Genomic DNA, 55,112 nt, shown 5'->3' with positions numbered 1-55,112 from the left:
GCCGGGATCCCACGCGCTCCTCGGCGCGCACCACCCGGATCCCGATGGCGGCCATGCGCCCCCGCACGCCCCGTCGCGCGTAGGGGCCGCACTCCGGGAAGATCACGTCGGTGCCTTCGGTGATGGCGAGTGGTTCCCAGCTCGTGGCGAGCTGTACGGGCTGCCGGTTGGCCAGGTACTCGTACACCGACCGCACGACGCCGGTGCCCGGCACGATGCACAGCCGCCGTGCCACCCGGTCGGACGCCGCGTCCGTCGACGAGGACACCTCCCAGGTCAACGGCGTGTGCTCGGGTGACCCCTCCAGGGCGATACGGGCGGCGAACGGGGAGTCCACGGCGCCGGTGGAGCGCAGCAGGGTGCCGATCGGCGCCCGGTCGGCGACGAACACGCCCCGCCCGAACTGGCCTTCCGCGTAGCCGGCGGCTTTGAGGACGCGGACCGCGCGGTCCACCGTCTGGTCGCTGGCCTCGTAGGCCCGCTTCAGCTCGGACCGGGACGGGATCCGCGCGCCGACGGGCAGTACCCCGTCGTCGATCTGACGGCGCAGATCGTCGGCGATGCGCTGGAAGACGGGCCGGTTGTCACGCATGCCCCACAGGCTAGGTACGCAGGCAGGCTCTGTGTACCTAGGGGAGTGGCGCCGGGCAGGGGTCCGGGCCGGAGGCCGGGGCCGGGCGGGCGTGGGTACTTTGCCGGGTAATCGGGGATTATCGGGGCATTCATGCGTGTCAGGGGAAAAGTGCTGCTTTCGGGCGGGTAGTTTGCGGGGTCCTGCGGTGTCCTGGCGGTACGGATGAGAGTGAGCGGGCTGCACATGGCCGGTGATGCGCTGATCGAGCTGCGCGGGGTCAACAAGTACTACGGGAAACTCCATGTCCTCCAGGACATCGACCTCACCGTCGGCCGCGGTGAGGTGGTCGTCGTCATCGGGCCCTCCGGGTCCGGCAAGTCGACCCTGTGCCGCACCGTCAACCGCCTGGAACCCATCGAGTCCGGCACCATCACCCTGGACGGCCACCCGCTTCCCGAGGAGGGGCGGGAGCTGGCCAGACTCCGTGCCGAAGTGGGCATGGTCTTCCAGTCCTTCAATCTCTTCGCCCACAAGAGTGTGCTGGCCAATGTGATGCTCGCGCCGGTCAAGGTCCGTAAGTGCAAGAAGGAGGAGGCCGAGCAGCGGGCGCGCCGGCTCCTGGAGCGGGTGGGCCTGGCCGCGCACGCCGAGAAGTACCCGGCGCAGCTCTCCGGCGGGCAGCAGCAGCGGGTGGCCATCGCCCGCGCGCTGGCCATGGAGCCGCAGGCCCTGCTGTTCGACGAGCCGACCTCCGCCCTCGACCCGGAGATGATCAACGAGGTGCTGGAGGTCATGCAGCAGCTCGCTCAGGAGGGCATGACGATGGTCGTCGTCACCCACGAGATGGGTTTCGCGCGCTCCGCGGCCAACCGTGTCGTCTTCATGGCCGACGGCCGGATCGTCGAGGACCGTACGCCGGAGGACTTCTTCACCGCGCCCGAGAGCGACCGCGCCAAGGACTTCCTCTCCAAGATCCTCAAGCACTGACCGGGGGCGCCGCCATGCACCAGACCCGAACCGCCCTCGTGGCGCTCGCGCTGACCGCCGCCCTGCTGGCTGCCGGCTGCGGCAAGCCCGGCAGCCCGCCGGTCAAGGGCCCCAAGGGCAGCGAACTGCCGCGCTACGCGATCGCCGAGGGGTTCCAGCTGCCCGCCTCCGCCACCTGGCGCAAGGCCAGGAGCCGCGGCCGGCTGGTCGTCGGCGCCAAGGAGGACCAGCCGTACATGGGCGAGCGTGACCCGGCCTCCGGCACGTACACCGGCTTCGACGTCGAGATCGCCAAGATGCTGTCGGCCTCTCTCGGGTTCGACCCGAAGAGCATCCAGTTCAAGACCATCTCCTCCGCCAACCGTGAGACGGCCCTGCAGAACGGCCAGATCGATTACTACGTCGGCACCTACACCATCAACGCCAAGCGCAAGCAGCAGGTGGGCTTCGCGGGGCCGTACTACATGGCGGGGCAGGGCCTGCTGGTGCGCAAGGATCAGAAGGGCATCGACGGGCCGGGGGACCTGGCGGGCCGCAAGGTCTGCTCGGCGGCCGGTTCCACGCCGTACCAGCGCATCAAGGCCGATTACCCGAAGGCCGACCTGGTCGCGTACGACACGTACTCGGTGTGTGTGGACAACCTGCTCACCTATCAGGTGGACGCCGTCACGACCGACGACGCGATCCTCATGGGCTACGCGGCCAAGGTGCCCGACGAGCTGAAGCTGGCCGGCCGGCCGTTCTCCGAGGAGCCGTACGGCATCGGTGTGCCGCGCGGCGACACCGCGCTGCGCCTCGCGCTGGACGACGCGCTCGCCGCCCACGAGAAGAACGGCGACTGGAAGAAGGCGTACGACGCGACGCTGGGCCTGTCCGGCGTCCGCGCTCCGCGGCCACCCGCGATCGACCGCTACCCGGCGAGCTGAGGACGAGGACCGACCGGATGAACGTACTGGTGGACAACTTCTCGCTCTACGGGGAGGGCCTGCTCGGCACCGTCGAACTGACCGTCCTCGCCTCGCTGCTCGCGCTCGTCGTCGGGGTGCTGATGGCGGCCTTCCGGGTGGCGCCGGTCGGCTCGCTGCGGGTGTTCGGCACCGTGTGGGTGACGGTGCTGCGCAACACGCCGCTGACGCTGCTGTTCTTCGCGGTGCTGCTGGGCCTGCCGCGCTTCGGCGTGGTCCTGCCCTTCAAGGTCTTCGCCGTCCTCGCGCTGGGCTGCTACACCTCCGCCTTCATCTGCGAGGCGGTGCGCTCCGGCATCAACACCGTCCCGGTGGGCCAGGGCGAGGCGGCCCGCAGCCTCGGTATGACCTTCTCGCAGACGCTGGGCGACGTGGTGCTGCCGCAGGCGTTCCGTACGGTCATCCCGCCCGTCGGCTCCACGCTCATCGCGCTCGCCAAGAACTCCGCGATCGCCGGCTCCTTCAGCGTCGTCGAACTCCTCGGCACCTACAAGACGCTCAACGAGCTGGGTTACAGCATCATCTGGACCTTCGTCTGGATCGCCGTCGGCTATCTGATCGTGACCCTGACCATCAGCGCGCTGTTCAACGTGCTGGAAAAGCGCTGGGGGATTCCCCGATGACCGCCACCACCGCCCTCTACGACGTCCCCGGACCGCGCACCAGGCGCCGGCACCGGCTCTACGGGATCGCGGCGACCGTGGTGATCCTCGCCGTTCTGGCCTGGGTCGGGTACCTGCTGGTCGACACCGGCCAGTTCAGTGCGCGCAAGTGGTCCCCGTTCGCCTACCAAGGCATTCAGGAGCTGCTGCTCGAAGGGCTGGGCAACACGCTCAAGGCGTTCGCGATCGCCGCCGCGCTCTCGCTCGTGCTGGGCGCGGTGCTGGCCGCCGGGCGGCTCTCGGACCATGCGCCGGTCCGCTGGGTGAGCACGCTGCTGGTGGAGTTCTTCCGGGCGATGCCCGTACTGGTCATGATCTTCTTCGTGTACGTGGCGCTGCAGGCGGAGCCGCTGTACGCGCTGGTCGCGGGGCTGACGCTGTACAACGGCTCGGTGCTGGCCGAGGTGTTCCGGGCCGGCGTGCACTCCGTCGACCGGGGACAGCGGGAGGCCGCGTACGCGCTGGGGATGCGCAAGACGCAGGTCATGACGCATGTCCTGGTGCCGCAGGCGGTCCGCGCCATGCTGCCCACGATCATCAGCCAGCTGGTCGTCGCGCTGAAGGACACCTCGCTCGGCTTCCTGATCACCTACGAGGAGTTCCTGCACGCCGGCAAGCTGATCGCCTCCAACCTCGATTACGACCTGCCGTTCATCCCGGTCGTCATGATCGTCTCGCCGATCTACATCGGCCTGTGCATGCTGCTGTCGTGGTGTGCCCACCGGGTCGCCAAGCGGCAGCGCAGGAGTCCGAAGACGGACGCGGTGGACGTGAACGCGCCCGAGCCGGGGACGCTGCTGCCCGGCGCGCAGCAGCAGCACTGATCCCCGGCCCGGTGCACGGGCTCTCAGTCGCGTACCGGCACCGACACCCACGACGGGTCGTCCGCGGGGGAGGAGAAGGTCAGCTGGGCGCCGGACGGGTTGTGCTCGATGTAGAGCGGGTCCACGGAGTCCACGACCACCGCCAGCCGGTGGCCCGCCGGGACGTCGTACGCCGTCGAGAACAGCTCCAGGTCCACGCCGAACGGCGTGCCCGGCGCCTTGCCGTGGAAGGTGAACGGCGCGTGCGAGACCAGCTTGCCGAGGCCGAGCGGCCCCACGTCGTACAGGTAGGCGATGCCGGTGCCGCTCTCCGCGGTGCTGGTGACGGTGGTGTGCAGCTTCGCCGTACCGCGTACGTGCTGCGCGGAGGTGTACCGCTCGGACTGCCACACGGCGGCGGCCGAGCGGGGCAGCAGCGGGATCGAGGCCATCGGTGGCAGCCGGAAGAACTGGTCCAGCAGGCTGGAGAGGAAGACCGTGCCGCCGTTGGCGCCGGAGTCCCGGTTCGTACGGATGCGCTGGGTGCCGTTCAGCTCGATGCGGCGGCTGCCGGAGGGGACGTCCTGCCAGCTCTGATAGCCCTCGTAGGCCCCGGTGGAGCGGGACTTCAGCTGTACGGGCGCCTCACGGTCGACGCCGTTGTCGGCGCCTTTGAGGTAATGGTCGAACCAGCGTCTGGTGTGGTCCCAGGTGTCGTTCGGCAGACCGAGCAGGCCCAGGCCCTCGGCGGTGGCGTGGTCGCCGGGCCGGAACTCCAGCCGTTTGGGGCCCTTGAGCTTCTCGTAGAAGTCGGCGTACTGGTTGGGCGGGAAGAGCGAGTCGCCCCAGGCGTTGCCCAGCATGATCGCCGCGCCATTGGCGTTGATCTTGTCGAGGTAGGTGACCGGGGACCGCTTGGCGCCCCACTTGAGCATGTCGCCTTCCTTGGCCAGGTTGGAGGCGAGGAAGTCCTTGAGGATGGTCTTCAGCTCCGGGCTGGGGCGCCCGGTGAGGGCGCCGGCGCCGCCCAGCAGCGCGGCCGCCTGCTGATGCTGGGTGCGGCCGCTGTAGATCGAGTCGATCAGGTCGGCCCAGCCGCTGAGCGCCGCGACCGCCTTGATCCGCTTGTCGAAGGCCGAGGTCAGCAGGCTGATGCCGGCGCCGTACGAGACGCCGGCCATGCCCACCTTCGCGGGGTCGGCCGGGGTGTGGGCCAGTGCCCAGTCGATGACCTTGGAGGCGTCGGCGATGTCCGGGGGACCGGCCGTCTCGATCTGCCCGCCGGACTGCCAGAAGCCGCGGGAGTTGTAGCCCACCACCACGTACCCGGCGTCGGCGAGCTTCTTGGCCTGTACGACGTACTCGATCTGCGGCACGGCCCAGCTGGTGGGGAGCACCACCAGCGGGTAGCGGCGGCCGGGTACGGCGTCGCCCGGGGTGAAGACGTTGGCCTTCAGGGTGATGCCGCCGTCGCCCTCGATGTCCACGAACTTCACGTCCGGGAACTTCGCCGCGAGCTCCTGCTGCGTGCCGGCACCGGCCGTGGGCGCGCTCGTGGCGGGGGCGTGCGGTGCGGCGGTGGCGGAGTGCGCCAGGGGGGCGCCCGCGAGGGTGGTGGTGGCGAGCACGGCGGCGGAGACGGTGCCGATGGTGGTGCGCAGCATGGTGCGGGAGGGCGACATCTACTGCTCCTAGTGCTTCAAGGCTGAAGTACTGGAGAGTAAGGTGCGCTTCTTACCGCTGGTAACCCGTCGGTAGGTCACGGATGGGTAACGCCGGGGCGGGCGGTGCGCCCGGCCGGTGGGCCGGGCGCACGTCCAGGTCAGAGACCCAGGTCGGGGCCGAACACCTCGTAGTGGATGTCCGCAGCGGCCACACCCGCCGTCAGCAGCTGGTCGCGGGCGGCCTTCATGAAGGGCACCGGGCCGCAGAGGTAGGCGACGGTGCCTTCCGGGATGTCGATCCGGCTCAGGTCGATCCGGCCCTCGTGGCGGGTGACGGCGGGCTCGTCGCCCTCCGCGGCGTCCGGCTGCTCGTACCAGACGTCGGCCGTGGCGCTGCCCAGCTTCTCGGTCAGCTGCCGCAGTTCGGCACGGAAGGCGTGGGTGGCGGGGGAGCGGTCGGCGTGCACGGACAGCACGCGGCGGGCGGAGCCGTCGGCGGCGAGCCGGGACAGGATGCCGATCATGGGCGTGCAGCCGATGCCGGCCGAGGCCAGCAGCAGCGGGCGGTCGCTCTCCTCCGGCACCACGTCGCCGAACGGGGCGCTGACGCGGAGGACTTCGCCGTCGCGCACGTGGGCGTGCAGGTGGTGGGAGACCTCGCCCGCCGGCGAGCCGGCCGCGTCGCCGGCCACCCGCTTCACGGAGAACTGCAGAGCGCCGTCCGGCTGCCCCGACAGGCTGTACTGGCGGATCTGCCGGGCGCCGTCGGCGAGCCGCACCTGTACGGAGACGTACTGGCCGGGCCGGGAAGCGGGGACCGGGGCGCCGTCCACCGGCCGCACGACGAAGGTCACCACGTCCTCGGTCTCCTGGAGGCGGCTGACGACGCGGTACTCCCGCCAGACGTCCCCGTCGGGCGCGCCCGCGGCCTCGTACAGGCGCTTCTCGACGGCGATCAGGGCGTTCGCCATCAGCCAGTACACCTCGTCCCAGGCCGCCGCGACCTCTTCGGTGACCGCGTCGCCCAGGACCTCGACGATGGCCTCGAACAGGTGCTTGTGCACGATCGGGTACTGGTCGGCGCGGACGCCGAGCGAGGCGTGCTTGTGCGCGATGCGCTCCAGCATCGTGTCCGGACGCTCGTCCGGGTGCTCCACCAGGTACGTCGCGAAGGTGGCGATGGAGCCGGCGAGTGCCTGGCGCTGGCTGCCGTTGGCCTGGTTGCCGCGGTTGAACAGGTCGCGGAGCAGCTCGGGGTGGGCGGCGAAGAGCTTGTCGTAGAAGAGCGGGGTGATCTCACCGATGGCTGCTCCGACCGCGGGCAGGGTGGCACGGACGGTCTCGGCGGACTGGGACGACAACATCGGATGCTCCGGTTCTTGTTTCTTGGGATGTGCTGACGGCTCGGCTGCTGGGGAGGGCGCTGCGACGTGCTGTGACGCCAATAACTTGCATCTCAGATTCGCATTTCTCCGCAAGCGTACGAGCCGGGACAGGGGGGTGCGGTAGGGCCGTTCAGCCCTCCGGCCGGGGCGTCAGGCTGAGCAGCAGAGGGCCGGTCGGGGTGCCCACCAGGTCCTCGATGGACAGCTGGTCGAGCGAGGCGAAGAACGCTTCCTGCGCGGCGCGCAGGGCGCCCCGCAGACGGCAGGCCCCGCGCAGCGGGCAGGGCGGATCGTCCTCGCACCCCACCACGTCGCCGACGCCCTCCAGTTCGCGCACCAGGCGCCCCAGGGAGCCGGTGCGGCCCTCCGGGGTCAGGGACAGGCCCCCGTTGCGTCCGCGCCGTGCCTCCACGACGCCCAGGTGCTGGAGTCTGCTCACCACCTTGGCGGCGTGCGTGTACGGGACCTGGACGGCGCCGGCCACCTCGCGGGTGGTCGGCGCGTCGCCCCGGCCTTCGAGGACCGCCAGCCGCATGGCGATGCGGAGCGCGATGTCGGTGCTCTTCGTCAGTCGCACGAGCACACCGTACTGAATTGGATTTTCCGATGCCAATTTGGGGTGCGGCGGACGGAACGGACGGCCGCGCGCCTGTTCCGCCGCGCCGGGCAGCGGTACGGTCGGGCCGAAGGGCATCCACGGGCCACCCTCCGGCCGCCGGGATGCGGTGCCGGAACCGGCCCGGATCCATCACGCCTGGAGGCCGCCATGCTCCCGACCCGCACCCTTCTCGACAGCATCACCACCAAGGCCCGGCTCGGCACCGACGTGCTGGCCCCGGCCACCGACGCCCTCGCCGAGTGCGAGAAGGCCGTCCTCGTCTGCGCCACGGGCATGTCGGCGTCCGACGAGGCGGACCGGATGCGCGAAGCGGTCCGCGCCGACCTGGACTGCCACGACGTCGTGGGGACGACCCTGCGGCTGCTGCTGCGGGAGGGCGGCGCGGAGACCCGGCTGCTGGCCGCGCAGCTCGACGCCTGCGCCGTCGCCTGCGAACGCAGCAACGAACTGTGCCGCGCACACGCCGGCAGCCACGAACACTGCCGCCTGTGCACCCAGGCCACGACCCGCGCACTCGACGCCTGCCGCGGGGTGCGGGAGGCGTTGCGTCCGTAAGAACTGTCCCCGGCCGGCCCGCGGACCGGAAGTGGCACGGGGCGGACCGGCCGTACGGCACCGGTGAGGCGCCACACGTTCGCGGTGTGGCGCCTCACCGCTGCCGTACGGCGCGGGCGCCGGGCTACTTCCCGTGCCGTGCGCGCCAGTCGGCGACGACGCTCTCCACGTCGTACGGCTCCAGGCCGAGCGGCGGGCCGGGCGGCGGCTGCCGGACCGCCTCCTGGATCTTCGTGTTGATCTCGCCGACGACGCGCCGCACCGCCCGCTCCGAAGGGGCCCGCAGCGCGGCCTCCAGCGCGTCCTCGGCCTCCTTGCGCAGCGCGAGCGTCGGCGGCAGGAAGGAGAGGTTCTCCCGGCTCATCTTCTCCTTGACCCACCACATGGCGTCGTACGGCTTGTCGAGACCGGTCAGCGGCTTGCCGAAGCCGGGCAGGCCGGCGAAGTCACCGCGCTCCGTGGCCTCGCGGATCTGCCGGTCGGTCCAGGTCTCGAAGCTGACGCCGGGGGGCTTGCGCTCGGTCATCACGGACTCCCTCGGGTGGGGATGCAGCCGGTCACCCACGGCCCTCGCGCGGCGGAGCCGTCGCTACAGGATTACCACACCGGGATGTCCCGGGCGCGGCCGGAGACGGGAGGCCGCGGCGCGGGACGGTGACGACGCGTACGCGGGCGGCTGCCGGTCGCGTAGAACAGAAACTGCGCGGGGGCCGAACCGGAGGAAAGGCGGAGCCGATGGCCGCAGTTGGCGAGTGGTGGCGGAGCGTGCGGACGGAGCGGGGCCGGGTGCGCGGCGCGCCGGCCCCGGTGGCGGACGACGAGGCGGACGCGGTGCGGCGGCCGGCGGGCGCCGGAGCGGCGAGCCCCGCGGACGCCCCGGCGGTGGCCGCCTTCCGCGGCATCCCGTACGCGGCCTCGCCGGCCGGCGCGCTGCGCTTCTCGCCGCCGCGCCCGCACGAGGGCTGGACCGGCGTACGGGACGCGGCGCGTCCCGGACCCGCCGTGCCGCAGGGCCCGTCACGCCTGGAGCGCGTGATGGGGGCGCGGACGCCCGACTGGGACGAGGACGGCTGCCTGACCCTGAACGTCTGGAGCCCGGCCGACGCGCCGGACGCGGGCCGGCCCGTGCTGGTGTGGTTCCACGGCGGCGGTTTCACCAGCGGCTGCGGCGGCTGGGACTGGTACGACGGCGCCCGGCTCGCCGCGCTCGGCGACCTCGTCGTGGTCACCGCCAATTACCGTGTCGGCCCGCTCGGCTGGCTCTTCCTGCCCGAGGCCGGAGTGGCCAACCTCGGCCTCCAGGACCAGGCCGCTGCGCTGCGCTGGGTGCACGAGAACATCGCGGCCTTCGGCGGCGACCCCGGCCGCATCACCGTCGGCGGCCAGTCGGCGGGCGCGTACGCGGCCCTGTCCCTCGCGGTCGCCGAGCCCACCCGCGGCCTGGTGCGCCGGGTCGTCGCACAGAGCGGGCCGTGGGGAATGCCGCCCCAGGACCCGGCCGCGGCCGCCGAGACCACGGCGGACTTCCTGCGCCTGCTGGACGTGCCCGACAAGGCGGCCGTGCCCGGCAACGAGGCGGCCGCACTGCGGGAGTTGCGTGCCCTGCCGGTGGAGCGGCTGCTCGCCGCGTACGCCCGGCTGGCGGCGGACCGCGCCCGCCCGGGCCGCCTCGCGCCGCCCATGTACCCGGTGCTCGGCGGCACCGGCCTGCCGGTGGCGCTCCGGCAGGCCGTGGCGGACGGCGCCCTGGGCGGCACCGAGCTGCTGATCGGCACGGTACGGGACGAGATGACCGCGTTCCTGGCGTTCGACGCGGCGGCCCGGGCCTGCACCCGGGACGACGTCCTGCGGATCATGTGCGAGGACGCCCGCGGCGACTTCCGCGACGGCGGCCGTGCCGAGGCGGCCGTCGCGTACGACGACTTGGCGCGGCTGCGGCCGGACGCGTCACCGGCGGACCTGCTGACCGAGGCGGCCACCGGCTGGATGTTCCGGGACGGCGCCACCCGCATCGCGGAGCAGCGCGCCGCGCAGGGCACACCCGCGTACGTCTACCGCTTCGACCGGGCCCCGGACGGCGACGACGGCACGCTGGGCGCCACCCACTGCGCGGAACTGCCGTTCCTGTTCGGTACCTTCGACGCCTACCCGCGGAGCCCGATGCTGGGACGCACCGGCCCGGAGGACCGCCGGCTGGCGCGCGCGTTCGGCGGCGCGCTGGCCGCCTTCGCGGCCACCGGCACGCCCAACGGGCCGGGGCTCGCGGACTGGCGGCCGTACCTCGGCGGGCCGGCGCCCGAGGTGATGTACTTCGGGTGAGCGCGGGGCCGGGGCCCCGGCCGCCGTCCCCCCGCGCGTCTTCCGGCGCGCCCGGTTCCGTACGGCCTCGTGGGGGCCGGTGAGGAAACGGAGCGGGACAAGCGCCGAGCGGGGGAGACCGCGATGCACGGAACGTTCACCGAGGCGTACGAGGAAGCGCTCGCCACCTGGGGCGGGGACGTCGAACGCCTCGACATCCGTACGCCGTTCGGCGTCACCCGCGTCAACCGCGCCGGACCGGAAGGGGCCCCGCCGCTGCTCCTGCTGCCCGGCGGCGGGGACTCGTCCGCCGCCTGGTCCGCCAACATCCCCGCATGGTCCCGCACCCACCGGGTGCTGGCCGTCGACCTGATCGGCGACGTGGGCCTCAGCCGCCCGGCCGGGGGACGGCGGATCAGCAGCGTCGCCGACCTCGTCCGGTGGCTCGACGCGCTGCTGGACGGCCTGGGCGTCGGACGGGCCGCCCTCGCCGGGCACTCCTACGGCGCCTGGATCGCCCTCCACCACGCCCTGGCCTCGTCCCGGGTCAGCCGCCTCGTCCTGCTCGACCCGACCGGCTGCTTCGCCGGGTACCGGCCCGGGTACCTGCTGCGGGCGCTGCCGACGCTGCTCGCGCCGAGCCCCGCGCGCGTCCGCTCGTTCCTGCGCTGGGAGAGCGGCGGCGCGCCGCTGGACCCCGCCTGGCTGCGGTTGCAGGAGGCGGCGGCCGGTTTCGACAAGGCCCGGCCCGTCGCGGGGCCGCGGCCGGCGGCGGAGGCTCTGCGCGCGCTGCGGACACCGGTGCTGGTCGTGCTGGCCGGCCGCGGCCGCCCCCACGATGCCGGGCGGGTGGCGAAGGCCGCCGCGGCGCTGCTTCCCGATGCGGGGATCACGGTCCTGCCCGGCAGCAGCCACCACGGGATGCAGCATCAGGCGGCGGGTGAGATCAACGCGAGGGTGGGGGCGTTCCTCGGGCAGGGAACCCTGGCGCCCGGCTGAGACGGGGGCGGAACCGGGCCGTGATCGCGCCCGGCGGGGCGGGCCTTCGCGGCGGGGTGGGCCTTCGCCCTACACGCCGGCCCGGTGGCCCTTCGGCTCGGCCGGCGCCAGCGCCGCCTTCGTCACGTCGGCGACGAGTTCCACCACGTCGGGCCCGTACGCCTGCGAGTTGACGACCTTCAGCAGCAGGCAGAACTGCCCGTCGGTGCCGTACTTGCGGGCCAGCCGCGCCCGGTTGCGCACCAGGTGGCGGACGGCGGCGCGGTGGGTGACCGGGCGCTGCCCGGCCGCGAGGAAGACCGGCCGGCCGCTCGCGACGGCGGTGAGCCGGGCCAGCAGCACGTACTCCACCGCGCCGGGCTCCATCCGGTACGTCGAGCCGCCGACGGCGAACGTCCCGCGCCCGATGCCGTGTTCGTCACCGGGGTGGACGGCGACGCCCGGCAGCAGGTTCGCCAGGTGAGCCGCGAGGCGCCGGTGCGCGGTCGGGTCACCGACACAGAACTCGGTGCGGGCGCCGAAACCCTGGAGTCCGGTGTCGTGCGGCGCGACCTCCGCGTGCGCCCCGCACGTCTCCACCACCGAGGCCAGGCCGAGCAGGGCGAGCGCGTCGTGCCGCGGGATGCTCCAGTGGGCCGACGTGCTGTCCCGGTGGGTGACCAGCACGCACTCCGACCCGTCGGGCAGCCCGAAGAAGCTCTGCTCGCGGCTCAGCTTGCGGCGCGCCACGGCGGTGTGCGCGGCCCAGCCGGCCGCGGCGCCCGCGGCGAGGGCGGCCGCCGCCACGATCACGAGGAGCAGGGTGTGGTCCATGGCGGGGGAGCGTAGCGGCTGTCCGGGAGTGTGTTCGAACGCGGGGCGGGCGGCTGGGCTGCCTTGCCCGGTTCCGTACGGACATGGGCGCACCGCCCGCTGTGCGGCGGCCCGTACGGACATGGGAGCGCCGTCCGCTGTGCGGCGGCCCGTACCGTTGCGCACCGGCGGCCGTTCCGCCGTTCGCGCCCCTTTCGCGCCCTGCCCTCGCGCCCCCTGTCGCCCCCGTGATCACGCAGGTAGGCTCCGGCCCCTGCCGCCCGAACAGGCCAGGAGGGAACGCCGTATGACACCTGCCCGACGCCTTTCCGTACTGGGGGTGGTCGCCGCGCTCGCCGGTTCGCTGACCGCCGTCCCGGCCGCGGCCCAGTCACCGGCCGCCGCCCCGCCGTCCGCTCCGGCCGGGCTGTCCGCGAAGACCCCGAAGACCCCGCCGAAGGTGCCGGTCGCGACCGGTTACGGCGGCGCGGTCTCCAGCGTGGACGCCGACGCCTCGGCCGCCGGCATCGAGGTGCTGCGCAAGGGCGGCAACGCGGTGGACGCCGCGGTCGCCACCGCGGCGGCCCTCGGCGTCACCGAGCCGTACTCCGCCGGTGTCGGAGGCGGCGGCTACTTCGTCTCGTACGACGCCAAGTCCCGCACCATACGCACCCTCGACGGCCGCGAGACCGCGCCGCTCAGCGCGGACAGCGGCCTCTTCCTGGAGAACGGCAAGCCGGTCCCGTTCGCCGAGGCGGTCACCAGCGGCCTGTCCGTCGGCACCCCCGGCACGCCCGCGACCTGGGACACCGCGCTGGACCGGTGGGGCACCCGCCCGCTGCGCGAACTCCTGAAGCCCGCGGAGAGACTGGCCCGCGACGGCTTCACGGTCGACGAGACGTTCCGTGCGCAGACCGCCGCCAACGAGGAGCGCTTCCGCGACTTCCCGGCCACCGCCCGCCTCTTCCTTCCCGGCGGCAAGCTGCCGGTGGTCGGCTCCACCCTCAAGAACCCGGACCTGGCCCGTACGTACAAGGAGCTGGGGGACAAGGGCGTCGACGCGCTGTACCACGGGCGGCTCGGCAGGGACGTCGTACGGACCGTCCAGCAGCCGCCGGTGCGGCCCGGCGCCGGCCGCAAGGTACGGCCCGGCGACCTGACGGCGAAGGACCTGCGGGAGTACGAGGTGCGCCGCCAGGCGCCGACCAGGGCCCGCTACCGGGGCCTGGACGTGTACGGCATGGCGCCCGGCTCCTCCGGCGGCACCACGATCGCCGAGGCGCTCAACATCCTGGAGCGCAGCGACCTGTCGAAGCTGAGCGAGAAGGACTACCTGCACCGCTACATCGAGGCGAGCCGCATCGCCTTCGCCGACCGTGGACGCTGGGTCGGCGACCCGGAGTTCGAGGACGTGCCGACGCGCGGCCTGACCTCGCAGCGTTTCGCCGACTCCCGGGCCTGCCTGATCAAGGACGACGCGGTGCTCACCAGCCCGGTGGCGCCCGGTGACCCGCGCCACCCGCAGCCCTGCGGGACCGGTGGCCGGGCCGCCCCGACGACGTACGAGGGCGAGAACACCACCCACCTGACCGTCGCCGACAAGTGGGGCAACGTCGTCGCCTACACCCTCACCATCGAGCAGACCGGCGGCAGCGGCATCGTCGTACCGGGCCGCGGCTTCCTGCTCAACAACGAGCTGACGGACTTCTCCTTCGCCCCGGCGAACCCGGCCGTGCACGACCCGAACCTGCCGGGTCCGGGCAAGCGCCCGCGGTCCTCGATGTCCCCGACGATCGTGCTGCGGGACGGCCGCCCGGTCGTGGCGCTGGGCTCGCCCGGCGGCGCGACCATCATCACCACCGTCCTGCAGAGCCTGCTGAACCACCTGGACCGCGGGATGCCGCTGGTCGACGCCATCGCCGCGCCCCGCGCCAGCCAGCGCAACGCGGCCGCCACCGAGCTGGAACCCGGCCTGTGGAACAGCCCGGTCCGCGCCCAGTTGGAGGCCATCGGCCATACGTTCACCCGCAACCCGGAGATCGGTGCCGCGACCGGCGTACAGCGCCTGCCGGACGGACGCTGGCTGGCGGCGGCGGAGAAGCAGCGGCGCGGGGGCGGATCGGCGATGGTGGTACGGCCCAAGGGGTGAGCGGTCGGGGCGTACCAAGGGGGGCGGGCCGAGGGAAGCGGGTAAAGGCTCAGGGCGGAGCTCTGCGTACCACCCCAATCGGTACACAACGGGAGTATACGTACGTTAATTGACCGTACGATAAGTTTCCCGATGTGAACGACGACCCGAACGACCACCCGCCCCCCTCCCCGGACGGCGACCTGGACGTGGACGCCTTCGCCACCGCGGTCGAGCACGTCAACCGCTTCTACGCCCGGCTCCCCACACCGGCGAAACTCTCCCTCACCACCCTGTCGGTGCTGGACACCCTCGCGTACGCCGACGGGCCGCTGCGGCTGACCGACCTGACCAGGACCGAGCAGGTCAGCCAGCCCGGCATCACCCAGCTCGTCACCCGCCTGGAACGCGACGGACTCGTGGAGCGCCGCCCCGACCCCAGCGACGGACGCGCCGTCCTCGTCCGCATCACCGAGGCGGGCCGGCGGATCGGCCGCTCCCGCCACACGGACCGCACCCGCCACCTGGAACCGCTGGTGGCCCAGCTGACCTCCGGGCAACGGCAGGCGCTCGCCGACGCGCTGCCGGCCCTGACCCGCCTCGCGGAACTGGGCCGGCACCGGCCGTGACGCCCCGGACGCGCCGTTGAAGCGGGCGCCGCCCCCGGTTACCGTCGAAGTTGTTCGTTCGAACGAACATGTGCCGGTGAGGGGGAGCCATGGGCCTACGGGACAACGGCACCAGGGAGTACGAAGGGCTGGCCGAGCAGGCCGCGGCGCTGGCGGCGGGACAGGTGTCCTCGGCCGAGCTGGTACGGCGGTCGCTGGAGCGCATCGACGCCACCCAGGACACGGTCAACGCCTTCCGGCGGGTCCGCGCCGAGGCCGCGCTCACCGAGGCCGCCGCGGCCGACCGGCGCCTGGCCGCGGGTGAGCGGCTGCCGCTGCTCGGCGTGCCGGTCGCCGTCAAGGACGACACCGATGTGGCGGGCGAGCCCACCGCGTTCGGGTGCGCCGGGGAGTTCCCGCCCAAGTCCGCCGACGCCGAGGCCGTACGGCGGCTGCGCGCGGCCGGCGCGGTCGTCGTCGGCAAGACCAACTCCTGCGAGCTGGGACAGTGGCCGTTCACCGAGGGGCCCGCCTTCGGCGACACCCGCAACCCCTGGAACCCCGGCCACACGCCCGGCGGTTCGTCGGGCGGCTCGGCCGCCGCGGTCGCCGACGGGCTGGTGCCGGCCGCCCTCGGTACGGACGGCGCCGGCTCGGTCCGCATCCCCGCCGCCTGGACCCACCTCGTCGGCATCAAGCCCCAGCGCGGCCGGATCTCCACCTGGCCCGAAGCGGAGGCGTTCCAAGGCATCACGGTGCTGGGCCCGTTGGCCCGTACGGTCCGTGACGCGGCGCTGCTGCTCGACGCCGCCGCCGGCAACCACGACGGCGACCCGCACCGGCCCCGCCCGGTCGCGGCACGCGCCGCGGCCGACCGCGACCCGGGACGGCTGCGGATCGCCCTGTCCTGGAAACCGGCCTTCACCGGTACGCCCAAACCGCTCCACCCCGAGGTGCGCACGGCCGTCACCGCCCTCGCCCGCGCCCTCGCCGGCCTCGGCCACCACGTCGAGGAGGCCGAACCGGACTACGGGCTCATCGGCCTCGCGTTCGTGCCCCGGGCCACGGCCGGCGTACGGGAGTGGGCGCTGCGGGTGCCCGACCGCGCGCTCCTGGACCGCCGTACGCGCGCGGCGGCCCGGCTGGGGCGGCTGCTCGGCGGCCCCGTGCTGCGCCGGGCGCGGGTGGCGGAGCGGCGGCAGCACGCGCGGGTGGGCGCGCTGTTCGGCCCGTACGACCTCGTCCTGACACCGACCACGGCCGCGCCGCCGCCGCGCATCGGCACGCTCGCGCGGATGAACGGCTGGCAGACGGACCGGGCCATGATCGCCGCGTGTCCGTACGCCTGGCCGTGGAACGTCCTCGGGTGGCCGGGCATCAGCGTACCGGCCGGCTTCACCGCGGGCGGGCTCCCCCTGGGCGCCCAACTCCTCGGCCCCGCCCACTCGGAACCGCTGCTGATCTCGCTGGCGGCCCAGCTGGAGGCGGAGTTGCGGTGGTACGAGCGGTGGCCCGAGGTGGGGGCGGGGAGCGTGGGGGAGGGGGCGGTGGTGGCCATGGAAGGCAGGGGGGAGCGGTGTTCGACGCGGGGGCGGGCGCGGGTGCGGGGCCTGAAGGCGGCGGCCGGCCGGCTCCGGACGGCGGGCGGTTCCGGTCCGGCGGACGCGGTGGACCGGTGACGGCGCGCGGCGCGGGGCGGAGAGGCACGGGAGCCGGACAGGCGGGGAGGACGGACCCGGACTCCGGCTCCCTGGCGGGCCCGGACCACGGATCCGGTACGGGCCGGGAGCGCGGCCCCCGGCCCGTACCGGGCCAGGCGGGCGGCGACACCCGGCGCTGCATCATCGGTGCCGTGCTGCGCATCATCGGGCAGGACGGCATCGCCGCCGTCACCAACCGGCGCATCGCCAAGGAGGCCGGCGTCTCGCTGGGGTCGGTGACGTACCACTTCGCGACCCAGCACGACCTGCTGCGGGAGAGCCTGCTGCGGTTCGTCGCCGAGGAGACCCGGCGGTTCACCGAACTGGCCGAGGACAGCTGCCTCGACCGGATCGGGCTGCCCGAGGCCGCCGCGCTGGTCGGCCAGGTGGCGGGCGGCACGGAGTTCGACAGCGAGCACATCGCGCCGTTCGAGCTGTATGTGCAGGCGGGCCGCGACGAGCGGCTGCGGACGGCCGCGGCCGAGTGCTTCGCCGCGTACGACCGGCTCGCCGCCCGCATCCTGACGGCGCTCGGCGTCGCCGACGCGGAGCGGCTGGCGGGCACCGTGGTCGCCCTGGTCATGGGCCGGCAACTGCGGCGTCTGGCCACCGGCTCGACCGCCGAGGACCTGGTCGACTCGCTGCTGCTCCTGGCCGGACGGCAGGCGCTGCCGCGCGGCTGACGCCGGCCGGTCACCGGCCGCCGGGGCCGGTGTCCCGCGCACCGCGCCTGCGCCTCGCGCGCTGTGCCTGTGAGACGCCGGCGACCGGCGTCTCACAGGCTCCCCTCCTCCCCCCGGTGCGTGAGTGCCTGACCCCCGTCCAAGCACTCACGGCACCGCCCCTCGTGGGGGTAGGTCTGTCGGCCCGCGCCGGGGAGGGCGCGGGTGATGTGGTCGACAGCGGGCGGCTGCCGCGGGGCTCAGTGCCCCATGCCGGCGCCGCCGTCCACCGGGACGACGGCCCCGGTGACGTACGAGGCCCCGTCGCCGGCCAGCCAGCGCACCGCCGCGGCGATGTCCTCGGGGCGGGCCATCCTGCCGAGGGGGATCTGCTCGACCATGGCGTCCAGGCGGTCCTGGGGGAGCGCCGTGGCCATGTCGGTCCGGGTGAGGCCCGGAGCGACCACGTTGGCGGTGATGTTGCGCGAGCCCAGTTCGCGGGCGAGGGAGCGGGCCAGGCCGACGAGTCCGGCCTTGGCCGCCGCGTAGTTCGCCTGGCCGGCCTCGCCGCGCAGGCCGACGGTCGAGCCGACGAAGATCATGCGGCCCTTGCGGGCGCGCAGCATGCCGCGGGTGGCGCGCTTGGCCAGCCGGTACGCGGCCGTCAGGTTGGTCGCCACGACGTCCGTGAAGTCGTCCTCGGACATCCGCATCAGCAGGGCGTCGCGGGTGATGCCGGCGTTGGCCACCAGCACCTCGACCGGGCCGTGCGCCGCCTCGATCTGCCGGAACGCCGCCTCGACCTGCTCCGGGTCGGTGATGTCGCACCGGACGCCCAGGACACCGGCGGGCGGCTCGCCCGAGCGGTACGTGACGGCGACCTTGTCCCCGTCGGCGGCCATGGCTTCCGCGATCGCCCGGCCGATACCCCGGTTGCCACCGGTGATGAAGACGCTGCGGCTCATGGGGCCCTCTCGGTTGCTGCTGGTGTCGCCCGGCTCCCGCCGGTGGGCGGTCGCGGTGCGTCCGCGGGGCGGTGCGGTGCGGCTGCCCTCGCGCGGTCAGTCACTCTGGCACAAACCGACTGACCGTTCTCCTCCGCTGCCGGTCACATGGGGTGACCGGCACCGGGAGTTCCGGTAGGCGGCGTGCCGCTCCAGTGGAAGAAATGAGGAAAGTGGCAGGTTTTGGGGTGATTCGCGAGACGGACAGTGCGGGGAGGGGTGGGTCCGGTGCGTAGCGACAACGGGTTAAAGTCGGCCGTAACTTTTCGATCCTTTTACCGAATCGCTGGGAGTTTGGCGAAGGATGTCCAGTAAGCACCGGCTCGGTGACTTCCTGCGCGACTGGCGCGGCCGCCGGGACGCCCATCAGGTGCCCGGTTTCACCGCCAGATTCGGCCACCGGGACCGCCGCGGCATCACCCAGGCCGAGATGGCGGCGCTCACCGGCGTCACCGAAGGCTGGTACCGCAGGCTGGAGTCCGGCCGGATCGAGCGGCCGAAGACCGAGTGGCTGGAGCGCATCGTGCGCATCCTCGACCTCGACGAGGCCCAGCGGCACACCCTCTTCGTCTACGCGCGGGGCCAGGTGCCGCCGCCGCTGTACCGCCCGGCCGGCTCCGTGGACCCGTCCACGTCCGCGCTCATCCAGGTGCAGCCCTGGCCGGCGTACCTGTCCGACGCGGCGTGGGACGTGCTCCTGTACAACGCGGCCTGCGAGCAGGACTGGCCGTGGATGAAGCACGGCGTCAACGTCATGATCTGGGCGCTGACCTACCCCGAGGCCCGCCTCCAGCTGATCGACTGGGAGGAGTCCTGGGCCAAGCCGATGGCGTCCCAGCTCCGGCTGGCCGCCGCCGAGCAGCCGGAGAACCGCCGGCTGGCGGAGGTCGTCGAGGAGATCAAGGAGCGCGACCGGGTCGCGGCCCGGCTGCTCACCGACGACCTCACCACCGTCACCCACCCGGACGGTGACCGGCGCTGGCTGTACCTGCCCGGCCACGGGGACGAGGAGTTCGAGGTCACCTTCCGCTGCTTCGCGCCGCTCAGCGACCGTACGCAGCGGTTCATGCTCGTCGTGCCGTGCGACTACGCGCCGGCGAGCTGAGCCATGCCCTCGACCAGCTCGAACGTGGTGGACGGCACGCCCGCCACGCCCGCCTCCTGGTAAGCGGCCGCGACCGCGGTGAACAGCCGCTCGGGGTGCGCCTTGCCGCCCGCGTACTCCTTCTTGACCAGGCGGGCCGCCTCGGCCAGCTCCGTACCCGCGCGGGCGTGGGCGGTGGCCGTGTCGAGGATCCGGGCCAGCTCGTCGCGGAAGGCCGTCAGGTGGGCCCGGTCGGCGAGCGGGCCGTGGCCGGGCACGAAGGTCGTGGCGCCGGTGGCCAGGAGGGTGTCGCAGGCGGTGACGCAGGACGAGAGCGAGCCCGACCAGACGATCATGTGCCCGCCGTGGAACAGGGCGTCTCCGGTGAACACCACCCCGTCCTCGGGCACGTGCAGCGCGACGTCGCCCGCGCTGTGCCCGGCGCCCAGGTCGAGCAGCCGTACCGCCGTACGGCCGACGGTGAGGTCCAGGCTGCCGGTGAAGGTCCGGGTGGGCGGGGTGACGGTGATGCCGCCGAAGTCGAAGGCGCCGAAGTGCTCGACGGCGTAGGCGGTGACCGCGGTGGACGGCTCGCCGCTGCTCAGGGCCGACAGCACGGCCGGGGACATCTCCTGGCACAGGTGCGCGGCCGACGCCTCGGACGTGATGACCTGCGCGCCCGGCACCAGTTCGTTGCCCCAGGTGTGGTCGCCGTTCTGGTGGCTGTTGACCACGGTGGTCACCGTCGCGTCCGGTACGGCGCCGGCGACCGCGGCCAGCAGCTCCCGGGTGAGCCCCAGCGTGAACTGAGTGTCCATCAGGAGCGCTTCGCCGTCGGACGCCACGAGCCCGCAGTTGCTGTATCCCCAGGCGGTGCTGTCGTGCGTCCACGCCCAGGTGGTCGGGGACAGCGGGACGAGGCGGGGCGTGCTCAAGGGAGGTCCATTCTCTCGCGGGGGGTCGCTGCCGCGGCGGCGCGGCGTACGGAGGTGCGGCGCACCCCGACGGAAGAGGATGCCCCGGCTCCGCAAGGGGCCAATGTACTCACCACCTGTCGGGAACACCCACTCAAGATGGCTGATTGCTCGCGTTCCGGCCGAAGCGCCGCCCCACGGCGGGCCCGGCCCGGCCGCACGGTGACCAGTCTCACCCCGGTCAGATCACGCGGAAGAGGTCGGCGGCGGCGTGCACGTCGGTGAGGTCCTCGATGGAGCGCAGGTTGTCGCACAGGGCCTCCAGGACCGAGCCGCTCCCGGCGGCGTCCGGGGCGCCGATGGCCACGCCGAAGACGCGGAAGCCCAGCAGGCGCTTGGCCTCGTTCCAGGTGCGCGTCCACTCCTCGGAGACCTCGCATTCGTCGTCGGTGAGCAGGACGATGTCGCCGCGCCCGCGGGCGGCGTCGTCGAACTCCTCCGCCAGCAGTTCACGCGCCGCAGACAGGGGCGTCTGATAACTGGTGCCGCCGCCGAGGAACGTCTCCGCGAACTCGACCACCCGGGCGATGCCGACGGGCTCACCGGCCGGGAAACGGAACACCTTGAACTGCCCGGCGGCGGAGAACAGGATGCCGGCGAAGTCGCGCCCGGCGTGACGCGCCTGGTCCAGCAGGGCCAGGGCACACGCCTTGGCCCACGCCTCCCGGGTGCCGCCGCTGGGCCCCTCCGCGTACATGGAGTGCGAGGTGTCGATGCACGCGATGATCGCGCCCTGGCCGGTGATCTGCTCCCCCTGGCTGTCGTAGAGCATCAGCTCCCCGGCGGCATAGCGCGCGGCGAACACCGCCCGCAACTCGGGCAGCCCGAGATTGGCCAGTTCAGAGGGGATGACACGGGAGAGATCGTCGCCGAGCGTGACGCCCACCAGCTCCCCGGCGGTGTTCTCGACCTTGCGGGCGCGCTCACCGCTCGCCATCTGCCGGAAGCGGCCGATCAGGTCGGCCCACCGGGCGAGCCGGCTGGTGCGCAGCCGCTCCGCGAGCCGCGCCCGCTGGTCGAACGCCAGCCGCTCCAGCTCGCCGGGGCCGACGCCCCACGCCCGCATCAGCGCGGCCTCCTCCCGCACGGTGCCGGCGGCCTGCGCCACCCCCTGCCGCGCGGCGGCCCGGACGGCGGGGGCCGCCGCCGCGAGCGCCTGCCTGGCGTCCCGGACAGCCCGCTGACCAGCGGCCTGCGCCGCTTCGGCAGCCTGCACCGCCTGCTGTACGGCGTCGGCGGCCGGGTCCGGAACGGTGCCGTCCTCGCCGGCCTCTTCAGCGGCGTGCCGGAGCGCCTCGCCCACCGCGGCCGCCGCGCCGTCGGCGTCCTGCCGGGCCTGCGTCGCCCGGTCGGCCTGGTCCTGGGCGGCCCGGGAGCGCGCCAGCATCCGGCGCACGGCCGCGGCCTGGGCGAGTACGGCCATGGCGGCGGCGTACGGGTCACCGGCCGTCTCCCGGTGCAGCTCGGCGAACTCCGGTGACTCCACCAGCGAGACGATGACCTGATGGTTGACCAGCCGGGAGGGAGCCATCGCCGCGGCCGCACGCAGGCGCGGGCCCGCCTTGTAGGCAGCCAGGAACACATCGGCCAGCAGGTCGGCGGCGCCCTCGTGATGCTCGCTCAGCTCCGCCGCCAGCTCGCGCAGCCCGGCCGACTGCGTGGCGGTGTCGCGCCACGTGAACCGGTCGAACCGGTCCGCCACCACGGCCCCGACGTGCTCCTCCCCGGTCGCGGCGGACCGCCCCAGCCACACCCCGGCCGAGCCCGCCAGGTCGTCCAGCCTGCTCATCGTCCCGCCCCCGCTCAGAGCTGGGCCTGCACCATGCTCGCGTCCACGCCCAGGGCCTCGGTGAGGACCCGGGCGCGGACGGCGCGCCGGCGGCCGGCGACCCGGTCGATGGCGGCGGTGGAGCGGCCGGCGCCCACCGCCTCCGCGCGCAGCTTCTCCAGCCGCTGCCCCGCTCGGGCGAGCTTGTGGTGGGCGTTCTTGATGACCCACTCGCTCAGCGCCTCGCGGGACTGCCCGGCCATCGCGTCGAGCTGGGCCTCCAGCTCCGCGAGGGCGTCGGCCAGGTCGAGCGCTTCCTTGGCGTCCGGGTTGACCAGCTGCAGCACCTCACGCTCGACGGCCGGGCGCTCGGCGGGGGAGTCCCACAGCACATGGGTCAGCACCGACAGGTCGGTCTCGGCGACCGCCGGGCGGCCGTCCAGGTACGCGGACGCCTGGAGCAGCCGCACCGCCTGCCGCCAGCGGCGGTCGGAGGCGATCAGCTCCCTGCGGCGCAACGCGGCCCGCAGCGTGCACACCGCGTCCACGATCCCGTCCGGGACCGCCACGTCCGGCACGGACTCGGCCACGGCGTGCTGCAGCGCGGCCAGTTCGACGGTGGTGCGGACCGGCGCCGCCGGGCGGCTGACGGCGGAGCGGACCAGCGCGGCGAAGTTCGACGGGTCTTCCAGGTACCCGACCTCGATCCGCACCAGCAGCCGGTCGTAGACCGCCGCCGCGTCCTCCCCGCCGGGCAGCTCGTTGCTCGCCGTGATGGCACCGATCAGCGGGCAGCGGATCGGCGCGCCGCCGCTCTCCGGGTGGTAGATCCGCTCGTTGAGATAGCCCAGCGTCTCGTTGAGGGCCGCCGTGGAGCACTTGAAGATCTCGTCGATGAACGCGACGTGCGCGGTCGTGGCGCGGCCGTCGTAGACCTGGCGGTACTCGCCGCGCGCCAGCGCGGCCACGTCGACGGGACCGAACATCTTCGTCGGCGCGGTGAACTTGGACAGCAGGATCTCCCAGTAGGCCGCCCCCTCGATCCGGCCCGTCAGTTCCCGCGCCAGCTCGGACTTGGCCGTCCCGGGCGGCCCCAGCACCAGCGAGTGCTGCCCGGCGAGCAGCGTCACCACCAGCGTCCGCACCACGTCGGCCCGCTCGTAGAAGCGGTCCGACAGCTCCTCGCCGATCGCCCGGAGTCTTCCCGCCGTGTCCAGCACGTCCCCTGCCCCCACCCTCAACTCCCTGCCCGCGACAGCCCGAACCGGATCTCTGCCCGAGCAAGATAACTCGGCGCCGAGGCAGCAGTGCCGGCCCGCCCTGCCCGGGCTACTCCGCGTCCCGCGGTTCCAGCGCCTCGGTGGCCGGGCCTTGCAGGACCGAGCCGTCCGGCGCGAAGCGGGAGCCGTGGCAGGGGCACTCCCACGCCTTCTCCGTCGCGTTGAAGGCGACCAGGCAGCCCAGGTGGGTGCAGCGCGCCGACACGGCGCGGGTGGTCCCGTCCTCGTCGCGGTAGACCGCGCAGCGGCGGCCCCGCACCCGTACGACCGCGCCGTCACCGGGGGCGATGTCCGCCACCGAGTCGGCGTAGGAGGTGCGCAGCCGGTCGCCGACGAAGTGCCGGCCGACCTCGGCCTGGTGCTTGAGGAAGGCGGGGGCCTCCCGGACGGTGCTCCACAGCCGGCGCGGGTCGTAGAGCCCGGCCCACGGCGGCGGATCCCCGGCGATCAGGCCGGTCAGCAGGCGTCCGGCGACCACACCGCCGCTCAGGCCCCAGCCGCCGAACCCGGTGGCGACATAGGTGTGCCGCGCGCCCGGGTGGAAGGGGCCGATCAGCGGAACGGTGTCGGTGGCGTCGTTGTCCTGGGTCGCCCACCGGTACGCCACCTCCGTACCGGGGAAGTGCCGGTGCGTCCAGGCGGTCAGCGTCGCGAACTTCTCGCCGGCGTCGGCCGTGCCCGGCTTGAACGTCTCGCCCGTGACGATGAGCAGCCGCCGCCCGTCACCGTACGGCGCGGTGCGCACGGACCGCTTGCCCTCCTCCTGGGTGATGAACATGCCGCCCGGATCCCGGCCGGCGTCGATCGGGGCCGCCACCACCACCTCCCGCCGCGGCGACAGCCGGGTGAACAGCAGGGCCCGGTCGAAGACCGGATAGTGGGTGGCGACCACGACATCGTGCGAGGTGACGGTGGTGCCCGTCTCCGTCGTCACCCGGCAGGGGGAACCTTCGTGCAGGCCGGTGGCCCGGGTGCGCTCGTGGATGACGCCGCCACGGGCACGGAAGTCCTCCGCCAGCGCGAGCAGGTACTTGCGCGGATGGAACTGGGCCTGGTCCTCGACCCGCACCGCGCCCGCCACCGGGAACGGCAGCCCGGTCTCGGTGACGAAGGAGGCCGTCAGCCCGGCCTCCCGGGCGGCCTCCGCCTCCGCCCGCAGCTGCCCGGCGCTCCGCGGGTCGCGTACGTACGTGAACGCGGGGCCGCGCTCCAGGTCGCAGTCGACGCCGAGCTCCCCGGCGGTCCGGACAACGTGCTCGACGGCCCCCTGCTGGGACCGGGCGTAGTCGCGGGCGCCCTCGGGGCCGCGGGTGCGGCGCAGCCGGTCGTAGACCAGGGTGTGGAGCGCGGAGAGCTTGGCGGTCGTGTAGCCCGTGACCCCGGCCGCGATCCGGTCCGCCTCCAGCAGCACGACCCGCCGGCCGGCCTTGGCCAGCTCCCAGGCCGTACTCAGCCCGGCGACCCCGCCGCCGATCACCGTCACGTCGGTTTCGGTGTCCTCGGTGAGCGGCGGGTAGGACGTGCTGCTCGTGGTGGCGATCCAGTACGACTCGTCCCGGCCGGACAGTCCCTCGTTGTCGGTCATGCGACACGGGTGCCCCGCCGGGCCCGCCCGAAGCACGGCCGCGCCCCGGCTCCCCCGGACGGGCCTGCGGAAAGCCGGTGAGCAGCGGGGCCGCGCCCCGCGCGGGCACCCGCTCCGGGCCCGCCGGGCCGCAACGGGGCGCTGTGTCCCGGCCACGTCCGCGGACCGGGCCCCACCACCGGCGACGGCGGGCGGCCGCACCGTCCCGGGCGGGGGCCCGTGGGATCCGCCCGTGGCGCGGCCGCAATCCAGGCCGAAACCCGGCTGGTGCCGGATGCGGGCCGGGCGTGAGGTGGGACGGGCGGACGTACGGGGGCCGGGGGAGGGGAGAGAGGAACGTGACAGGGGAACAACCGGGCACGCCGGTGGAGGAGTTCGCGCGCTTCCTGCGCGGGCTGACCCAGCTGCTCGACCGGACGGCCGGATGGTACGGGATCTTCACCCTCCGCGACCCCGAAGGGCTGCGGGCCTGCCTGGACGGGCGGGACGTACCGCCCTGGGACGTGGTGGAGTCGCTGCTCCACGACCTCGCCGAACAGCGCGGCGCACACACCGTACGCACCGCCGGGCCACGGGCGCGCCGGCTCCACCAGGCGGCGGTCGCGGCGTACGACGCCCGGCCGGGCGCCCCCGCCCGCCTGGCGGACCGGCTCGACGTGATGCTGCGCGAACGGCAGTACGCGGCGCTGCGCGGCAGGGAACTGCTCGCCGCGCTGCGAACGGCGGACGGCGGCCCCGAGACGGAGCGGCTGACCGGCGAACTGGCCTGGGCCCGCGACGACCACGCACGGACCGGCGCCCGGGTGCGCGAACTCCAGGCCCGTGTCGACGCGTCGGCCGAGCGGGCGGCGGTCCGCCGGCTCCCGGGCGACGCCGCCGGTCCTGCCGCCCCGCGCGCCCCCGCCGGCGCCGCCCGGCTCGCCCGGTTGCGGGCGGCCGGGCGCGGTGGCGAGGCGCACGCCCTGCTGTGCGCCGCCGCGCACGCCCACCCCGCCGAGCTGCCCGTCCTCATCGGGGAGTTGGAGAGCGCCGGCCTGGCGGCGGAAGTACCGACGCTGCTCTGGGAGGCCGCGTGCCTGCCGCCCGCCCGCCTCGCCGCTGCCGCCGACGCGCTCGCCGCCGCCGGGCGTACGTCCGAGAGCGCGCGCCTGCTGCGCCAGGGCGTCACCCGCCCCGTGGCGGAAGTGGCGCACACGGCGCTGGCCCTGCTCGGAGCGGGCCGCCCGGCCCAGGCCCGGGAACTGTTCGCGGCGCTGGTCCGGGCCCGTACGCCCGAGGAAGCGGTGGAGGCCGCCGCGAGCGCGCCGGCCGAGCTGACCCCGCTGCTCCTGGACGCGGCCGCCGGCGTCTCACCGCACCGCCACCGCGCCATCACGCACGCCCTGCGGGCCGGCGGCGCGGGCGGCTGACCCGGCCCGGTCCGTCCCGTCCGACGGCCCGGCGGGACGGCGCCTCCCCCGGGGGGGGGGACGGTCTTGCCTCGCCGCTGCACGAGGCCTACGGTCGCCTCCACACGCGTAGATCCGCATGGCCCGTGGCCGACGGCTCGACGAAGGAGCAGCTCATGGCCGATGTTGTCCGTAACGTCGTACGCGCCGCACTGGTTCAGGCGTCCTGGACCGGCGACACCGAATCGATGATCGCGAAGCACGAGGAGCACGCCAGGGCGGCGGCCGCGCAGGGCGCGCAGGTGATCGGCTTCCAAGAGGTCTTCAACGCCCCGTACTTCTGCCAGGTCCAGGAGCCGGAGCACTACCGCTGGGCCGAGCCGGTGCCGGACGGGCCCACCACCCGCCGGATGCAGGCGCTGGCCCGCGAGACCGGCATGGTGATCGTGGTGCCGGTCTTCGAGGTCGAGCAGTCCGGCTTCTACTACAACACCGCGGCCGTCATCGACGCCGACGGCACCGTGCTCGGTACCTACCGCAAGCACCACATTCCGCAGGTCAAGGGCTTCTGGGAGAAGTACTACTTCAAGCCGGGCAACCTCGGCTGGCCGGTCTTCGACACCGCCGTGGGCCGGATCGGCGTCTACATCTGTTACGACCGGCACTTCCCCGAGGGGTGGCGCCAGCTGGGCCTGAACGGCGCCCAGCTCGTCTACAACCCCTCCGCCACCTCCCGTGGCCTGTCCGCCTACCTGTGGCAGCTGGAGCAGCCCGCCGCCGCGGTGGCGAACGAGTACTTCGTCGCGGCGATCAACCGGGTCGGCGTCGAGGAGTACGGCGACAACGACTTCTACGGGACGAGCTACTTCGTGGACCCCCGGGGTCAGTTCGTCGGCGACGTCGCCAGCGACACCAAGGAGGAGCTGGTCGTCCGCGACCTGGACTTCGGCCTGATCGACGAGGTGCGGCAGCAGTGGGCCTTCTACCGGGACCGCCGCCCCGACGCGTACGAGGGCCTGGTCCGGCCGTGACGGCCCCGCACCCGCCCCGGGGCGGCTCCGCGACCCCGCCGGCTGCGGACCTGCATGCCCGGCACCGCGCCGTACTGCCCGACTGGCTCACCCTGCTGTACGAGCGGCCCGTCGAGCTGACGCACGGCGAGGGCCGCCACGTCTGGGACGCGGAGGGCAACCGCTACCTGGACTTCTTCGGCGGCATCCTCACCACCATGACCGCCCACGCGCTGCCGGAGGTGACCAAGGCGGTCGCCGAGCAGGCCGGCCGCATTCTGCACACCTCGACGCTCTACCTGTCCCGCCCCATGGTGGAGCTGGCGGAACGGATCGCCGGACTCTCCGGCATCCCCGACGCCCGGGTCTTCTTCACCACCTCCGGGACGGAGGCCAACGACACCGCGCTGCTGCTGGCGACCGCGTACCGGCGCTCGAACCAGGTCCTGGCCATGCGCAACAGCTACCACGGCCGGTCCTTCTCGGCCGTCGGCATCACGGGCAACGCAGGCTGGTCGCCGACCGGCCTCTCGCCGCTCCAGACGTTGTACGTGCACGGGGGCGTGCGCAGCCACGGCCCGTTCGCCGGGCTGTCCGACACCGCGTACATCGACGCCTGCGTCGCCGACCTGGAGGACCTGCTCGGCCAGACGGCGGGCGTCGCCGCGCTGATCGCCGAGCCGGTGCAGGGCGTCGGCGGCTTCACCTCGCCGCCCGACGGGCTCTACGCGGCCTTCCGCGAGGTGCTGGACCGGCACGGCATCCTGTGGATCTCCGACGAGGTGCAGACCGGCTGGGGCCGGACCGGCGACCACTTCTGGGGCTGGCAGGCGCACGCCGGCAACGGCCCGCCGGACCTGCTCACCTTCGCCAAGGGGATCGGCAACGGCATGTCCGTCGGCGGCGTCGTCGCCCGCGCCGAGGTGATGAACTGCCTCGGCGCGAACTCCATCTCCACCTTCGGCGGCAGCCCGGTCACCATGGCGGCGGCCCTGGCCAACCTCGGCCACCTCCTCGAACACGACCTCCAGGGCAACGCCCGGCGCGTCGGCGGCCGGCTCATCGAGCGGCTGCGGACGGCCGGCGCGGAACTGGGGACCGTACGGGAGGTGCGCGGGCGCGGCCTGATGATCGGCGTCGAACTGGCCGACCCGGCCACCGGCGCACCGTCGCCGCGGGCGGCGAACCTGGTCGTGGAGGCCGCGCGCGAGCGCGGCCTGCTCATCGGCAAGGGCGGTCCGACGGGTGCCGTCCTGCGGATCGCGCCCCCGCTGTCCCTGACCGCGGAGGAGGCCGAGGAAGGCGCCGGGATCCTCACGGAGGCCCTGCGGGAGGCCGAGCGCGGGCTGTCGTCCGGCTGAGGCGCCGGCCGGAGCGGTTCCCGGTCCGTGATCTTCCGCGGGCGCCGCGGCGGCGGACGGAAAGGCCGGGAACGTGTTCGGAAAGCGTCGGGAAAGAGGGACGCGAAACCTCGGGAGAGGGGCGCCGGCCTCGAAAGAAGGGCCCGGCCCCGGAGCAGAAAGACGCGAGCCGGAAAATTACCCGTTCGGGTGATCTTCCGGCTCGCGGCTCACGCGGTCCTGTCGTCGCGGCCGGTGGTCACATGGACGCTGCGGCCGCGTGCGACAGTGTCGCGTCGGTGTCGGCGTCAGGCGAGAACGATGTTCTCCGCCTGCGGGCCCTTCTGGCCCTGGGTCACGTCGAAGCTGACCTTCTGGCCCTCGACGAGCTCACGGAAGCCCTGGGCCTGGATGTTCGAGTAGTGGGCGAAAACGTCGGCGCCGCCGCCGTCCTGCTCGATGAAGCCGAAGCCCTTTTCGGAGTTGAACCACTTCACGGTGCCGGTTGCCATGTCTGTATCCTTCGATCGAGGCAGTTGAGGAAATCCGCACTGTGCGGTTTCCAGGGTCGCCGCAATTGAGCCCATCCGGATGTGACCGGCAGAAACAAAATGCGCCCGACGGTCACATACCGTCAGGCGCACATAACGTTTATGGGTACCAAAACTGCAACTGATTCGACGGTAGCACGGAACCTGTCGCCGGAACAGTACCGACGGTGATCCCCGGGTGTCGCCCACGCGACGGCACCCGGGGGACAGCGGAATCCGGCCATGCGGCCGCGGCCGTCAGATCGTCGCGGTGTCGATCACGAAGCGGTAGCGGACGTCGCTGGCGAGCACCCGCTCGTACGCCTCGTTGATCCGGTCGGCGTCGATCACCTCGATCTCCGAGGTGATGCCGTGCTCACCGCAGAAGTCCAGCATCTCCTGGGTCTCCTGGAGGCCGCCGATCAGCGAGCCGGCGAACGAACGGCGGTTGCCGATCAGGGCGAACGGCGCGATGGGCAGCGGGTGCTCCGGCGCGCCGAGCTGGACCAGGGTGCCGTCCGTGCGCAGCAGGCCCAGGTAGGCGTTGAGGTCGAGCTGGGCGGAGACCGTGTTGACGATCAGGTCGAAGCTGTTCGCCAGCTTCTCGAAGGTCGCCGGGTCGGACGTGGCGTAGTAATGGTCCGCGCCGAGCCGCAGGCCGTCCTCCTGCTTGCGCAGCGACTGGCTCAGCACGGTGACCTCGGCGCCCATGGCGTGGGCGATCTTGACGCCCATGTGGCCGAGGCCGCCCAGGCCCACGACGGCGACCTTCTTGCCGGGGCCGGCCTTCCAGTGCGCCAGCGGCGAGTAGAGGGTGATGCCGGCGCACAGCAGCGGCGCGGCGGCGTCCAGCGGCAGGTTGTCGGGGATGCTCAGCGCGTAGTTCTCGTCGATGACGAGGTGGGTGGAGTAGCCGCCCTGGGTGGCCACGCCGTCCCGGCCCACGGCGTTGTACGTGCCGACCTGGCCCAGCTCGCCGGTGCAGTACTGCTGGAGGCCGGCCAGGCAGTTCTCGCACTCGCGGCAGGAGTCGACGAAGCAGCCGACGCCGACCCGGTCGCCGACCGCGTACCGGGTCACCTCGGGGCCGACCTCGCTGACCACGCCCGCGATCTCGTGGCCGGGGACGATGGGGAAGTGGCCGCCGTCGCCCCACTCCGCCCGCACGGTGTGGATGTCGGAGTGGCAGATGCCCGCGAACTTGATGTCGATGAGGATGTCGTGCGCGCCCAGCGCCCGGCGCTCGATGGTGGTGCGCTCCAGCGGAGCCTTCGGGGCGGGTGCTGCGTATGCGGGTACAGAGGTGCGGTTCATGCCCTCAAGCCTGCACTCGTATGCCTGAGGCAACCAGTGCCCTGTCCAGCCTACGCTCGGCGTTCCTACCACTGGCAGGACCACCCTGACCGTGCGACGCCGAGCGTTCCGGCCGTACGGCCGCGGGCGCTCCGGACCGTACGGCTGCGGCGTCCGGCCGCCCTAGGCGCCGCCCCCCGTCCGGCGCCCGCCATAATTCAGGGATGGACCAGCGCACCGAACTGAGCGAATTCCTCCGCTCCCGCCGCGCCAGGCTCCAGCCCGAGGACGTCGGCCTGGCCCCCCACGGCGGGCGGCGCAGGGTACCCGGCCTGCGGCGGGAGGAACTGGCGCAGCTGGCGGGGGTCAGCGTGGCGTACTACATACGGCTCGAACAAGGGCGGGGGCAGAACGTCTCCGCGGCGGTGCTGGACTCGATCTCGGACGTGCTGCGGCTGACCCGGGCCGAGCGTTCCCACCTGTCCCACCTGGTCAGGCCGGTCTCCCGGCACCAGCGCCCGGCCCCCAGGCCGCAGCGGATCCGGCCCGCGGTCCAGGACCTGATCGACGCGATGGACGGCGTCCCCGCGTACGTGGTCGGCCGGCGGCTGGACATCCTCGGCTGGAACCGGCTCGCCCGCGCGCTCCTCGGTGACTTCGCCGCGATGCGCCCCGAAGAGCGCAACATGGGCTGGCAGCTCTTCCGCGCCCCGGCGGCGCGGGAGCTGTACGCCGACTGGGAGGAGAAGGCGTCGCACGTCGTCGCCCAGCTGCGGCGGGACGTCGGCCGGTTCCCCGGCGACCCGGGGCTGCGCGCGCTGATCGACGGGCTGTCCGCGGAGAGCGCCGATTTCCGGCGGATCTGGGCGGCCCACGACGTCCAGGACAAGGGCTACGGCAGGAAGCGGCTGACGCACCCGGTGGTGGGGCCGCTGTCGCTGGCGTACGAGACGCTCGCCCTGCCCGCCGACCCGGACCAGCAGCTGGTCACGTACCACGCCGAGCCCGGCTCGGCCTCGGCGCGGGCGCTGCGCCGGCTGGCGGAACGGGCGGCGGAGCAGCCGGCCGGCCGCCCCGCGGAGCAGCCGGCGGCGCGGGCCTCCTCGATGCCCTGAAAGGGCGACGCGGTCTGTTGTCCGGGCGCCCGGCTGGGTACCGTACGACTGGGCCCCGCTGTGAGCATTCCAGCGGGGCCCGCCAAGTGCCGGACGCCCGCTGTCCGCCGTCCGTGACGTGCGACGGGTGTCCGCGTTCCACCCGCCCCACGTCGCGTCTTTACTTCTCCATTACCTCTACAGTGCTGTAGATTTACGGTTCCCGGCCGGTGGCGGCGGCCGCCGCCCTGCCCAAGGCACGCCATCCCGACGCAGGAGTGACAGCACATGACCGTGAACCTGGACAAGGGTCAGAAGATCAGTCTGAGCAAGTCCGGCGGGGGCGAGCTCAGCGTCGTACGGATGGGGCTCGGCTGGCAGGCCGCCGCCCGCAAGGGCTTCCTCGCCAAGCTGATGGCCCGCGAGATCGACCTGGACGCCTCGGCCGTGCTCTTCGCCGGCCAGGAGCCCGTCGACGTCGTCTTCTTCCAGCACCTGATCAGCGACGACGGCTCCGTACGGCACACCGGCGACAACCTGGTGGGCGGCGCGGGGCAGGGCGGCGACGACGAGGCGATCCTCGTGGACCTCCAGCGGGTGCCCGCCCGCGTCGACCAGATCGTCTTCACGGTGAACTCCTTCACCGGCCAGACCTTCGCCGAGGTGCAGAACGCGTTCTGCCGCCTGGTCGACGAGACCAACGGCCAGGAGCTGGCCCGCTACACCCTGACCGGCGGCGGCCCGTACACCGCGCAGATCATGGCCAAGGTCCGCCGCTCCGGCGGCGGCTGGGAGATGGCCGCCATCGGCGAGCCCGCGAACGGCCGCACCTTCCAGGACCTGATGCCGGCCATCGCCTCGCACCTGTAAGCACGGCTGACGGGCGCGCCCTCCGCGGGCGCGCCCTTTCGCGTACCGGGTCAGCCGACGTCGACGCCGTAATCGGCGGCGATGCCGGCCAGCCCGGACGCGTAGCCCTGGCCGATGGCGCGGAACTTCCACTCGCCGCCGCGCCGGTAGAGCGCGCCGAAGACCATCGCCGTCTCGCCGGCGGCGTCGTACGACAGCTCGTAGCGGCACATCTCACGGCCCGTCAGGTTGTCCACGACGCGGATGTACGCGTCCTCGACCTGGCCGAAATTCTGCCCGCGCGTCCCGGCGTCGTGGATGGAGACGGTGAAGACGACCTGGCCGGTCCGCTCGCCGAGGCGGTCGAGGTCGACCAGGATCTGCTCGTCGTCGCCGTCGCCCTCGCCGGTGAGGTTGTCGCCGGTGTGCCGGACCGCGCCGTCCGGGCTGGCCAGGTTGTTGTAGAAGACGAAGTGCGCGTCCGACAGGACGCGCTGGTCGGGGCCGCAGACGATCGCCGAGGCGTCCAGGTCGAAGTCCGCGCCGCCGGTGGGCCGGGCGTCCCAGCCCAGGCCGACGGTGACGTCCGCGAGGGGAGTGCCGTCCTGGTTGAGGACGACGTTCTGGCCCTTGCTGAGGCTGACGCCCATGGTGCTGTGTCTCCTGTTGCGTGTGCGGTGCGGTCCGGTGTGCCGGGTTCTTCCCACCGGGGAACGCGGCGCCCCGCGCCAAGGTTCCCGGATTGCGCAAGCGATGAAGTTTTACGGGTGGCAGCCGGACACGCCCCGCCGGTTCCCGCGCAACTGCGGTCATGGTGTTGCCACGGTGGGTGACATGCTTCTACGGTCAGCTGCACGGCCGCGCTCTACGGGTGTAGACCGGCCGTGACGCGGCGTCACCCGGGACGCGCCGCCCGGCCGGCCGACCACGCCGGGCCGTGTCCCTCCGGCGCCGCCGAGCACCTGTGCTGTGTGTGGAAGGGAGAACCGGAAGCATGAGCCGAACAGTCGTCCGCGGCGGTCTGGTCGTCACCGCCGCCGATGAGATCCATGCCGATGTCCTGGTCGAGGACGGCAGGATCGCCGCCCTCGCCGCGCACGGCACGACCACCGCCGAGAGCTGGACCGAGGGCGCCGACCGCGTCCTCGACGCCACCGGCAAGTACGTCATCCCGGGCGGCGTGGACGCCCACACCCACCTGGACTTCCCGTTCGGCGGGACGTTCTCCTCCGACACCTTCGAGACCGGCACCCGGGCCGCCGCCTGGGGCGGCACCACCACGATCGTGGACTTCGCCGTCCAGACCCGCGGCCAGGCACTGCGCGAGGGCCTGGACACCTGGCACGCCAAGGCCGACGCCCAGTGCGCCGTCGACTACGCCTTCCACATGATCCTCTCCGACGTGAACGAGCACTCGCTCAAGGAGCTGGACCTGCTGGTCGAGGAAGGCGTCACCTCCTTCAAACTGTTCACCGCCTACCCCGGCGTCTTCTACAGCGACGACGGCCAGATCCTGCGCGCCATGCAGCGCTCGGCGGCCAACGGCGGACTCGTCATGATGCACGCCGAGAACGGCATCGCCATCGACGTCCTGGTCGAACAGGCCCTCGCCGAGGGCCGCACCGACCCCCGCTACCACGGAGAGGTCCGCCGCGAACTCCTGGAGGCCGAGGCCACCCACCGTACGATCCAGCTCGCCCGGGTCGCCGGCGCGCCGCTGTACGTCGTGCACGTCTCGGCCGAGCAGGCCGTCGCCGAGCTGGCGCAGGCCCGCGACAAGGGCCTGAACGTCTTCGGCGAGACCTGTCCGCAGTACCTCTTCCTGTCCACCGACAACCTGGCCGAGCCGGACTTCGAAGGCGCGAAGTACGTGTGCAGCACGCCGCTGCGCCCCAAGGAGCACCAGGCGGCGCTCTGGCGCGGACTGCGCACCAACGACCTCCAGGTGGTCTCCACCGACCACTGCCCGTTCTGCTTCAAGGGCCAGAAGGAGCTCGGCCGCGGCGACTTCTCCAAGATCCCCAACGGGATGCCGGGCGTCGAACACCGCATGGACCTGCTCCACCAAGGTGTCGTGGACGGGCACATCAGCCGCCGCCGCTGGATCGAGATCGCCTGCGCCACCCCGGCCCGGATGTTCGGCCTCTACCCCAAGAAGGGCACCATTGCGCCCGGTTCGGACGCCGACCTCGTCCTCTACGACCCGGCCGCCGAGCAGGTCATCTCGGCCGCCACCCACCACATGAACGTCGATTACTCGGCGTACGAGGGACGCACCGTCACCGGCCGCGTGGAGACCGTCCTCTCGCGCGGCGAGACCGTCATCGACCAGCGGCGCTACACCGGGCGCGCGGGACACGGCCAGTACACCCCGCGCGGCACCTGCCAGTACCTGAACTGAGGAGGCCGAGATGGACTTCGGAGTCGTCCTGCAGACCGACCCGCCCGCGTCCGACGTCGTCACCACCATGCGCCGCGCCGAGCGGCAGGGCTTCCGCTACGGCTGGACCTTCGACTCCTCCGTGCTGTGGCAGGAGCCGTTCGTCATCTACAGCCGCGTCCTCGAACACACCGAACGCCTGATCGTCGGCCCGATGGTCACCAACCCCTCCACCCGCACCCCGGAGGTCACCGCCTCCACCTTCGCCACCCTCAACGACATGTACGGCAACCGCACCGTCTGCGGCATCGGACGCGGCGACTCGGCCATGCGGGTGGCCGGCCGGCCGCCCAACACCCTCGCCCGCCTCGGCGAGTCGATCCGGATCATCCGCGACCTCGCGGAAGGCCGGGAGACCGACGTGGGCGGCCACCCGCTGCGCATCCCGTGGGTACGCGACGGACGGCTGCCGGTCTGGATGGCCGCGTACGGGCCCAAGGCCCTGAAGATGACCGGGGAACTGGCCGACGGCTTCATCCTCCAGCTCGCCGACCCGTTCCTGACCGAATGGATGGTCAAGGCGGTCCGCGATGCCGCGACGGCGGCCGGCCGCGATCCGTCCGACGTGAGGATCTGCGTGGCGGCACCCGCCTACGTCGGCGACGACCTCGCCCACGCCCGCGAGCAGTGCCGCTGGTTCGGCGGCATGGTCGGCAACCATGTCGCGGACCTGGTCAAGCGGTACGGCGAGCACTCCGGCATGGTGCCCGAGGCGCTCACCGCGTACATCAAGGAGCGGGAGGGCTACGACTACGCCCACCACGGCCGCTCCGGCAATCCCGACACCGCGTTCGTGCCGGACGAGATCGTGGACCGCTTCTGCCTGCTCGGGCCGCCCGAGGCGCAGGTGGAGAAGCTGCACCGGCTGCGGGAGCTGGGCGTCGACCAGTTCGCGCTGTACGCGATGCACGACGCGAAGGACGCCACCATCGACGCGTACGGCGAACGGATCATTCCGGAGTTCGCGGGCTGAGAGCCCGCCGGGGGAGGGGAGACGGGCATGCGCGTCGCCGTGATCGGTTCGGGCATCGTGGGCGCGAGCACCGCCTGGCACGCGGCCGGGCTCGGCGCGGACGTGGTGCTGGCCGGGCGCGCCCAGCCGGGCGAGGCGACCGCGGCCGGCGCGGGCATCATCTGCCCCTGGGCCTCCGCACACGGCGACGCGGACTGGTTCCGCGCCGTCGCGGAGGGCGCCCGGTACTACCCCGGGCTGGTCGCCGAACTCGCCGAGGCGGGGGAGCGCGGCGTCGGGTACCGGGCCGTCGGCGCGCTCGCCCTGGCCGCCGACGACGCGGAACTGGACCGCATCCGCCGACGGGTGGTCGAACGGCGGCGCGACGCCGCGGACACCGGCGAGGTGGACCTGCTCGGCGAGTCCGAGGCGCGGGCACTGTTCCCGCCGCTCGGCCCCGGCCGGCGGGCCGTACGCATCGCCGCCGGCGCACGCGTCGACGGCGGCCGGCTGCGCGACGCGCTGCTGCGCCAGGCGCGGCTGCGGGGCGTCGTACTGCGCCCCGGACGCGCGGCGCTGCTGCGTACGGGGGACCGCGTCACCGGCATCGAGGTGGACGGCGAACACATCGCGGCGGACGCGGTCGTCGTCGCGGCCGGGGCCTGGGCGCCGGAGCTGCTGGCGCCGGCCGGCGTCACCGTACGGGTCGCACCGGAGCGCGGCCAGATCGTCCACCTCTCGCTGCCCGGCGCGGACACCGGGCACTGGCCCGTCGTCGTGCCCGGAGCCGGCCGGCACTACCTCGTCCCCTTCGACGGCTCCCGGATCGCGGCGGGCGCGACCCGGGAGCCCGGCACCGGATTCGACCACCGGGTGACGGCCGCGGGCCTGGCCGAGCTGCTGACCGAGGCACTGGCCGTCGCCCCCGGACTGGCGGACGCCACCCACCTGGAGACGCGCGTGGGCTTCCGGCCCGTCGGCCCGGACAGCCGGCCACTGCTGGGCCGTGTCCCGGGGGCGCCCGGCCTGATCGTCGCCGACGGCCTGGGCCCGAACGGCCTGACCGCAGGCCCGTGGGCCGGCCGGATCGCCGCACTGCTCGCGACGGGCGGCGACCCGGGGCTGGACCTGACGGCGTACGATCCGGTGCGCTGAACAGGGGGCCGGGCCTGGCACCGTACGGCCCGTTCGCTGAACCGGGGCCGGGCCCGACGCCGTACGCCGCCCCCGTGCCCTGCGCCGCAACCGGGGCCTCGAACCCTGCGGTCCGGTGCGCCGGCCCGGCGCACGGTCCCGGAGGGGGCGCACAGAACGCGCGGAGGCGCGCGGGGGCGCGCACCGACTCATCCGTCCCGGCCAACTCTTTGCCCACTCCTGATGCTCCCCATACGGGGCGGCCTTGGAGAGGCAGGGCCGGTACGAGGACCATGGACCGTATGAGGCGCCCCCCGACGGAGTCACCCTGCGGTCCCGGTATCCGTACGACGACGGTGCCGCCCGGCCGGCTTTCCCACGTGCGGTGGATCGCCGGCGGCACCGGAGCGGGCAAGAGTACGCTGGCGATAATCCTGGCCCGGCGCCACGGCGCCCTGATCTACCGCGGTGACCTGGCCCAGCACACCTGGCTGCCCCGCTGCAGCCCGCGGGAGCACCCGCACTTCCACGCCGCCCGCGACGAGCCGCCCGGCTCCCTGTGGGACAGCCGCAGCCCCGACGAGGCGTGCGGCTTCGCGCAGCGCGTGGTCGCCGAGACCTTCGCCTTCGAGGTCGAGGACCTCCTCGCGATGCCCACCGACCGGCCCGTCCTGGTGGACTGGTTCGGCAACCTGCCGCGCCAGATCGCCCCCCTGCTCACCCGTCCCGACCAGGCGGTCTTCCTGCTCCCCACACCGGAGTTCCGGATGGCGGCACTGCGCGCCCGCCGCAGCGTCCCGGTGCGGTCCCTGGTCAGCTGGGGCAGCCGCGCCCCGGAAGCCACCCTGGCCAAACGACTGGCCCGCGACGCACTCTGGGACGCCGAGGTCCGCCGCCAGGCCGCCGCCCACGGGAACACAGTGATCACCATGGACGGCGCCCGCCCGGCCGGCGACCTCGCGGACGAGGTAGCGGCCCGCTTCCGGCTGGGGACGGCGGCGTGAGCGGCTGAGGGGCCGGCGGTTCCTGCTCAGGGGAGAGGCTGGAGCGCTGCTACGGGCGCCGCCGCTACGGCACCCTCGCGGTCCATTCCTCGTTGCTGTACTTGGTGAGGGCCAGTTCCTCGGCGCGGGCCATCTCCTCGTCCGTGACGTGTCCCTGCGTGAGGCCGTAGCGGGCGCGGAAGGAGGTGAGCATGCGGTCGATGACCTCGCTGCGGGGCAGGCCGGTCTGGCGGCGTAGGGGGTCGACGCGCTTCTTCGCGCTCTTGGTGCCCTTGTCGGACATCTTCTCCTTGCCGATGCGCAGCACGTCGAGCATCTTGTCGGCGTCGATGTCGTACGACATGGTCACGTGGTGCAGTACGGCGCCGTTGCCGCCGGCGAGCCGTTTCTGCGCGGCGCCGGCGATTTTGCCTTCCTTGGAGGTGATGTCGTTCAGGGGCTGGTACCAGGCTTTGATGCCCATGTCACCGAGCGCGTTCAGGACCCAGTCGTCGAGGTAGGCGTAGGAGTCGGCGAACGACAGTCCGGAGACGAGGGAGGCCGGGACCGAAAGGGAGTACGTGATGGTGTTCTCGGCCTCCACGAACATGGCCCCGCCACCGGACATCCGCCGCACCACGGTGACTCCGTGCCGCGCCGCCCCCTCGGGGTCCACCTCGTTGCGAAGGGACTGGAAGCTGCCGATGATGACGGCCGGGGCGCCCCACTCCCAGACGCGGAGCGTGGGAGCGCGGCGGCCGGCCGCGACCTCCTCGGTGAGCACCTGGTCGAGGGCCATGTGGAGGGCGGGGGACTGCGGTGGCTCGTGGATGAGCTGCCAGTCGTAGTCCGTCCAGTCCGTGGCCTGCGCCAGGGCCCGGCGCACGGAAACCGCGACTCCTTCTGCCGTGAGGCCGTACATCACGGTGCCCGGCGGGAGCGCCGCCTCGATCCGTGCGGTGAGCCCCGCCGCGTCGGTGTCGGCCGGCGCCCCCTCCAGCGCCGCGTTGATGGCTCCGAGGGCCTCGTCCGGTTCCAGGAAGAAGTCTCCCGCGACCCGTACGTCGCGCAGCGCGCCGTCCGTCACGTCGAGGTCGACGACCACCAGCTTGCCGCCCGGCACCTTGTACTCACCGTGGTGCTTGCCCTGCACGGCGTGTCCTCCCGCTGTTCCGTTCCGGCCGCCCGGCCGGCAACCGGGACCACCGTAGCGCTGCCGGTGGCATTCCTGGCAAAGGGGGCGGTTCGGGAGGCCTTTTCGCCGAAGGAGCCGGGGCGCCTGGTGCCGGAGCCCGGGCTTCTCAGGGCTCGGGGTTTCAGGGCATGAGAGTGGCGAGGAGGGCGGGGAGGGCGGTGCCGATGGGAGTGCGTATCGTTTCCGCGGCCAGGCCGTCGTACGGGGTGGGCTCCGCGTTCATGATGATCAGCCGGGCGCCGTGCTCGGCGGCCAGCCCCACGAGCGAGGCCGCGGGCTGCACCTGGAGGCTCGTACCCACCGCGATGAACACGTCGGCGGCCTTCGCCACGCCCATCGCCGCACCGAGCACCTCCGGGTCGAGCCGCTCACCGAACATCACCGTCGCCGACTTCAGGATGCCGCCGCACACCGTGCACGCCGGGTCCGGGTCGCCCGCGGCCACCCGCGCCAGGGCCTCGGACATCGGCGACCGGGCGTGGCAGCGGGTGCAGACGACGAAGCGGCCCGTACCGTGCAGTTCCAGGACCTTGCGGTCCGGGACACCGGCGAGCTGGTGCAGCCCGTCGACGTTCTGCGTGATGACCCGGACCGGCACACCGGAGCGCTCCAGCCGGGCGATCGCCTCGTGGGCCGCGTTCGGCCGGGCCCGCAGCGCCGGGCTGTCCTGCCGTACCTTCCAGGCGCGGCGCCGGATCTCCGGGTCCTTCATGTAGTACGCGTACGTCACGAGCTTCTCCGCCTCGGGATCCTGCCGCCACACCCCCTGGGGGCCGCGGTAGTCCGGGATGCCGGAGTCGGTGGAGGTGCCGGCCCCGCTGAGGATGGCCACCAGGGGCTGCCGGGCGGCGTCGTGGGCGCTGGGGCGGGCGGGATCGGTAGCGGTCATGCGGGGAGCCTACGGACGGGCGGCCGGAGCGGCGAACGGCTTTCGGACAGCGCGCTGCCCGGCGAATGTGATCAGGAAGAGTCCCGCAGCGGGCATTTCCGGAGGCGGTACGGGGGAGAGGCGGAAAGAGACCGACCAACCGTGCGCACGATGCGAGGAGAACCGTGTTCACCACCCGCCCGACCCTCCAGGGAACCTTCGGCATGGCCGCGACCACGCACTGGCTGGCCTCCCAGTCGGCGATGGCCGTGCTGGAGGACGGCGGGAACGCCTTCGACGCGGCGGTGGCCGCCGGGTTCGTGCTGCACGTGGTCGAGCCGCATCTGAACGGGCCGGCGGGCGAGGTGCCGGTCATCCTCGCGCCCGCAGGAGGGCCGGTGCGGGTGCTCTGCGGCCAGGGACCGGCGCCTGCCGGGGCGAGCGTGGCGCACTACACCTCGCTCGGGCTCACACTGGTGCCCGGTACGGGCCCGCTCGCCGCGGCCGTGCCCGGTGCCTTCGACGCGTGGATGCTGCTGCTCCGGGACCACGGCACCAAGTCCCTGGCGGAGGTGCTCAAGTACGCCGTCGGCTACGCGGAGTACGGGCACCCGGCCGTGGAGCGGGTGGGCGAGACGGTGGCGACGGTACGGGAGCTGTTCGAGACGGAGTGGATATCGTCCGCCGAGATCTACCTGCCCGAAGGGCGGCCGGTCGCCCCCGGCGGGCTGCTGCGCAACCGGCCGCTGGCGGCCACCTGGCGCCGTCTGATCAGTGAGGCCGAGGCCGCGTCGGCGGGCCGGGAGGCGCAGATCGACGCCGCCCGGCGGATCTGGCGCGAGGGCTTCATCGGCGAGGCGCTGGCCGCCTTCGCGGCCCGTCCCGCCATGGACACCTCCGGTGAGCGGCACGCCGGCACCCTCACGGGCGACGATCTGGCGGCGTTCTCCGCCACGTACGAGGACCCGGTCACGTACGACTGGAACGGCTGGACGGTGGCGAAGGCGGGCGGCTGGTCGCAGGGGCCGGCCCTGCTCCAGCAACTGGCGCTGCTGCCGCCGGAACTGCCCGGGTACGGGAGCGCCGAGTACGTCCATCTGCTGATCGAGGGCTGCAAGCTGGCCATGGCCGACCGCGAGGCCTGGTACGGCGACGCGGCCGAGGTGCCGGTCGGCACGCTGCTGAGCGAGGAGTACAACGCGGCGCGGCGCGCGCTGATCGGCGAGCGCGCCTCGTACGAGCTGCGGCCCGGCAGCCCGGACGGCCGTACGCCCCGGCTGAGCAAGCACGCGCTGGCCGTCGCGGCGGGGGAAGCGGCGGCCGCGGTGCCGGGCGCCGCGGGCCGGGGCGCGGGTGAGCCCACCGTGGCCACGCCCGGCACCCCCGGCGCGGCTCCGGTCATCGCGCCCGAGGTCGACCGGAGCGGCGCCACACGCGGCGACACCTGCCACATCGACATCGTGGACCGCTGGGGCAACATGGTCTCGGCGACGCCCTCCGGCGGCTGGCTCCAGTCCAACCCGGTGGTCCCCGCGCTCGGCTTCCCCCTGGGAACGCGCCTCCAGATGGCCTGGCTGGAGGAGGGGCTGCCCAACACCCTCACGCCGGGGCGCCGTCCGCGCACCACCCTCACGCCCTCCCTGGCGCTGCGCGGCGGCGTGCCCGTGATGGCCTTCGGCACCCCCGGCGGCGACCAGCAGGACCAGTGGCAGCTGCACTTCCTCCTGGCGGCGGCCCTGCGTGCCCCTGTACGCGGCGGCCTCGACCTCCAGGGCGCCATCGACGCCCCCAACTGGCACACCGACTCTTTCCCCGGGTCCTTCTTCCCGCGTGCCATGCGGCCGGGCAGCGTCACCGTCGAGTCCCGTGTCGGGGACGAGGTGATCGGGGAGCTGCGGCGGCGCGGACACGCGGTGACGGTCGGCGACGCCTGGTCGGAGGGGCGGCTGTCGGCGGTGGCGCGGGATCCGGAGACCGGCGTGCTCTCGGCCGCGGCGAACCCGCGGGGGATGCAGGGGTACGCGGTGGGACGGTAGGAGACGGGGCGGGACGGCGGGAGCGGGCCCCGGCCCGGCTCCGGCATCCGGAGTTCACCTCCTGTCCAGGCCCCGTGTCAGTGGGGCGTGGTTCGATGGAGTCATGATCGAAGCAATGCGTACGGATACGGGAGTCACGACGGACGGGACGGGCGCGGCGGCCGGCGCCGCGGCGCACACGGCGGACGGGGTGCTGCGGGCGATCGGCACGGCAGCGGTCGAGGACGCCGTACGCAAGGCCGCGGCGGCCGAGATCATGCCACGGTTCCGGCAGCTCGCCGTCCACGAGGTGCTGGAGAAGAACGGCCCGCACGACCTCGTCACGGTCGCCGACCGGCTGGCCGAGGAGCGGCTGACCGCCGATCTGACGAGCCTGCTGCCCGGCTCGCTGGTGGTCGGCGAGGAGGCGGTGCACGCCGACCCGGCCGTGCTCGGAGCGCTGCACGGCGACGCGCCGGTGTGGATCGTCGACCCGGTCGACGGCACCCGCCAGTTCGTGCACGGCGATCCGGGCTTCGCCACGCTCGTCACCCTGGCGCTCCGCGGCGAGCTGCTGGCCTCCTGGACGTACGCGCCCGCCCTGGACCTGATGGCCACCGCCCGCCGCGGCGCCGGCGCCGAGCTGAACGGGGAGCCGCTGCGCCCGGCGCCCCCGGTGCCCGGCGCGGTGCTGGACGTGGCGATATCGCACTACGACTTCACCACCGACGAGCAGAAGCGGGTGCTGGCGGCCCTGGAGACCGACGGCATCGCGCCGCGCCCCTGCGGCTCGGCGGGCCTGGAGTACCTGCACATCGCGCAGGGCGAGCTGGACGCCGTCGCCTTCAGCTGGGAGAACGCCTGGGACCACGCGGCCGGGCTGCTGCTGGTGCACGAGACCGGCGGGGCGAGCGGCACGGTCGCGGGCGAGCCGTTCCGTGTCGGCGGCGGCAACGCGCTGCCCTTCACCGCGGCGCGGGACGAGACGACCGCCCGGCGTATCCTCGGACTGCTGGCGGCCGCCAACTGATCCTCAACGGCGAGGGTCGCACACGAGGGGAGTGGCGCAGGTGCCGACGATGCTCGATGCCGTGGTGATCGGGGCGGGCCCCAACGGGCTGACCGCGGCCGTCGAACTGGCCCGCCGCGGCATGTCCGTCGAGGTCTTCGAGGCCCACGCCACCATCGGCGGCGGCGCCCGTACGGAGGAGCTGACCCTCCCCGGCTTCCGGCACGACCCCTGCTCGGCGGTGCACCCGCTCGCCGCGGGCTCACCCGCCTTCGCCGCCATGGACCTGGAGCGGTACGGCCTGCAGTGGCTGCACCCCGACCTCCCGCTGGCCCACCCCTTCCCCGACGGCACCGCCGCGGTGCTCGCCCGTTCCGTCGGCGAGACGGCGATGTCCCTCGGTGTGCACGACGCCGGGGCCTACCGGCGCCTGCTCGCGCCCTTCCTCGGCAAGTGGGACACCCTCGCCGCGGACTTCCTGCGCACCCAGTGGCTCGGCCTGCCGCGCGACCCGGTGACGTACGCCCGGTTCGGCCTGGCCGCGGCCCAGCCGGCCGCCCTGCTCAGCCGGCGCTTCCGGGACCAGAAGGCGCGCGGCCTGTTCGCCGGGCTCGCCGCGCACGTCATCGCGCCGCTCAGCAGCCCCGGCACCGGCGGCGCCGCCGTCATGTTCGCCCTCGCCGCGCACGCGAACGGCTGGCCGGTCCCGCGCGGCGGCTCCCAGGCGATCCCCGACGCGCTGGCCGCGCTGCTGCGCCGGCACGGCGGTGTGCTGCACACGGGGTACGAGGTCAAGCGGCTGGACGACCTGCCCCCGGCCCGTGCGTACGTCTTCGACACCTCGCCGACCGCCCTGGCCCGGATCGCGGGGCTCGGCAACGCCTACCGCGGCGTGCGGTACGGCCCCGGCGTCTTCAAGATCGATTACGCGCTGTCCGGGCCGGTGCCGTGGACCTCGGCCGCGGCCCGCCGGGCGGGCACCGTGCACCTCGGGCCGACCAGCGGCGAGATCGGCACCGCGCTGCGCGCCGCCGCCGACGGCCGCGCCCCGTCCGTACCGTTCCTGATCACCTCGCAGCCCAGTCTGATCGACCCCACCCGCGCCCCCGAGGGCAAGCACACCTTCTGGGTGTACGGGCACGTCCCGAACGGCTGGGAGGGCGACGCCACGGAAGCGGTGGAGCGCCAACTGGAGCGCTTCGCACCCGGGTTCCGCGACCTGGTACTGGCCCGTGCCGTCGCCGGCCCGCCCCAGCTGGCCGCCCGCAACGCGAACTACGTCGGCGGCGACATCTGCGCCGGTTCCGCCGCGGGCCTCGGCCTGGTCGTGCGCCCGAAACTGGCCCGCGTCCCGTACGCCACCGCCCACCCGGCGGTCTTCCTGTGCTCCCAGTCCACCCCGCCCGGGCCCGGCGTGCACGGCATGTCCGGCCACCACGCGGCGCGGGCGGTCTGGTCCCGGCTCCGGCCGACCCGCTGACCTGGGCGCGAGCCGCCCACGCCGGAACGCCGTCGCGCGACACCTTTCCCGCGCCACCGGGTCACTGTGTGTCGGCTTGACATGCAACCTTGCGGTTGCCAATCTGGTGGTGAGGGGGTCGGACGACATGGACGAGGTGTTCAAGGCGCTCGCGGACGCACACCGCAGGCGGCTGCTGGACCGGCTGAACAAGCGGTCCGGGCAGAGTCTGCGTGAGCTGTGCGCGGGGCTGGAGATGACCAGGCAGGCGGTGTCCAAGCACCTGGCGGTGCTGGAGGGCGCGGGCCTGGTCACGGTGGTCCGGCACGGCCGGGAGAGGCTGCACTACCTCAACCCCGTACCCATCCACGAACTCGCCGACCGCTGGATCGGCCAGTACGAGCGCGGCCGGATGGCCGCGCTCGGCAACCTGAAGCACGCCCTGGAAGGAACGGCGATGAGCAAGCCCGAGTTCGTCTACACGATCTACATCCACACCACGCCCGAGAAGCTCTGGGAGGGGCTGACCAGCCCGGAGTTCCTGAAGCAGTACCACGGCGGCTGGGCGCCCTCCTCCGACTGGCAGGCCGGCTCGAAGGTGCTGTGGCCGGTCGAGGACGGCGGCGAGCCGCAGGACCTCGGCCAGGTCGTCACCGAGTCGGAGCCCGGCAAGCGGCTCGCCTACACCTGGCACACGCTGCAGCCGATGCACCAGGAGATGTTCGGCATGAGCGACGCGGAGTTCGCCGAGGCGGTCAAGGAGCGCTCGAAGGTCGCCTTCGACATCGAGCCGGCCGAGGAGCCGGAACTGGGCGTCAAGCTGACCATCACCCACGACGGCTTCACCTCGGCCGACTCCAAGATGCTCGAAGGCGTCAGCGGCGGCTGGACCATGATGCTGTCCGAGCTGAAGACGATCCTCGAAAAGGCCTGAGAGCCGGTGCCCTGACCGCGCCCGGGCACTCCCGCGCAGCGCTCTGCCGGGCGCGGCTCACAGATCCAGCACCAGCCGCGGCCCCAGCGCCCGGGACACACAGGCGTACATCCGGCCCTCGGGGGCGCCGATGTCGTCCCGGTGCTCGACCTCCCCGCCGAGAACGGTGATCTCGCAACTGCCGCAGACGCCTTCACGGCACCCGGAGGGCAGGGCGTGCCCGGCGTGGTTCAGGGCGTCCAGCAGCGACTCGTCGGCGTCCACCTGGACCGTACGCCCCGACCGGGCGCACGCGGCCTCGAACGCCGTGTCGGGGCCGAACGCCTTGGGCAGCGGCTGGAACCGCTCGGCGCGCAGCTGCCCGGCAGGGAAGGCGGCCTCGGCCGCCGCGAGCATGGAGGCCGGTCCGCAGCAGTAGACCAGCGTGCCGGGCGCCAGCCCCGCGGCCAGTGCGCCGAAGTCCGGCCTGCCGTGCTCCCGGGTGGTGACGAGGCGTACGGCGTCCCCGTAGGCGGCGCGCAGTTCACCGGCGAACGGCATGGCGTCGGCCGAAGGACCCACGTACACCAGCGACGCCGGTACGCCCGCCGCGGTCGCCGCGCGCAGCATCGGCAGGACGGGAGTGACGCCGATCCCGCCGGCGAGGAAGAGATAGCCCGGCGCGGGCAGCAGGGGGAAGTGGTTGCGCGGCAGCGACACGTCGAGCGTGCGGCCCGGGCGCAGGAAACGGTGGATGTACTCCGAGCCGCCGCGGCTGAGCGGGTCGTGCCGTACGGCGACGCGGTAGGTCTCGCGGTCCGCGGGATCCCCGCACAGGGAGTACTGCCGGGTCAGCCAGTTCGGCAGGGCCACATCGACATGGGCGCCCGGCTCCCAGGGCGCAAGAGGGCCGTCGGTGCCGCGCAGGACGAGGGAGACGACGTCCTCGGTGAGCGGTTCGATGCGGTCGAGAAGGGTCCGCTGCATCGGTGATTCCCTTTCCTGAGCGGTCAGTAGAGCTTCCGGTAGGCCTCTTCGAGGACCGCGTCGAACTGCTCAGGGGCGAAGGAGCCGAACTGCGCTGCGGCGATCTCACCGGCCGACGGCAGTTCGTCGGCGAGGGCTTGGCTCGCCGGATCCCACAGCCGGGACCGCAGCAGCGCGCGCCCGCAGTGGAAGTACGCCTCGGCGACCTCGACGATGATGGCCAGGACCGGCGCCTTGGCCTCGGTGCGCATCCGGGCGAGCACGTCGGGCTCGTCGGTGGGGTAGGCGTGCCCGTTGACCCGCAGCGTCTCGCGCATGCCGGGGACCAGGAAGAGCAGCCCGACCCCGTCGTTCTCCGCGATGTTGCGGAACGAGTCGGCGATCCGGTTGCCCGGCCGGTCCGGTATCGCGAGCGTGTGGGGGTCGAGGACCTTCACGAACCCCGGGTAGTCGCCGCGCGGCGAGCAGTCGGCCCGCCCTGCCGCGTCCGCCGTGGCCAGCGACAGGAAGGGCGAGTGCGCGATGAAGCGGCGGGAGAACGCGTCGATGTGGTCGATCTTCTTGTTCTCCAGCATGGTTTCGGGTTCGCCGAGCCGGGCGCGGACCTCGTCCAGGGACAGCCGCCGGGGGCGGGCCAGGGTGTGCGTCATGAAGGCTCCTTACGGGAAGGCGGCACGGCGGACGGGCACAGGCAGCGGCAGCGGCCCCTCACGGCAGTGGTGAGAACCGCTCCGCCGCAGCTCATGCCATCATTGTGAGTAATTGCTCAGGTCTTTGCCACTCGCATTCGAGGGGCCGTCCAGGAGGCGTCGTGACAGCCGACCGCCGCGGGCTCCAGCCGCGTAAACAGCCCCGCCAGGCCCGTGCCGAGGCCACCCGGCAGCGCATCCTCACCGCCGCTGCTCACGTTTTCGCCGAGTACGGCTACGCCGCGGGGACCACCAACCGCATCGCCGAGCGGGCCCAGGTGTCCATCGGCTCGCTGTACCAGTACTACCCGAACAAGGACGCCATCCTGGTGGAGCTGCTGGTCCGGCACCTGGACGCCGGAGCCGCCACCGTCGCCGACCGGCTGGGCGGACAGCTGCCGGACTCCATCGAGGAGACCGTCCGGCTCTTCGTACGCGCCTCCATCGACAACCACCTGGACGATCCGCAGCTGCTCCGCGTCATGGCCGAGCAGGGCCCCCGCACCCCCGAACTGCTCGACCGGATCGCCCGGGACCACCGGGCGCGGGTCGCCTTCATCCAGCAGCTCCTCGAGCGCCATCCGCAGGTCCGCGTCGCGGACACGCACACCGCCGCCCGGCTCGTCGTGGCCACCACCGAACTCGTCGTCCACCAGCTCATCGCCGCACCGGACCCCATAGACATCACCCGGTTCGAGAACGAACTCGTCGCCATGCTCACCGGCTACCTCATGACGGCCCGCTGACGGTACGGACGCTCACCGTGCCGGGCCCCGGCAGGAAAATCCCGTGCGCCCCGCGCACCGCGCGTGATACTCCCCCTGCATGAGCGATCTGCAGACGGCACGGCTGGTGCTCCACCCTCTCAGCCCCGCCGAGGCGCGGCGGCTGGTGGCGCGCACCCCGGCGGCCGGGGACCGGTGGGCGCCCGGATACCCGACGGACGGGGACGTGGAATCCGCGGCCGACTTCCTGAACCACTGCGCGGCCACCGGCGACCCGCGGCCGTTCGGTGACTACGAGATACGCCGCCGGGCGGACGGGCTGGTCATCGGCAGCCTCGGCTTCAACCGGCCGCCCGGCGCGGACGGCAGCGTGCCGATCGGCTACGGCCTGGTCCCCGAGGCACGCGGTCACGGCTACGCCGCCGAGGCCCTGCGCGGGCTGCTGCGCCTCGCCGAAGACCACGGCATCACCTGCGTGAAGGGCGACGCCGACCACGGCAACACCGCGTCCCAGCACGTCATGGCCGCCGCCGGGATGCGGCTGGTGGGGGAGGACGAGCGGGTGAAGTACTTCGAGATCAGGTGGCCTGCCGCCGCAGCGGCCGGTGCGGGGGACAGGGCATGATGCCCGTATGACCGCGCACCAGCTCACCCTCACGCTCGTGCAGGGCGACATCACCGAGCAGACGGTCGACGCCGTCGTGAACGCCGCCAACTCCTCACTGCTGGGCGGCGGGGGAGTGGACGGCGCGATCCACCGGCGCGGCGGCCCCGAGATCCTGGCCGAGTGCCGCGCGCTGCGCGCCTCGCACTACGGCAAGGGCCTGGCCACCGGGCAGGCCGTGGCGACCACGGCGGGCCGGCTGCCGGCCCGCTGGGTGATCCACACCGTCGGCCCCGTCCGGTCGCAGTCCGAGGACCGCTCCGGCCTGCTCGCCTCCTGCTACCGCGAGTCGCTGCGGGTCGCCGACGAGCTGGGCGCCCGCACCGTCGCCTTCCCGGCGATCTCCACCGGGGTCTACCGCTGGCCCCTGGACGACGCGGCCCGTATCGCCGTGGAGACGGTACGGGCCGCGCGGACGGCCGTGGCGGAGGTGCGGTTCGTGCTGTTCGACGAGCGGGCCTACGCGGCGTTCGCCGCGCAGGTGGACTGACCGGCAGGCTCTCGGTGCCCGGCGAACCGTGCCGAGACGCACGGGTCCTCGTTGCGGTACCCGAGCCGGGTGTAGAGCCGTTCGGCGGGCGCGTTGTCGGCGAGCTGCCACAGGGTGCAGAAGCCGTGCCGCCGTACGGTGTGCCGGGTCAGCCACGAGGTCAGCGCCGCGCCGAGGCCCTGGCCGCGCTGGGCGGCGTCGGTGGCGACGGACGCCATCAGCGGTGCGCCGCTGTCCCGCAGGCTGCTCATCGCGCCGCACGCCACCAGCCGCCCGTCCGCGCCGCGGATACCGGCCCAGAGGCTGACGTCCGCGGAGCCGGGGCCGGTCGAGTGGGCCGGGCTGTGCTCGTTGAGGAAGGCGAGCAGTTCCCCGTGGTGGCTCTCGTCGAGCGCGACCACCCGGTCCTCCGCCGGGTGGACGGGCGGTTCCTCCAGCGTCCAGCGGAAGATCCACTCGACCACGTCGGTCACCGCCAGGTGCCGGCCGACCAGCGTCTCGGTGCCCCGCGGCCCGGTGAACTCCCGTACCTGGTCGGGGAAGCCCTGTGCGGCACGCAGCACGAGACCGGCGGCGGCATCCGCCTCGCCGACGCTCCACACGTGCCCGCGCGCGGCGTCGAGCCAGGCGACAGCACCGGTGTTGCACCAACTGCTCCGGTCGGCGGGCCGCTGCCGCGCGGCGCCGAAACGCAGGAGGGCGGCACCCTCCTGGAGCTCCAGGCCCTGGGTGAACAGGTCCTCGGTCCGGGGAAGAAGAGTCGTTGCCTGCATCACTCTCTGGAAAGGACGTAGGGAGGGGAACGACTCCGGACACGCCGGAGGCGCGGCCGGAACCGTTCGTCTGAAGGAGGGGCCCCGGCAGCGGCTGCGCACCCGTGCGCGCCCGGCCGACCGGGTGGTCAACTCTCGCACACCGCCCCCGGCCCGGCGCAAATTCTCGCGGGGTGCCGTATGCCACCCCGCGCGGTGCCGGTCCGGGGCCCGCCCGGCCACCGGGCCGTCCCTGGTCACCGGACGCTGATGTCGCAAATCCGCCAGCCCCGTCCGCGCGGCTGCCGGATCCTGGAGTCATGCACACCGACTTCGAGCGCTGTCTGCGCGCCGTACAGTCCAAGGACGCCAGGTTCGACGGCTGGTTCTACACGGCGGTGCGCACCACGCGTATCTACTGTCGTCCCAGCTGCCCGGTGGTGCCGCCCAAGCCCGAGAACATGACCTTCTACCCGAGCGCCGCCGCGGCGCAGCAGGCCGGCTACCGCGCCTGCAAGCGGTGCCGCCCGGACGCCAGCCCCGGTTCACCGCAGTGGGACGAGCGCGCCGACCTCGTGGCGCGCGCCATGCGGCTGATCGCCGACGGCGTCGTGGACCGCGAAGGCGTACCGGGCCTGGCCGCCCGGCTCGGCTACAGCACCCGCCAGGTCGAGCGGCAGCTGCTGGCCGAGCTCGGCGCCGGGCCGCTGGCCCTGGCCCGCGCGCAGCGCGCCCAGACCGCGCGGCTGCTCGTCGAGACCACCGAACTGCCCATGGCCGACGTGGCGTTCGCCGCCGGGTTCGCCAGCATCCGCACCTTCAACGACACGGTACGGGAGGTGTTCGCGCTCGCCCCCACCGAGCTGCGGCGGCGCGCCCGGCCGGGGGCCGCCGCGGCCCTGCCCGGCGCGCTCGCCCTGCGGCTCCCCTTCCGGCAGCCGCTGTGCCCGGACAACCTCTTCGGCCACCTGGCCGCGACCGCCGTACCGGGCGTGGAGGAGTGGCGGGACGGCGCGTACCGGCGCACCCTCGCGCTCCCGTACGGGCACGGCATCGTCGCCCTGTCCCCGCGCCCCGGCCACATCGACTGCCGGCTGTCCCTCACCGACCTGCGCGATCTGGCCGGGGCCATCGCCCGCTGCCGCCGGATGCTCGACCTGGACGCCGACCCGGAGGCGGTCGACGGCCTGCTCGGTGAGGATCCCGTCCTCGCCCCGCTCGTCCGCAAGGCGCCGGGACGGCGGGTGCCGCGCACCGCGGACGCGGACGAGTTCGCGGTACGGGCCGTACTGGGCCAGCAGGTGTCCACCGCCGCGGCCCGCACGCACGCGGGCCGGCTGGTCACCGCGCACGGCCGGAGGATCGACGACCCGGCGGGCGGCCTGACCCACCTCTTCCCGGCCGCCGCCGAACTGGCCGGGCTGGACCCCGAGACGCTCGCCATGCCGCGCACCCGGCGCGCGACCCTCACCGCGATGACCGAGGCCCTCGCCGCCGGCACCGTACAGCTCGGCGTCGGCAGCGACCGCGAGCGGGCCCGCGCCCAGCTCGCGGAGCTGCCCGGCGTGGGCCCCTGGACCGTCGAGTGCATCGCCATGCGCGCCCTCGGCGACCCCGACGCGTTCACCCCCACCGACCTGGGCCTGCGCCGCGCCGCCGCCGGCCTCGGGCTACCGGCCACCCCGGCGGCGCTGATACGGCACTCGGCGCGCTGGCGCCCGTGGCGCGCGTACGCCGTCCAGTACCTGTGGGCCACCGACGACCACCCCGTCAACCACCTCCCGACCGGCTGATCCGCACCGCCGGACCCTGCCGTCCGACCTCCTCCGCCGATCCGACCGCCCACCCCGACCGACCGAGGCGCCCCATGCCCCTTCCCGCTCCCGCCCCCGTACCCGCTTCCGGCCCCGGCAGTCCCGCCCGCTGCCACGCCGTCCTCCCCGACACCCCCTACGGCCCGCTGACCCTCGTCGCCGACGGGGACGCCCTCGCCGGGCTCTACATGACCGACCAGCGCCACCGCCCGCCGCAGGAGTCCTTCGGCCCGCCGGAGGACCTGGCGGCCCCGCCGTTCGCCGCGGCCGTACAGCAGCTGCGCGCCTACTTCGACGGCACCCGCACCGCCTTCGACCTGCCCCTGGCGCCCCGGGGCACGCCCTTCCAGCGCCGCGTCTGGGCCGCCCTGTGCGAGATCCCGTACGGCGGCACCCTCTCGTACGGGCAGCTCGCCGGCCGCCTCGGCAAGCCCTCCGCCGCCCGCGCGGTGGGTCTGGCCAACGGCAGGAACCCGATCGGCATCATCATCCCCTGCCACCGCGTCATCGGCGCGAGCGGCAGCCTCACGGGGTACGGCGGCGGCCTCGACCGCAAGCGCCGCCTGCTGGCCTTCGAACGGGGCGGCTCCGGGCCGGAGCGGGCGTAGTCCGTGCTGCTCTCGACGACCGGAGGGCCCGCGGGCGGGCCCCGGCCGTTCAGCCGCCGCTCCCCACCACCGCCCGCACCTCCGCGACCAGCACCTCCGCCGCCTTCAGCGACCGCGCCAACTCCGTACCCGTACGGCCGATGGCGCCCAGCACCGCACCCGCCCGCTCCGCGAACCCGGGCGGTGCGCCGGGCAGCGCGGCGGCAGCGGCGAGCGCGCCTTTCTCGTTGATGCACCAGGTCCGGTGGTGGGCGTGCAGCGCTTGCGTCAGGTCACCCACCGCCCGGGCCAGGCACAGCGCCGCGTGCAAGGTGTCCGCGGACACCTGGGACTTGCCCGCCATGGCCAGGGAGAATCCGGCGTCCCACACCGCCGTACCGGTCAGCGCGGCACGCAGCGGCTCCGGGTACTCCCGCAGCTCCTCCTTGAGGCGGCCGAGACGGCCGGTGGGATCGGCGAGCACCCGTGACAGGGCCAGTTCCCCCGGGTACGCCGGAGACCAGAAGCCCAGCGGGTGGCCCACCTGGGCACCGATCTCGTACCGCCCCGCCTGGCACTCCCGCCACACCCGTTCCACCCGGTCGGCGTCCCGCAGGATCCAGTCCACGTGCCGGCCGTCCGGCAGCACCAGCCAGGCGCCCCCGTCGACCCACGCGCCCCACGCGCCCGGCGGGTGGATCTCCACCGGCGCCCCGGTCAGCTCGGCAGCCAGTTCCGCGAGCGCCGCCACGCCGACCTCGCCGCGGTAATAGACCCCCAAGTCCCAGTCGGAGTCCGGCCGGTGGGTGCCGCGGGCCCGGCTGCCTCCGAGTGTCACGCCGACGACGCCGGGCACCTCGGTGAGGGCGGCGGCCGCGCGCACCGTCCAGTCGTCCTCCCAGGAATGAGGCGTACCGGTGCTGTCGGTTGCTGTGTTGTCCATGAGGGCAGCGTAGGCGGGCCCCATGACGCCGCAGGCGGAGGGCGTCGGGAGTGACGGCCGTGGCCCTGGCCGGAGTTGCGCTCAGCAGGCCCGGGCGCTCAGCGCACCAGGTCCCGCACCTCCGCCAGCAACTCCACCTGACGCCGCCAGTCCCCGCCCGCGAAACCCACCAGGACACGGCTGACGCCCGCTCCGCAGTAGCTGTGCAGGCGTTCCGCGGCCTCCCGGGCGCCGCCGGTCACCGGCACCTCCGCATAGCGTCCGGCCGGGGCGCCGTGGGCTTCGGCGAGACCCGCCGCGATGTCCGCGCGGCCGGGGAGGCCCGGTTCCGTACCGAGTGCGGCGACGGCGCCCACGGCGACGACCGGGGGCTTGCGGCCGAGTGCGGCGGTGAGTTCCGCCAAGTGCACGGTGCCCTCGGCCACTTCGGCAGCCGGAGCCGGCGAGGGGAACCAGCCGTCACCCAGAAGCGCGGCGCGCCGCACCGCGGCGTGCGTGCCGCCGGCGATCCAGACCGGCGGCACCCGCACGGCGGCCGCCGGGGCCGCCGGCGCGCACCCCGGCCCGTACGCGTACGGCGGTGGCACCCGCTCACCCGCGAGCATCCGGGGCAGCAGCCGCAGCACCGCGTCGGTCCGGCGTTCACGCTCCTCATGCGGGTCATGCGGGTCATACGGGACATGCAGGTCGTACGGGTCGTACGGGTCATGCGGGTCGTACGGGTCGTACGGGTCGTACGGGTTATGCGGGCTACACAGGTCATACGGGCCATGCGGCTCGTACGGGATGCCGGCGGCCGCTCGTGGCGTGGGCCCGCTGTCCGCCCCGACGCCCAGGACCAGCCGCCCGTGCGCGATGCGCTGGAGGCCCGCCAGCTGCTCGGCGGTCCGGTCCGGTGACGGGAGGCGCGGCGCGCACGCCTCGCTGACGACGGTGATGTGGTCGGTCGCCGCGGCCACCGCCGCCAGTGCCGCCGCGGCGTCCGGCGGCGGCTCGCCGGGGGCCGGCCGGTGCCGGTGCGAGACGAGGTCGAGTCCGGCCTGCTCGGCGTGCCGGGCGGCCGCCGCGAGACCGAGCCGCTGGGCGCGCCGCACGGCACGGGACGGCAGCACCACGCCCACCGCAAGGCGGCCCGGCGGTACCGCCGTGTCCGGGAAGAACGTCATGCGCCGACGATGCAACCTCAAGCGGCCTTGAAGTCAAGAGCGGTGGCGGACGGCACCGGACGGGCGGCGGGCGCGGGAACGGCGCTCAGCGTTGCAGGCGGTCTCTTTACTCTTTCCGTGTTGAGGAATGCCTCGCAACGTGGATCAAATGGTCCGGCTCAAACAATCTGTAAGGACCACAGAAAGACTGTCCCGCGATGTGTCACTCGGATCCGGCCGTCCGGCAGCACGAGCGGCGCAACGCCGAACACACGCTGCTGGGCCTGGCCGCGCTCGCCCGGCACAGCGGGCAGCGGCCGGTGTCCGCCGAGACCGGGGCGATCACCGAGCGGATCGGTGACTCCTTGATCTGCACCCGTCTCGTCGGGAAACTCCTCGCCACCAGGAGCGCGCAGTGCGGCTGCGGCTCGGCCGGGACTCCCGGCTGCCGGGCCGCGTAGAGGGGGCCGGTGAGGTCGGAGAAGGACGCGGCCGCCCGCCGCTGACCGAACAGAGGAAGCCATGGACAACGCATTCGAGAACGTTCCCCCGACCACCCTCGCCGATCTGCTGGGCCGCGGCCAGGTCATGGACACCGGCATCCGCCCGCTGTGGAACGCGCCGCGCGTCGCGGGCCCCGCGTACACGGTGCGCTGCGAGCCCGGCGACAACCTGATGCTGCACGCCGCGATCTACCGCGCCACTCCGGGCTCGGTGATCGTCGTGGAGTCCGGCGACCTGGACCACG

General features: G+C 73.6%; 53 protein-coding genes (2 of these 53 cut by a window edge). 32 read left to right on the top strand and 21 right to left on the bottom strand.

The genetic code is table 11. The features are described from left to right. Positions 1-592 carry the 5' portion of a GntR family transcriptional regulator gene (locus tag AB0L45_RS12780; protein WP_365838981.1) on the bottom strand. Its footprint begins 164 nt before the window's first position, so only the first 592 of its 756 coding nucleotides appear in the window; the start codon lies at positions 590-592; its stop codon lies off the left edge, out of view. Between the two features lie 225 nt (positions 593-817). Between AB0L45_RS12780 and AB0L45_RS12775 the strand changes: the two genes are divergently transcribed. Genes AB0L45_RS12775 through AB0L45_RS12760 form a run of 4 tightly spaced genes read left to right on the top strand, consistent with a single transcriptional unit; the run spans position 818 to position 4,012 of the window. Continuing rightward, positions 818-1,561, top strand: coding sequence for an amino acid ABC transporter ATP-binding protein (locus AB0L45_RS12775; RefSeq protein WP_365839054.1), 744 nt, complete (start codon positions 818-820; stop codon positions 1,559-1,561). A gap of 14 nt (positions 1,562-1,575) precedes the next feature. Next, entirely contained in the window at positions 1,576-2,487 is a 912-nt protein-coding gene (locus tag AB0L45_RS12770; RefSeq protein ID WP_365838979.1) for a glutamate ABC transporter substrate-binding protein, read from the top strand. Positions 2,488-2,504: 17 nt separating this feature from the next. Next, positions 2,505-3,149 (top strand): amino acid ABC transporter permease, encoded by a 645-nt coding sequence (locus AB0L45_RS12765; RefSeq protein WP_365838977.1) that lies wholly within the window; start codon positions 2,505-2,507, stop codon positions 3,147-3,149. Continuing rightward, positions 3,146-4,012, top strand: coding sequence for an amino acid ABC transporter permease (locus AB0L45_RS12760; protein ID WP_365838975.1), 867 nt, complete (start codon positions 3,146-3,148; stop codon positions 4,010-4,012). The genes AB0L45_RS12765 and AB0L45_RS12760 overlap by 4 nt, the downstream gene beginning before the upstream one ends. 23 nt (positions 4,013-4,035) lie before the next feature. On the opposite strand, the gene AB0L45_RS12755 is transcribed toward AB0L45_RS12760, so the two are convergent. The 3 genes from AB0L45_RS12755 to AB0L45_RS12745 all read right to left on the bottom strand — a co-directional run bounded on the left by AB0L45_RS12755 (position 4,036) and on the right by AB0L45_RS12745 (position 7,617). Further along, positions 4,036-5,673 (bottom strand): alpha/beta fold hydrolase, encoded by a 1,638-nt coding sequence (locus AB0L45_RS12755; RefSeq protein ID WP_365838973.1) that lies wholly within the window; start codon positions 5,671-5,673, stop codon positions 4,036-4,038. Positions 5,674-5,813: 140 nt separating this feature from the next. Beyond that, the gene (locus AB0L45_RS12750) at positions 5,814-7,019 is read right to left on the bottom strand and encodes a globin domain-containing protein (protein ID WP_365838971.1); all 1,206 of its coding nucleotides are present in this window, start codon (positions 7,017-7,019) and stop codon (positions 5,814-5,816) included. A gap of 151 nt (positions 7,020-7,170) precedes the next feature. Beyond that, the gene (locus AB0L45_RS12745) at positions 7,171-7,617 is read right to left on the bottom strand and encodes an Rrf2 family transcriptional regulator (protein WP_365838969.1); all 447 of its coding nucleotides are present in this window, start codon (positions 7,615-7,617) and stop codon (positions 7,171-7,173) included. 189 nt (positions 7,618-7,806) lie between these two features. On the opposite strand from AB0L45_RS12745, the gene AB0L45_RS12740 reads away from it, so the two are divergent. Further along, a complete protein-coding gene (locus AB0L45_RS12740; protein ID WP_365838967.1) occupies positions 7,807-8,214 on the top strand; it encodes a hypothetical protein in 408 nt (135 codons plus the stop codon). Positions 8,215-8,338: 124 nt separating this feature from the next. On the opposite strand, the gene AB0L45_RS12735 is transcribed toward AB0L45_RS12740, so the two are convergent. After that, complete coding sequence (locus AB0L45_RS12735; protein WP_365838965.1) at positions 8,339-8,740, bottom strand: DUF1992 domain-containing protein; 402 nt, start codon at positions 8,738-8,740, stop codon at positions 8,339-8,341. Positions 8,741-8,949: 209 nt separating this feature from the next. On the opposite strand from AB0L45_RS12735, the gene AB0L45_RS12730 reads away from it, so the two are divergent. Then, the gene (locus tag AB0L45_RS12730; protein ID WP_365838963.1) at positions 8,950-10,533 is read left to right on the top strand and encodes a carboxylesterase family protein; all 1,584 of its coding nucleotides are present in this window, start codon (positions 8,950-8,952) and stop codon (positions 10,531-10,533) included. Positions 10,534-10,656: 123 nt separating this feature from the next. Then, the gene (locus AB0L45_RS12725; RefSeq protein WP_365838961.1) at positions 10,657-11,511 is read left to right on the top strand and encodes an alpha/beta fold hydrolase; all 855 of its coding nucleotides are present in this window, start codon (positions 10,657-10,659) and stop codon (positions 11,509-11,511) included. A 69-nt stretch (positions 11,512-11,580) separates the two neighbouring features. Here AB0L45_RS12725 and AB0L45_RS12720 read toward each other — a convergent pair whose 3' ends face one another. After that, the gene (locus AB0L45_RS12720) at positions 11,581-12,324 is read right to left on the bottom strand and encodes a hypothetical protein (RefSeq protein ID WP_365838959.1); all 744 of its coding nucleotides are present in this window, start codon (positions 12,322-12,324) and stop codon (positions 11,581-11,583) included. A 286-nt stretch (positions 12,325-12,610) separates the two neighbouring features. Here AB0L45_RS12720 and ggt point away from each other — a divergent pair, with 286 nt between their 5' ends. The 4 genes from ggt to AB0L45_RS12700 all read left to right on the top strand — a co-directional run bounded on the left by ggt (position 12,611) and on the right by AB0L45_RS12700 (position 17,422). Then, positions 12,611-14,452: a gamma-glutamyltransferase gene (ggt, locus tag AB0L45_RS12715; RefSeq protein ID WP_365838957.1), complete on the top strand. Its 1,842-nt coding sequence runs from the start codon at positions 12,611-12,613 to the stop codon at positions 14,450-14,452. Positions 14,453-14,586: 134 nt separating this feature from the next. Continuing rightward, entirely contained in the window at positions 14,587-15,060 is a 474-nt protein-coding gene (locus AB0L45_RS12710; RefSeq protein WP_365838955.1) for a MarR family transcriptional regulator, read from the top strand. Between the two features lie 89 nt (positions 15,061-15,149). Beyond that, positions 15,150-16,718 (top strand): amidase, encoded by a 1,569-nt coding sequence (locus AB0L45_RS12705; RefSeq protein WP_365838953.1) that lies wholly within the window; start codon positions 15,150-15,152, stop codon positions 16,716-16,718. A 161-nt stretch (positions 16,719-16,879) separates the two neighbouring features. Further along, positions 16,880-17,422, top strand: coding sequence for a TetR family transcriptional regulator (locus tag AB0L45_RS12700; protein WP_365839052.1), 543 nt, complete (start codon positions 16,880-16,882; stop codon positions 17,420-17,422). Positions 17,423-17,661: 239 nt separating this feature from the next. On the opposite strand, the gene fabG is transcribed toward AB0L45_RS12700, so the two are convergent. Continuing rightward, complete coding sequence (gene fabG / locus AB0L45_RS12695; protein WP_365838951.1) at positions 17,662-18,366, bottom strand: 3-oxoacyl-ACP reductase FabG; 705 nt, start codon at positions 18,364-18,366, stop codon at positions 17,662-17,664. 343 nt (positions 18,367-18,709) lie between these two features. Between fabG and AB0L45_RS12690 the strand changes: the two genes are divergently transcribed. After that, positions 18,710-19,510 (top strand): helix-turn-helix domain-containing protein, encoded by an 801-nt coding sequence (locus AB0L45_RS12690; RefSeq protein ID WP_365838949.1) that lies wholly within the window; start codon positions 18,710-18,712, stop codon positions 19,508-19,510. Here the strand turns inward: AB0L45_RS12690 and AB0L45_RS12685 are convergent. From AB0L45_RS12685 to AB0L45_RS12670, 4 genes are all read right to left on the bottom strand, one after another. Continuing rightward, on the bottom strand, positions 19,492-20,424 hold the full coding sequence (locus AB0L45_RS12685) for an MBL fold metallo-hydrolase (protein ID WP_365838947.1): 933 nt from the start codon (positions 20,422-20,424) through the stop codon (positions 19,492-19,494). The genes AB0L45_RS12690 and AB0L45_RS12685 overlap by 19 nt on opposite strands. A gap of 220 nt (positions 20,425-20,644) precedes the next feature. Beyond that, positions 20,645-22,252 carry a VWA domain-containing protein gene (locus AB0L45_RS12680; RefSeq protein ID WP_365838945.1) on the bottom strand — a complete coding sequence of 536 codons (1,608 nt, stop codon included), beginning with the start codon at positions 22,250-22,252 and terminating at the stop codon, positions 20,645-20,647. A 14-nt stretch (positions 22,253-22,266) separates the two neighbouring features. Continuing rightward, positions 22,267-23,466 carry an AAA family ATPase gene (locus AB0L45_RS12675; protein ID WP_365838943.1) on the bottom strand — a complete coding sequence of 400 codons (1,200 nt, stop codon included), beginning with the start codon at positions 23,464-23,466 and terminating at the stop codon, positions 22,267-22,269. Between the two features lie 94 nt (positions 23,467-23,560). After that, complete coding sequence (locus AB0L45_RS12670) at positions 23,561-25,096, bottom strand: FAD-dependent oxidoreductase (protein WP_365838941.1); 1,536 nt, start codon at positions 25,094-25,096, stop codon at positions 23,561-23,563. A 338-nt stretch (positions 25,097-25,434) separates the two neighbouring features. Here AB0L45_RS12670 and AB0L45_RS12665 point away from each other — a divergent pair, with 338 nt between their 5' ends. The 3 genes from AB0L45_RS12665 to AB0L45_RS12655 all read left to right on the top strand — a co-directional run bounded on the left by AB0L45_RS12665 (position 25,435) and on the right by AB0L45_RS12655 (position 28,855). Continuing rightward, positions 25,435-26,505, top strand: coding sequence for a hypothetical protein (locus tag AB0L45_RS12665; RefSeq protein WP_365838939.1), 1,071 nt, complete (start codon positions 25,435-25,437; stop codon positions 26,503-26,505). A gap of 155 nt (positions 26,506-26,660) precedes the next feature. After that, positions 26,661-27,515 carry a nitrilase-related carbon-nitrogen hydrolase gene (locus AB0L45_RS12660; protein ID WP_365838937.1) on the top strand — a complete coding sequence of 285 codons (855 nt, stop codon included), beginning with the start codon at positions 26,661-26,663 and terminating at the stop codon, positions 27,513-27,515. Beyond that, positions 27,512-28,855, top strand: a complete 1,344-nt coding sequence (locus AB0L45_RS12655) for an aspartate aminotransferase family protein (protein WP_365838935.1) — start codon at positions 27,512-27,514, stop codon at positions 28,853-28,855. Before AB0L45_RS12660 ends, AB0L45_RS12655 begins: the two co-directional genes overlap by 4 nt. A gap of 287 nt (positions 28,856-29,142) precedes the next feature. Here AB0L45_RS12655 and AB0L45_RS12650 read toward each other — a convergent pair whose 3' ends face one another. Next, on the bottom strand, positions 29,143-29,346 hold the full coding sequence (locus AB0L45_RS12650) for a cold-shock protein (protein WP_030020385.1): 204 nt from the start codon (positions 29,344-29,346) through the stop codon (positions 29,143-29,145). Between the two features lie 276 nt (positions 29,347-29,622). Further along, complete coding sequence (locus tag AB0L45_RS12645; protein WP_365838933.1) at positions 29,623-30,678, bottom strand: NAD(P)-dependent alcohol dehydrogenase; 1,056 nt, start codon at positions 30,676-30,678, stop codon at positions 29,623-29,625. A 203-nt stretch (positions 30,679-30,881) separates the two neighbouring features. Here AB0L45_RS12645 and AB0L45_RS12640 point away from each other — a divergent pair, with 203 nt between their 5' ends. Then, positions 30,882-31,772, top strand: coding sequence for a helix-turn-helix transcriptional regulator (locus tag AB0L45_RS12640; RefSeq protein ID WP_365838931.1), 891 nt, complete (start codon positions 30,882-30,884; stop codon positions 31,770-31,772). Positions 31,773-32,039: 267 nt separating this feature from the next. Next, positions 32,040-32,621, top strand: coding sequence for a TerD family protein (locus AB0L45_RS12635; protein WP_365838929.1), 582 nt, complete (start codon positions 32,040-32,042; stop codon positions 32,619-32,621). Between the two features lie 50 nt (positions 32,622-32,671). Here the strand turns inward: AB0L45_RS12635 and AB0L45_RS12630 are convergent, their stop codons facing one another. Next, positions 32,672-33,250 carry a TerD family protein gene (locus AB0L45_RS12630; RefSeq protein ID WP_365838927.1) on the bottom strand — a complete coding sequence of 193 codons (579 nt, stop codon included), beginning with the start codon at positions 33,248-33,250 and terminating at the stop codon, positions 32,672-32,674. Between the two features lie 344 nt (positions 33,251-33,594). On the opposite strand from AB0L45_RS12630, the gene hydA reads away from it, so the two are divergent. From hydA to AB0L45_RS12610, 4 genes are all read left to right on the top strand, one after another. Then, a complete protein-coding gene (gene hydA, locus AB0L45_RS12625) occupies positions 33,595-35,001 on the top strand; it encodes a dihydropyrimidinase (protein ID WP_365838925.1) in 1,407 nt (468 codons plus the stop codon). A 10-nt stretch (positions 35,002-35,011) separates the two neighbouring features. After that, positions 35,012-36,013 carry a TIGR03842 family LLM class F420-dependent oxidoreductase gene (locus tag AB0L45_RS12620; RefSeq protein WP_365838923.1) on the top strand — a complete coding sequence of 334 codons (1,002 nt, stop codon included), beginning with the start codon at positions 35,012-35,014 and terminating at the stop codon, positions 36,011-36,013. Between the two features lie 27 nt (positions 36,014-36,040). Then, complete coding sequence (locus AB0L45_RS12615; protein ID WP_365838921.1) at positions 36,041-37,147, top strand: FAD-binding oxidoreductase; 1,107 nt, start codon at positions 36,041-36,043, stop codon at positions 37,145-37,147. Positions 37,148-37,428: 281 nt separating this feature from the next. Next, positions 37,429-38,130: a hypothetical protein gene (locus AB0L45_RS12610; protein ID WP_365838919.1), complete on the top strand. Its 702-nt coding sequence runs from the start codon at positions 37,429-37,431 to the stop codon at positions 38,128-38,130. Positions 38,131-38,194: 64 nt separating this feature from the next. Here the strand turns inward: AB0L45_RS12610 and AB0L45_RS12605 are convergent, their stop codons facing one another. Continuing rightward, on the bottom strand, positions 38,195-39,262 hold the full coding sequence (locus tag AB0L45_RS12605; RefSeq protein WP_365838917.1) for a biotin/lipoate A/B protein ligase family protein: 1,068 nt from the start codon (positions 39,260-39,262) through the stop codon (positions 38,195-38,197). A 163-nt stretch (positions 39,263-39,425) separates the two neighbouring features. Then, the gene (locus tag AB0L45_RS12600; protein ID WP_365838915.1) at positions 39,426-40,193 is read right to left on the bottom strand and encodes a Sir2 family NAD-dependent protein deacetylase; all 768 of its coding nucleotides are present in this window, start codon (positions 40,191-40,193) and stop codon (positions 39,426-39,428) included. 164 nt (positions 40,194-40,357) lie between these two features. Between AB0L45_RS12600 and AB0L45_RS12595 the strand changes: the two genes are divergently transcribed. From AB0L45_RS12595 to AB0L45_RS12580, 4 genes are all read left to right on the top strand, one after another. Further along, the gene (locus tag AB0L45_RS12595; protein ID WP_365838913.1) at positions 40,358-42,208 is read left to right on the top strand and encodes a gamma-glutamyltransferase; all 1,851 of its coding nucleotides are present in this window, start codon (positions 40,358-40,360) and stop codon (positions 42,206-42,208) included. 103 nt (positions 42,209-42,311) lie between these two features. Then, complete coding sequence (locus AB0L45_RS12590) at positions 42,312-43,217, top strand: inositol monophosphatase family protein (protein ID WP_365838912.1); 906 nt, start codon at positions 42,312-42,314, stop codon at positions 43,215-43,217. A 49-nt stretch (positions 43,218-43,266) separates the two neighbouring features. Then, positions 43,267-44,676, top strand: a complete 1,410-nt coding sequence (locus tag AB0L45_RS12585; protein ID WP_365838910.1) for an NAD(P)/FAD-dependent oxidoreductase — start codon at positions 43,267-43,269, stop codon at positions 44,674-44,676. Between the two features lie 127 nt (positions 44,677-44,803). Further along, complete coding sequence (locus AB0L45_RS12580; RefSeq protein WP_365838907.1) at positions 44,804-45,589, top strand: metalloregulator ArsR/SmtB family transcription factor; 786 nt, start codon at positions 44,804-44,806, stop codon at positions 45,587-45,589. 57 nt (positions 45,590-45,646) lie between these two features. Here the strand turns inward: AB0L45_RS12580 and AB0L45_RS12575 are convergent, their stop codons facing one another. Then, a complete protein-coding gene (locus AB0L45_RS12575; protein WP_365838905.1) occupies positions 45,647-46,555 on the bottom strand; it encodes a PDR/VanB family oxidoreductase in 909 nt (302 codons plus the stop codon). Positions 46,556-46,578: 23 nt separating this feature from the next. Then, a complete protein-coding gene (locus AB0L45_RS12570; protein WP_365838903.1) occupies positions 46,579-47,205 on the bottom strand; it encodes an MSMEG_1061 family FMN-dependent PPOX-type flavoprotein in 627 nt (208 codons plus the stop codon). A 161-nt stretch (positions 47,206-47,366) separates the two neighbouring features. Here AB0L45_RS12570 and AB0L45_RS12565 point away from each other — a divergent pair, with 161 nt between their 5' ends. The 3 genes from AB0L45_RS12565 (at position 47,367) to AB0L45_RS12555 (ending at position 49,123) form a co-directional block, all read left to right on the top strand. After that, entirely contained in the window at positions 47,367-47,990 is a 624-nt protein-coding gene (locus AB0L45_RS12565) for a TetR/AcrR family transcriptional regulator (RefSeq protein ID WP_365838901.1), read from the top strand. A 79-nt stretch (positions 47,991-48,069) separates the two neighbouring features. Then, positions 48,070-48,594 (top strand): GNAT family N-acetyltransferase, encoded by a 525-nt coding sequence (locus tag AB0L45_RS12560; protein ID WP_365838899.1) that lies wholly within the window; start codon positions 48,070-48,072, stop codon positions 48,592-48,594. A 7-nt stretch (positions 48,595-48,601) separates the two neighbouring features. Continuing rightward, positions 48,602-49,123, top strand: coding sequence for an O-acetyl-ADP-ribose deacetylase (locus AB0L45_RS12555; protein ID WP_365838897.1), 522 nt, complete (start codon positions 48,602-48,604; stop codon positions 49,121-49,123). On the opposite strand, the gene AB0L45_RS12550 is transcribed toward AB0L45_RS12555, so the two are convergent. After that, entirely contained in the window at positions 49,093-49,896 is an 804-nt protein-coding gene (locus tag AB0L45_RS12550) for a GNAT family N-acetyltransferase (protein WP_365838895.1), read from the bottom strand. The two genes, AB0L45_RS12555 and AB0L45_RS12550, sit on opposite strands and share 31 nt — an antisense overlap. A 299-nt stretch (positions 49,897-50,195) precedes the next feature. On the opposite strand from AB0L45_RS12550, the gene AB0L45_RS12545 reads away from it, so the two are divergent. Continuing rightward, entirely contained in the window at positions 50,196-51,668 is a 1,473-nt protein-coding gene (locus AB0L45_RS12545; RefSeq protein ID WP_365838893.1) for an AlkA N-terminal domain-containing protein, read from the top strand. Between the two features lie 74 nt (positions 51,669-51,742). Continuing rightward, a complete protein-coding gene (locus AB0L45_RS12540; protein ID WP_365838891.1) occupies positions 51,743-52,297 on the top strand; it encodes a methylated-DNA--[protein]-cysteine S-methyltransferase in 555 nt (184 codons plus the stop codon). Positions 52,298-52,346: 49 nt separating this feature from the next. On the opposite strand, the gene AB0L45_RS12535 is transcribed toward AB0L45_RS12540, so the two are convergent. Continuing rightward, positions 52,347-53,219, bottom strand: coding sequence for a nucleotidyltransferase domain-containing protein (locus AB0L45_RS12535; RefSeq protein WP_365838889.1), 873 nt, complete (start codon positions 53,217-53,219; stop codon positions 52,347-52,349). Between the two features lie 98 nt (positions 53,220-53,317). After that, the gene (locus AB0L45_RS12530; protein WP_365838887.1) at positions 53,318-54,385 is read right to left on the bottom strand and encodes an LLM class flavin-dependent oxidoreductase; all 1,068 of its coding nucleotides are present in this window, start codon (positions 54,383-54,385) and stop codon (positions 53,318-53,320) included. A gap of 197 nt (positions 54,386-54,582) precedes the next feature. Between AB0L45_RS12530 and AB0L45_RS12525 the strand changes: the two genes are divergently transcribed. Together AB0L45_RS12525 and AB0L45_RS12520 are read left to right on the top strand one after the other, a co-directional pair. Next, positions 54,583-54,825 carry a hypothetical protein gene (locus AB0L45_RS12525; RefSeq protein WP_365838885.1) on the top strand — a complete coding sequence of 81 codons (243 nt, stop codon included), beginning with the start codon at positions 54,583-54,585 and terminating at the stop codon, positions 54,823-54,825. 61 nt (positions 54,826-54,886) lie between these two features. Next, positions 54,887-55,112 carry the start of an RraA family protein gene (locus AB0L45_RS12520; RefSeq protein WP_365838883.1) on the top strand. The gene runs 389 nt beyond the window's last position, so 226 of the gene's 615 nt are visible here — the first part of the coding sequence; it begins with the start codon at positions 54,887-54,889; its stop codon lies beyond the right edge, outside the window.

Source organism: Streptomyces sp. NPDC052496, assembly GCF_040679095.1.
In the GTDB taxonomy this organism is placed as follows: Bacteria; Actinomycetota; Actinomycetes; order Streptomycetales; family Streptomycetaceae; genus Streptomyces.
Note: the sequence above shows the minus strand (reverse complement) of the source record. Positions and strands in the feature narration are given on the sequence as shown.

Excerpts from the sequence above, each read along its gene's own strand:
- AB0L45_RS12680 (WP_365838945.1), bottom strand. The coding sequence starts at position 22,252 with ATGAGCAGGCTGGACGACCTGGCGGGCTCGGCCGGGGTGTGGCTGGGG.
- AB0L45_RS12615 (WP_365838921.1), top strand. The coding sequence starts at position 36,041 with ATGCGCGTCGCCGTGATCGGTTCGGGCATCGTGGGCGCGAGCACCGCC.
- AB0L45_RS12620 (WP_365838923.1), top strand. The coding sequence starts at position 35,012 with ATGGACTTCGGAGTCGTCCTGCAGACCGACCCGCCCGCGTCCGACGTC.
- AB0L45_RS12570 (WP_365838903.1), bottom strand. The coding sequence starts at position 47,205 with ATGACGCACACCCTGGCCCGCCCCCGGCGGCTGTCCCTGGACGAGGTC.
- AB0L45_RS12770 (WP_365838979.1), top strand. The coding sequence starts at position 1,576 with ATGCACCAGACCCGAACCGCCCTCGTGGCGCTCGCGCTGACCGCCGCC.
- AB0L45_RS12575 (WP_365838905.1), bottom strand. The coding sequence starts at position 46,555 with ATGCAGCGGACCCTTCTCGACCGCATCGAACCGCTCACCGAGGACGTC.
- AB0L45_RS12540 (WP_365838891.1), top strand. The coding sequence starts at position 51,743 with ATGCCCCTTCCCGCTCCCGCCCCCGTACCCGCTTCCGGCCCCGGCAGT.
- AB0L45_RS12550 (WP_365838895.1), bottom strand. The coding sequence starts at position 49,896 with ATGCAGGCAACGACTCTTCTTCCCCGGACCGAGGACCTGTTCACCCAG.
- hydA (WP_365838925.1), top strand. The coding sequence starts at position 33,595 with ATGAGCCGAACAGTCGTCCGCGGCGGTCTGGTCGTCACCGCCGCCGAT.
- AB0L45_RS12750 (WP_365838971.1), bottom strand. The coding sequence starts at position 7,019 with ATGTTGTCGTCCCAGTCCGCCGAGACCGTCCGTGCCACCCTGCCCGCG.
- ggt (WP_365838957.1), top strand. The coding sequence starts at position 12,611 with ATGACACCTGCCCGACGCCTTTCCGTACTGGGGGTGGTCGCCGCGCTC.
- AB0L45_RS12535 (WP_365838889.1), bottom strand. The coding sequence starts at position 53,219 with ATGGACAACACAGCAACCGACAGCACCGGTACGCCTCATTCCTGGGAG.
- AB0L45_RS12630 (WP_365838927.1), bottom strand. The coding sequence starts at position 33,250 with ATGGGCGTCAGCCTCAGCAAGGGCCAGAACGTCGTCCTCAACCAGGAC.
- AB0L45_RS12765 (WP_365838977.1), top strand. The coding sequence starts at position 2,505 with ATGAACGTACTGGTGGACAACTTCTCGCTCTACGGGGAGGGCCTGCTC.
- AB0L45_RS12730 (WP_365838963.1), top strand. The coding sequence starts at position 8,950 with ATGGCCGCAGTTGGCGAGTGGTGGCGGAGCGTGCGGACGGAGCGGGGC.
- AB0L45_RS12600 (WP_365838915.1), bottom strand. The coding sequence starts at position 40,193 with ATGACCGCTACCGATCCCGCCCGCCCCAGCGCCCACGACGCCGCCCGG.
- AB0L45_RS12610 (WP_365838919.1), top strand. The coding sequence starts at position 37,429 with ATGAGGCGCCCCCCGACGGAGTCACCCTGCGGTCCCGGTATCCGTACG.
- AB0L45_RS12775 (WP_365839054.1), top strand. The coding sequence starts at position 818 with ATGGCCGGTGATGCGCTGATCGAGCTGCGCGGGGTCAACAAGTACTAC.
- AB0L45_RS12760 (WP_365838975.1), top strand. The coding sequence starts at position 3,146 with ATGACCGCCACCACCGCCCTCTACGACGTCCCCGGACCGCGCACCAGG.
- AB0L45_RS12560 (WP_365838899.1), top strand. The coding sequence starts at position 48,070 with ATGAGCGATCTGCAGACGGCACGGCTGGTGCTCCACCCTCTCAGCCCC.
- AB0L45_RS12735 (WP_365838965.1), bottom strand. The coding sequence starts at position 8,740 with ATGACCGAGCGCAAGCCCCCCGGCGTCAGCTTCGAGACCTGGACCGAC.
- AB0L45_RS12525 (WP_365838885.1), top strand. The coding sequence starts at position 54,583 with ATGTGTCACTCGGATCCGGCCGTCCGGCAGCACGAGCGGCGCAACGCC.
- AB0L45_RS12580 (WP_365838907.1), top strand. The coding sequence starts at position 44,804 with ATGGACGAGGTGTTCAAGGCGCTCGCGGACGCACACCGCAGGCGGCTG.
- AB0L45_RS12720 (WP_365838959.1), bottom strand. The coding sequence starts at position 12,324 with ATGGACCACACCCTGCTCCTCGTGATCGTGGCGGCGGCCGCCCTCGCC.
- AB0L45_RS12705 (WP_365838953.1), top strand. The coding sequence starts at position 15,150 with ATGGGCCTACGGGACAACGGCACCAGGGAGTACGAAGGGCTGGCCGAG.
- AB0L45_RS12635 (WP_365838929.1), top strand. The coding sequence starts at position 32,040 with ATGACCGTGAACCTGGACAAGGGTCAGAAGATCAGTCTGAGCAAGTCC.
- AB0L45_RS12755 (WP_365838973.1), bottom strand. The coding sequence starts at position 5,673 with ATGTCGCCCTCCCGCACCATGCTGCGCACCACCATCGGCACCGTCTCC.
- AB0L45_RS12590 (WP_365838912.1), top strand. The coding sequence starts at position 42,312 with ATGATCGAAGCAATGCGTACGGATACGGGAGTCACGACGGACGGGACG.
- AB0L45_RS12660 (WP_365838937.1), top strand. The coding sequence starts at position 26,661 with ATGGCCGATGTTGTCCGTAACGTCGTACGCGCCGCACTGGTTCAGGCG.
- AB0L45_RS12555 (WP_365838897.1), top strand. The coding sequence starts at position 48,602 with ATGACCGCGCACCAGCTCACCCTCACGCTCGTGCAGGGCGACATCACC.
- AB0L45_RS12670 (WP_365838941.1), bottom strand. The coding sequence starts at position 25,096 with ATGACCGACAACGAGGGACTGTCCGGCCGGGACGAGTCGTACTGGATC.
- AB0L45_RS12545 (WP_365838893.1), top strand. The coding sequence starts at position 50,196 with ATGCACACCGACTTCGAGCGCTGTCTGCGCGCCGTACAGTCCAAGGAC.
- AB0L45_RS12530 (WP_365838887.1), bottom strand. The coding sequence starts at position 54,385 with ATGACGTTCTTCCCGGACACGGCGGTACCGCCGGGCCGCCTTGCGGTG.
- AB0L45_RS12585 (WP_365838910.1), top strand. The coding sequence starts at position 43,267 with ATGCTCGATGCCGTGGTGATCGGGGCGGGCCCCAACGGGCTGACCGCG.
- AB0L45_RS12650 (WP_030020385.1), bottom strand. The coding sequence starts at position 29,346 with ATGGCAACCGGCACCGTGAAGTGGTTCAACTCCGAAAAGGGCTTCGGC.
- AB0L45_RS12690 (WP_365838949.1), top strand. The coding sequence starts at position 18,710 with ATGTCCAGTAAGCACCGGCTCGGTGACTTCCTGCGCGACTGGCGCGGC.
- AB0L45_RS12640 (WP_365838931.1), top strand. The coding sequence starts at position 30,882 with ATGGACCAGCGCACCGAACTGAGCGAATTCCTCCGCTCCCGCCGCGCC.
- AB0L45_RS12645 (WP_365838933.1), bottom strand. The coding sequence starts at position 30,678 with ATGAACCGCACCTCTGTACCCGCATACGCAGCACCCGCCCCGAAGGCT.
- AB0L45_RS12740 (WP_365838967.1), top strand. The coding sequence starts at position 7,807 with ATGCTCCCGACCCGCACCCTTCTCGACAGCATCACCACCAAGGCCCGG.
- fabG (WP_365838951.1), bottom strand. The coding sequence starts at position 18,366 with ATGAGCCGCAGCGTCTTCATCACCGGTGGCAACCGGGGTATCGGCCGG.
- AB0L45_RS12725 (WP_365838961.1), top strand. The coding sequence starts at position 10,657 with ATGCACGGAACGTTCACCGAGGCGTACGAGGAAGCGCTCGCCACCTGG.